The sequence below is a fragment of the Allocatenococcus thiocycli genome (assembly GCF_921292965.1).
GTDB classification, from domain to species: domain Bacteria; phylum Pseudomonadota; class Gammaproteobacteria; order Enterobacterales; family Vibrionaceae; genus Vibrio; species Vibrio natriegens.
This window is the reverse complement of sequence record NZ_CAKLCK010000029.1, coordinates 230687-288357: the sequence shown is the minus strand read 5'-3', so window position 1 is coordinate 288357 and position 57671 is coordinate 230687. Positions and strand designations below refer to the sequence as shown.

The following is a 57671-nucleotide window of genomic DNA, read 5'->3' as shown; positions in this document are numbered from 1 at the left end:
TGCTGAAGATAAAGTTTATCGCCACGCTAGTCATTACACCATTCCTGCTGATATCAAGCATATGTAGGGAGTGAGTCATGAGTGAGCAACAAACCAAAGTAAACTACTTACTTCAGCTGGCAGATACCAACCTTATTCTCAGTCATCGTTTATCTGAGTGGTGTGGTATCGCACCGGAACTAGAGATTGACATCGCATTGGCAAATATTGGCTTAGACCTACTTGGCGAGGGGCGTAACCTTTACCAATACGCTGCAGAGCTTGAAGGGAGTCAGAAAACCGAAGATGACTACGCTTATTTGCGTGAAGAGCGCGAATACAAAAACCTTCTGCTTGCTGAACGTCCAAATGAAGGCTTTGATATTTCGATTGTGCGCCAGTTTCTTTACGACAATTACCATGCACTACTTCTTCAGGAACTGGCGAACAGCGCTGACGAACAGTTGGCGGCTATCGCTAAGAAATCCCTGAAAGAGGTGGCTTACCACCTGAGATATAGCTCAGGTTGGATTGAACGTTTAGGTGGCGGCACCGAATTAAGTCATAAAAAAGTTCAAACAGCATTGAACGACTTATGGCGTTACACCGACGAGATGTTTGAGCCAAGTGAAGAAGAAATCGCGCTTGCAGAGCAGAACATTATTGTTGATGTCTCTGAACTAAAAGCTCAGTGGCAACGCAATGTCAGTGCAACGCTAGAGAAAGCGACGCTATCGATGCCTGAGTCTAAGTACTTTTTGCAAGGCGGTAAATCCGGTAAGCACAGTGAACACCTAGGTTTCATTTTGGCGGAACTTCAGTACATGCAACGGACTTATCCAAACCAACAGTGGTAGGGCGTGCTGATGATTAAGCAAACACTCGATTCGCTTTCTGATCCAGAAACGCACCGCGTTTGGCTGTTGGTCAATTCGATTCCAGACCCTGAAATCCCGGTTATTTCGATTGGTGAACTGGGCATGGTTCGTCATATTGCCAAAGTCGGCGATGCCTGGATAGTGAAGTTCACTCCGACATACTCCGGTTGTCCAGCGACAGAAATGCTGATGAATGATATCCGAGAAACCCTCAATACCGAAGGGTACGAGGATGTGAGGGTTGAAGTACAACTTGATCCAGCATGGACAACAGACTGGATTCAAGAGTCGAGCAAACAAAAGTTACGCGAATACGGAATCGCGCCACCAGACAGAAAAGCGTGTATGCACACCGCCATCAACGCACAGCCTGAATGCCCACATTGTGGCAGTGTTGATACAAAAATGGTGAGTGAATTTGGTTCCACAGCTTGCAAAGCACACTTTCGATGTAATGCGTGTTTGGAACCATTTGATTACTTCAAGTGCATATAAAGTAAGGGATTATTATGACAGATTTTTACCCATTGAAAGTCGCTCGTGCAGACAAGGAAACGCCAGATTCTGTGGTGCTGCATTTTAATGTACCGCAAGACCTTGCCGATCAGTTTCGTTTTCATCCTGGTCAGCACCTCACTATTAAATCGAACATCAACGGTGAGGATCTGAGACGCTGTTACTCGATTTGCTCTGCCCCGAGTGAAAACAGCCTGCAAGTTGGTATCAAGGCCATTTCAGAAGGTCGCTTTTCCAACTTTGCCGTCAACGAAATTCAGCCCGGCGATGAACTTGAGGTGATGACGCCACAAGGTCACTTCGGATTTTCACCTAGTCCAGAACGCAAAGTAAATTATTTAGGTATTGCGGTAGGCTCAGGCATTACTCCAATTTTATCCATGCTTAAGACTGCGTTAGAGCAGGAAGACAACAGCACTTTCACTTTGCTGTATGGCAACCGCAACGTAAATAGCATGATGTTTCGCAATCAGTTGCTGGGCTTGAAGAACCGCTATCCGGATCGTTTACACGTTAGTTACTTCTTCTCGCGTGAAACCAATGAAGTCGATCTATGGAATGGTCGCTTAGACGGCGACAAACTACGCGAGCTCGGTAGCAACCTGTTTAACTGGAGCGACTTTGACGCGTGTTACGTTTGTGGCCCGGAAGTGATTTTGGAATCTTGCTACACCGCGTTGGTAGAAGGCGGACTGAGCGAAGACAATTACCATGTAGAGCGTTTTAACACCGCAACCAAGTCTAAAGCGAAGCCAGCTAACCAGTCCGAAAATACCCAAGTAACGCTTAAGCGTGACGGTCGCATCATGAAGATTGACATGACCTCACAAGATGACAGCTTGCTGGATGCAGCACTTCGTCAGGGCGTGGATCTTCCATATGCGTGTAAAGGCGGTGTGTGTGCCACGTGTATCTGTAAAGTCAAATCCGGTCAGGTTGAAATGGGCACAAACTACAGTCTGGAAGCTGATCAGGTTGAAGACGGCTACGTTTTAAGTTGTCAGGCCGTTCCGACAACCAGCGAAATCGAAATCGACTTTGATGTGTAGAGGCTAGCATGACATTACAGACCGATTATCAGAACCTGATCGGTGACATCTCCAATCAGGGGGTGTTAACGATTACGTTGAATCGTCCCCAGAAGCGCAACGCATTAAGCAATGACGTACTGGAACACTTAGCGGAGTTACTGGAAGAGGCGTCTCTGGACACTTCCATTAAGTCGGTAGTGCTTTACGGCGGCGAAACGATATTTGCTGCAGGTGCAGATTTACACGAGATGTCGAGTCAGCAGTCGATAGAGACTTGGCTAAATCCAAGACCGAAACTTTGGCAACGTATTGATCAGTTCGAAAAGCCTCTGATAGCGGCGGTTAATGGCTACGCGCTGGGGGCAGGGTTAGAGCTGGTCCTGCTTTGTGATGTCGTTGTCGCAGGGGAAGGCACGCAGTTTGGTTTGCCAGAAATCACTTTGGGCTTAATGCCAGGCGCAGGTGGCACGCAACGACTGTCTCGTACTGTCGGTAAATCTCTCGCGAACCATATGGTGCTGACCGGAAAACCAATCTCGGCTCAAAGGGCGCTTAACGCAGGCTTAATCAGTGAAATCACGGTGTCACAAAACACGCTCAATAAAGCTCAAGAGATAGCGACAGCTATTGCCCAGCATGCGCCTTTAGCCGTTCGCGCTGCTAAAACGTCATTAAAATCAGTATCAAATGGCACTTTGGCCCAAGGACTGATGATGGAAAGACAGTTATTCAGCCTGCTTGCGGAAACCCGAGACAGAGCGGAAGGAATCCAAGCTTTTCTTGATAAAAGAAAGGCGACATTTAAAGGGAAGTAATCAATGGAAGAGTTAATTTTATTTCAGGTAGAAGCTGGTGTTGCTGTCATTACGCTTAACCGACCAAAGCAACTGAATAGCTTTAACCCGGATATGCATAAGGCGCTTAAGCGAGCGTTAAAGCAGGCGGAAACTGATGATTCAGTGCGCGCAGTGCTGCTGACAGGCACTGGCAGAGGGTTTTGCGCAGGGCAAGACCTTAACGATCGCAACGTAAATAGCGGCGCAGAAATGCCGGATCTTGGCGAGAGCATTGAGAAATACTACAACCCTTTGATCAAACAAATTTCATCAATGCCAAAGCCAGTCATTGCAGCAGTCAATGGTGTGGCTGCGGGCGCGGGTGCCAATATCGCATTCGCGTGTGACATCGTATTTGCGGCTAAGTCAGCAAGCTTTATTCAGGCATTTTGCAAGATTGGTCTGGTACCAGATTCAGGTGGTACCTGGACACTGCCACGTTTAGTGGGATCGGCACGAGCGAAAGCACTGATGTTACTCGGTGACAAAGTAAGCGCGAGTCAGGCACAAGAGTGGGGCATGATCTGGCAATGTGTTGAAGATGAAGAACTTATCGAAAAGGCGATGTCAGTAGCAAACCATTTGGCTACGCAGCCAACGAAAGGGTTGGGTCTTATTAAACATGCACTGAATCACTCTAGTGAAAATAGCTTAGAAGTTCAGCTGGACTTAGAAAAAGATCTTCAACGACTGGCGGGAAGAACGGACGATTACCGCGAAGGTATCGCTGCATTTTTCGATAAGCGCGCACCTGAGTTTAAAGGGAAGTAAATCATGGAGTTTGTGATCAAAACCGTCGCGGTGATAGGTGCAGGCACCATGGGAGCCGGTATTGCACAAGTAGCGGCTCAATCTGGATACCAAGTGGTTCTGTTCGATCTTGAGCAAGGCAAAGCAGAGCAGGCCAAATCGGTTATCGCAGCGCGTTTAGAAAAGCGTGTTGCGAACGGCAAAATGTCACTAAGTGCGAAAGATACCTTGTTAGATGCCATGTATTGCTCGGACGCTTTGCAAGATGTCGCGAGTGCGGATCTGATTATTGAAGCAATTGTCGAAGATCTTGCGATCAAACAAAGTCTATTCAGAGATCTAGAGTCAATTTGTCGACAAGATTGTCTGCTTTCTACGAACACATCGTCTATTTCGGTGACATCGATTGCCAGTGCGCTGGCGAAACCGGAACGCTTCGTTGGGCTGCATTTCTTTAATCCTGCGCCGTTGATGAAGTTAGTTGAAGTGGTCCGAGGAATCGCGACTTCTCCTGCCGCCACTGAGGCAGCGAAAGCGTGGGCTGAGTCATGTGGTAAACACGCGGTGATCACTCGATCGCTTCCGGGCTTTATTGTAAACCGAGTTGCAAGACCGTTTTATGCAGAAGGTTTACGAGCGCTGGAGAGTGGTGTCGCGGAAGTTCAAGACATCGACCATATCATCACTCAAGCAGGTCAGTTCAACATGGGGCCTTTCGAGCTTATGGACCTGATCGGCCATGATGTTAACTACGCCGTTACCAAGAGTGTTTACGATGCCTATTACCAGGACAAACGTTTTACTCCGTCACTGACTCAGAAAGAACTTGTTGAGGCAGGTTTCTTAGGGCGTAAATCGGGTCGTGGATTTTATTGCTATGACGGTTCAACTGACAAACCTAGTGTTAATTTGGCGCAAAAATGTGTTTTGCCAGAACGCTTGTCAGTGTCGTTACTTGGTGACTGGAGTGGCGTGCCAAGCTTTGTTGAATTGACTCAGCTACCTAACAGTTACACCAACGAAGGTGCTCCACAGCTGTGTGTAAACGACATCATTGTTACGCCAACTCAAGGTGTGACAGCGTCAGAGTTATCTGAACAGTTGCAGAGCCCTGTGGTTGTCTTTGATTACTGCCAAGATTACGGCGCTAGTGACATTATCGCGATTGCCCCTGCTCTGCAGAATAATGCGAATCAAACTGAAGCTGTGATTGCTTACTTCCAATCAAAAGGCAAACAGGTATTAGTGCTGGATGATTACCCTGGCCTGATCCTATGGCGTACTTGGGTAATGCTAATTAATGAAGCGCTTGATTTAGTTAATCAGCAAGGTGCTTCTCTGGCAGATGTCGATGTTGCAATGAAGAGTGGTGTTAACTATCCACTTGGTCCAATCGAGCAAGGTGAACGCCTTGGCTGGCAACGAGTACTGGACACTCTCACTCATTTGCAATCCTTCTACTGCGAAGAAAGATATCGTCCATCGCCACTACTTCGCCAATTCACAATCAAAGTAAAGGGAGGTGCAGCATGATAGTTGTCAATCCAAAGCAACTTTCAGAACACTTGAACGAAGCAGCGCATGAAAAAGCGGTGGCTGAGAAGGCCGTTGCAGCGATGTTAGAGAATGACACTTGCACAAAATCGATGGGAATGGATGTCTCGGAAGTGGCCAAAGGGATGGCAAAAGTCACGATGCGAGTGACTCAATCGATGCTTAATGGCCACAGCAGTTGCCATGGAGGCATGTTATTTACTCTGGCTGATACCGCATTTGCTTGTGCTTGTAACAGTGAAAACTTAGCTGCGGTGGCATCTGGATGCAGCATTGAATACATTCGCCCGGCTTTTGAAAATGATCGGTTAACGGCCGTTGCGAATGTGAAATCTCAAGGAAAAGTAACCGGTACGTATGACATAGAAATCGTCAATCAGGACCAAAAGTTGATAGCGCTGTTTCGGGGGAAATCTCACCGAATTGGCACAAAGCTAGTAAAGGAGGACAGTTAAGTGACTAATGCATATATTTGTGACAGCGTCAGAACCCCAATCGGTCGATTCGGTGGCGCACTTTCAAGCGTTCGAGCGGATGATTTGGGCGCTATCCCTCTAAAAGCACTAATGGAGCGCCATCCAGATTTAGATTGGTCGGCGATTGATGATGTGATTTTGGGTTGTGCCAACCAAGCGGGCGAAGATAACCGCGACGTGGCCCGTATGTCGTTATTGCTGGCGGGTATGCCTATCGAAGTATCCGGTACAACAATCAACCGCCTGTGTGGTTCAGGCATGGATGCTATTAGCCATGCTGCACGCACTATCAAAGCGGGCGAAGCGAAGCTGATGGTAGCTGGTGGCGTCGAATCCATGTCTCGCGCTCCATATGTGGTGAGTAAGCCGACCTCCGCGTTCGATAGAAACGGTCAGATGTTTGATACCACTATTGGTTGGCGTTTCATTAACCCGGCATTGCAAAATCAATATGGCACAGATTCAATGCCTGAGACCGCAGAAAACGTAGCGGAACGCTTCCAAATCAGCCGCGAAGATCAAGATGCGTTTGCATTGCGTAGCCAACAAAAAACGCAGCAAGCGAAAGAGAAAGGGGTACTTGCAGAAGAGATTGTCCCGGTATCGATTCCTCAGCGTAAAGGTGAATCTGTTGTTGTTGCTGAAGACGAACACCCTCGTCCGCAAACGACTCTGGAGCAGCTCTCTGCACTCAAAGCACCATTCGCGCAAAACGGTTCGGTAACTGCAGGAAACTCTTCTGGCGTGAACGATGGCGCTGCGGCAGTACTGATCGCTAGTGACGATGCCGTTAAGCAGTATGGGCTAACGCCTAAGGCGAAAATACTGGCAACAGCAACGGTTGGCGTAGAGCCTGCTATTATGGGTGTCGGACCAGCTCCGGCTGCGAAAAAAGTACTAGAAATGACAGGATTATCAATTAATGATATGGATGTTATCGAGCTCAATGAAGCATTCGCATCGCAAGCGCTGGCGGTATTACGTGAACTAGGCGTCGCCGATGACGCCGAGCACGTAAATCCAAATGGCGGGGCAATTGCGTTAGGTCATCCATTAGGTATGAGCGGCGCTCGAATCGTAATGGCTGCGAGCAATGAGCTAAAACGTAGAAATGGGAAGTATGCTTTGTGCTGTATGTGTGTCGGCGTAGGGCAAGGGATCGCAATGATCATCGAAAACGTCTGAAATTAAAACAAATACAACAGACGTGATTTACAGCCAATAAGAAACAAAAGGACTTACGAGGAGATCGACACATGATTAAGTATTCAAATACGCTGGACGCGATTGAGACCGCTTCTGTAGAGGAGTTAAGAGAACTCCAGTTCAGACGCATGAAGTGGACGCTTGAACATGCCTATAAAAACTCACCGATGTACACCAAAAAATTTGATGAAGCTGGAGTGCATCCATCAGACTTTAAATGTCTCGAAGACATTGATAAGTTTCCTTACACCACCAAGCAAGACTTAAGAGATAACTACCCTTTTAATTCTTTTGCCGTACCGATGGAAGACGTGGCTCGTATCCATGCCTCTTCTGGTACAACCGGGCAGCCAACGGTTGTCGGCTATACGCAAAATGACATCGATACATGGGCAAATATCGTTGCTCGCTCGATTCGTGCCGCGGGTGGTAGCGCGAAAGATTTGATTCATATCTCTTACGGCTACGGATTATTTACTGGTGGTTTAGGCGCACACTATGGTGCAGAACGCCTTGGTGCTGCAGTTATTCCTATGTCGGGTGGACAAACCGAAAAACAAGTTCAACTGATTGAAGATTTTAAGCCGACCATCATCATGGTGACTCCATCTTACTGTCTCAACTTGCTGGATAAATTAGAAGAGCATTACGGTGGTGACGCATCAGGTTGCTCTCTTAAAATAGGTATTTTCGGTGCGGAGCCTTGGTCAAACGAGATGCGTAAAGAGATCGAACGACGCTTAGGTATTGTTGCTCTCGACATCTATGGCCTTTCAGAGGTAATGGGGCCGGGTGTTGCCATGGAGTGTGCAGAAACCCAAGATGGTCCAACTATCTGGGAAGACCACTTCTATCCAGAAATCATTGACCCTATTACAGGTAACGTGATGCCTGATGGTGAACATGGTGAGCTCGTATTTACGTCGTTGACCAAAGAAGCGCTCCCTATCATTCGATACCGTACTCGTGACCTGACACGCTTGTTGCCGGGTACTGCTCGCACGATGCGTCGTATGGACAAAATTACCGGCAGAAGCGATGACATGTTGATCATCCGTGGAGTAAATGTGTTCCCATCGCAAATCGAAGAGCAGATTTTACAAATCGAACAGCTTAGTCCACATTACCAACTTGAAGTGATTCGCAAAGGTAATCTTGATCATTTAGTTGTATTGTTGGAAGTAAAAGACAATATTTATCTGGACCAAAGCGAAATGCTTACCAAGCGCCTGCAACATCAAATCAAGTCGATGATTGGCATCTCTACAACTATTGATTTACTTCCGGTAAATGGCATCCCTCGATCTGAAGGGAAAGCAGTGCGCGTGAGAGATTTGCGTCCAAAAGCTTAATCGTGAAATATGCCACTCTTGATAAAGCTTGAATTCGAGAGTGGTATAACAGCCCTAATTGTGAATAATACAAAGATTAATTAGGGAAGCGGATTGGCTTTCAATATTTAAAACGAGTTAAAGCCAAACATGGAGCTATTTTGAACCAAGATCTACATTCATTTTTCGAAGAAATTTCCGGTCACCAATCAGTCAGCGGTACATCGTTGATAGTTTCCTATTTTGGTGACTATTTGTGGACGTGTGGTGGTGGAATTTGGTTGGGTAACCTAATTCAAGCTATGGAAACTCTGGGTTTGAATCAGCGCGTTGTGCGTTCGTCTGTATTTCGTCTGCACAAAGATGAGTGGTTGACCGTCAATAAAGTAGGCCGCAAGAGTTATTATTATCTGGAACCTGCTAGATACAATGAAATGCTCCACGCCAACAAGAAGATTTACCATTCAGAGAAAGTAGCGTGGAGCAAACGCTGGAATATTATTCATACGTCACTTGGTCCGACAAATAGTAGTAAAGACAAGGTTAGGTACCTGCAACATAAAGGGTTTGGTTTGTTCGACAAGGATTTTTTCGTTCAGCCTGATCTGCAGCAATTGACGCCAGAAATTAAGCAAGAGATTACGAAAACCATCTCTAGCGCCAAGATTTTCCAGCAGGCTGAATTGTATTCTGAAAGCGAAGAAACCTTGAAAAATATGGTTCGGCAGTCATGGGATATTGAACGTATTGCAGAGGACTACCAGCAGTTTATCGAACTGTTTCGTCCAGCATGGGAAATAATAGAGTCCATGACGGATGATGCGATTAGTGAAGAAGATGCGTTTAAAATGAGACTACTGGTTATTCACTTTTATCGTCGAATCATTGTTAAAGATCCGGACTTACCAACGGAGCTGCTACCGGAAGACTGGCCACGAAAAGAGGCCGAACAGTTAACCATTAATATCTATCGAAAAGTTCACGCTAAGGCAATGAAGTACGTAATGGATAGCAGCGAAACACCAAACGGAAAGCTGCCTGTTCCGTCACCAAACTACTACATCCGTTTTGGTGGTCTGAGCTAGAGTGAGCTTTGTAACAAGGAAGTACAATGCCCATCTATCAATTTGCTGACGTTATTCCCGTTATTCACCCTTCGGCGTTCGTTCATCCGAGCGCTGAAATCATCGGTGACGTCATTATCGAAGAAAATGTTTACATCGGCCCTCTGGCGGTATTGCGTGGTGATTTTGGTCGCCTTATCGTGAAAAAAGGGGCTAACGTGCAAGACAACTGTGTCATGCACGGTTTTCCTGGTAAAGAAACCATTCTCGAACAAAATGTCCATGTCGGGCACGGCGCTATCATCCACGGTTGTCATATCGGTGAAAACACTCTGGTAGGCATGAATGCCGTTGTCATGGATCTCTCACGTATAGGCAAGGAGTCCATTATTGGTGCGAACAGCTTTGTAAAAGCCAAGAGCGACTATAAGCCTAGGAGTATGATTTTAGGTAGTCCGGCAGAACGCAAAAGAGACGTTTCGGATGATGAACTTAAGTGGAAAGAACATGGCACATATATGTATCATCGCTTAGCTGAACGTTGTTTTAATGAGCTCAAACTTGTCGAGCCATTGACCGAAGTTGAAACGGACAGGCCTCAAGTAAGCTGGGACGTTAACCACGAACCCAAAGTTAGTTAAATTCGTATAATACCTGTGAAGTACCTTTACTGACTTGCCTCTCTCAATAACCGCTTGTCTATTTACGAGTGGTGTGAGAGAGGGACCTTCATTTACTCCTCATAAAAATCTATAAGACCATAGAGCCACTCGGCTTTCTAATCATTACGTCTAAGCTCGTCTAAGCCAATCAACACATTAACTTCACTAATGTAAATAAATTGTTTAATTAAACTTTCTTGTGGATCACTAATTCTTGTTTTAAACGTCTTTAACGCTCTTCAACTAAATAGCATGGAACAATACGAAATCATAATTTAACTAATTGATATATATTAATTAAGTTTCTATTGATTGAATTGTCACCTTACTTTTTTGAAAATTAATTACCCTGAGGTTAACAGTTTTGGCAATACGTTAATTGATTGGGGTTAACAATGTGATAACAATTGGTGAGGTTGGAAACGAAAGTATCATATATTGGAGGTGACTTAATGATCATTTACGGAGTAGCTCTACTTTCACTTTGTACACTCGCGGGCTTGGCGATAGGGCAAGTCTTGGGATTTTTACTTGGCATACCTTCAAACGTTGGGGGCGTTGGTATCGCAATGGTGATCTTAATTGTTGCGAGTGATTATCTTCAGAAACATAAAAAGATCGATGTAAAAACGGAACAAGGGGTTGCGTTCTGGAGCGCGATTTACATCCCAATCGTTGTTGCGATGGCAGCTAAGCAAAATGTGATTGGTGCCATTACCGGTGGACCGATGGCGATTACCGCGGGTGTTGCGGCTGTTGCCGTTGGGTTTGCGTTAGTACCGGTTATTACAAAAATGGGAACCAGTTCAGTGTCCCAACTTGATAAACAACAAGCTTAAGTGGGGCGCTAATGTTTGAATCTCTTATCTCTGTATCAAATAAATATGAGCTAATCGTAGGCTTCGCGGTCATTGGTTTAATGATGTGGTTCTCTTTCTGGGTATCTGAAAAGTGGACCAAAGGAAGAATTCATGGCTCAGCGATAGCGATTATGTTAGGCCTAACGTTAGCTTACGTTTCGGGAGCGATAAGTGGGGGAACAAAAGGAGCTGTTGATATTCCACTCTTATCCGGAATTGGTTTATTGGGCGGCGCAATGCTACGTGATTTCGCGATTATTGCTACTGGCTTTGGCGTCAAATTGGATGAACTCAAGAAATCTGGGATGTCTGGCGTGACAGCGCTCATTTTGGGTGTGGTGATGTCCTTTGTTTCTGGTGCCGCCATTGCGATGGCGTTCGGATATACCGATGCGGTAAGTATCACGACGATTGGTGCTGGAGCCGTGACTTACATTGTGGGGCCAGTGACAGGTGCTGCTCTTGGTGCAAGTTCTGAAGTGATGGCGCTCTCTATTGCTGCAGGCTTGGTAAAATCAATTCTGGTGATGATTCTAACGCCTTTTATCGCGCCATATATCGGCCTAAATTCTCCTCGCTCTGCGATTGTGTTTGGCGGTCTGATAGGTACGTCTAGCGGTGTTGCCGCAGGGTTAGCTGCTACTGATGAAAAGCTGGTGCCTTACGGTTGTATCACGGCGGCATTTTATACGGCATTAGGCTGTCTGCTTGGTCCATCACTTTTGTACTTCGCTGTCGTTAGTATTGTTGCGTAATAGATAGCAACAATTTAGACGCTCGCTATTGCCAACAAAATAAACCCATTGGTTTGTCCATCATCTGGGAAAGACGGATTTCATCTATAAGGTAGAGGGCAGTTACCTTGTAGATGACGTCTGTTTCCCTTCCATTTTTTGTTCCTTCATTTAATCCTCCTGCCAGCATTATCCATTTCAATCGAATTCTATTTTTTTCCTTTATGCAATGATTCTTAAGCGGTTCTTAAGTTATGGCGTTTAATCTTGGTGGCGAGTTTGAATCTTTCTTACCACTAACAGGAATAATCATATGGAACGTAAAACATTTTTAGCTTCAACAATGGTGATCGCAGGACTACTTTCTTTTGGTGCTTATGCTTCTGACCCAACATGTACCGAAGAAAGCCCAGATAACTGGATGCAATTCGACGCGGCTCAGAAAATGGTTGAGTCACAAGGTTATAAAGTTAAGAAGTTTAAACAAACCGATACAGGATGCTACGAGTTATATGGTTACGACACCAGTGGTAAGCGTGTTGAAATCTATTACAACCCGGTTGATATGACGATAGTAAAAGAGGAAGTCGATGACTAAGAAAACTCAGTGGGATCGAGTCGTTAAACTCACCCACTGGCTTGTGGCTAGTTTGTTCTTGATAAACTATTTCATTACCGAGGACGGTAGCACTTTACACCAGTGGGTTGGGTATTCTGCGGTTGGAGCCGTTGTCTTAAGGTTACTATGGGGATGTGTCGCTAAACCTCCGGCGCGTCTTACTTCCTTCTTACCCTCCGTTCCTAAAGCAATAGGGCATTTAAAAGAGGTGTATCAAACCCGAGTTGATGATCACCATGGTCACAATCCTGCAGGCGCGATAATGATTTGGTGCATGTGGGTAGGGCTGATAACTATCGGAATCTCAGGGTATCTGATGGAAACAGACCGGTTCTGGGGAGAAGATTGGGTTAAAGAAATTCACGAGACCGCAGTTAACTTAACCTTCGTGTGCGTTTGCGTTCATGTTGGCGCTGTGGTTTTGATGACGCGAATTACGGGCCATTCCTACTTACAAAATATGCTTCCTGGCGAGCGAGAAAAATAGCCAGTCTTAAAGTGAGGCGCAGAAAGCAACAATCCTCAGTTGCTTTCTGTACTTTTCTTCTTAGAGTCAATTACGTCCTTACTCCTCTCAGCTCACTAGATTGTTGTTAGATCCCACCGTTTTATTTGAGCCTGCCTGATTTTTGATAAGCCTTTGAATTTTTGAAGCTAAACTTGTTAAAGTTTAGTTAAAGTGACATGCTGGCTGAAAGATTAGTTAGTATTTCGATAATAAATAAGAGTCGGTTCTAGGAGGAAGTATGCAGCAGGGAAAAGCGTTTCAAGATCAGATACCAAATAACCACTGTTTTGGCTGTGGACCAGAGAATGCGTCTGGCTTACAAATTAAGAGCCATTGGGTGGGGGAAAATAAATCCGCTTGTACATTTATTCCTTCTGCTCATCACTGTGCCGGTCCTACACAGTTCCTAAATGGTGGGATCATTTCTACAGTAATTGATTGCCATTGTATCTGCACCGCAATTGCCAAAGGTTATCAGTTACAGGGACGAGAAATTGGCTCAGGTGAAGCAGTATGGTACGCGACAGGGAAATTAGAAGTTAATTACCTTAAGCCAGTACCCATTGATAAAGATGTTGAGTTGGTGGCGATCGTAGAAGAAATCAACGGAAATAAGATGACAGTGAACTGCGAACTTTTTTCTGATGGTGTTCTCTGCTGCACTGCCAAAGTTGTTGCGGTTCAAGTACCTAATAGCTGGTTTTCTGGGGATAAATGTAAGTGATAGTAATGTCACTCTAAACGTTCAATAAAATCATTGATAACAGGATGGATTCATGACGACACAAAAAGTGGCCATCATAACGGGTGGCGGCCGAGGTATTGGTGCTGCGACCGCGCAACTTTTTGCAAATAATGGATATGCGGTATGCATCAACTATAAATCCAATTCAGAATCGGCAGCCCAGTTAGCGGAAACCATCACCCGTAACGGCGGCAAATGCATTACTGTTCAGGCCGATGTATCTCAAGAAGAGGATGTTTCCCGACTGTTTTCTACCGTGGACCAAGAGTTAGGCCAAATTTCTGTACTAGTGAACAATGCCGGTATCTTAAAGACACAGATGCGTTTAGAAGAGATGACGGCAGGCAGAATTAACGCAATACTCGTCAATAATGTCACCAGTTACTTTTTATGTTGTCGCGAGGCCGTTAAGCGTATGTCTACGCGCCATGGCGGGGTAGGTGGCGTGATTGTGAATGTCTCTTCCGGAGCTTCTCGTTCTGGATCACCGAATGAATACATCGATTACGCGGCGTCAAAAGGCGCGATCGACACATTAACCAAAGGCTTATCCTTAGAAGTCGCGGCTGAGGGTATCCGCGTCAATTGCGTGAGACCTGGCTTAATTCATACCGATATGCATGCGGATGGAGGAGAACCTGAGAGAATTGAAAGGCTCAAAAGTGTCATTCCACTGCAAAGGGGCGGGAAGCCAGAAGAGGTCGCTGAGGCCATTTATTGGTTAGCGTCTGAGAAGTCGTCATTCTCAACGGGGAATTATTTGGATTTAGCTGGTGGGTTATAATCGACAATCAGGCCTTGTTTAGTACCTCTGATCGCTATTGGTTACTTGCTGTTTAGCTGGGCGTCGTCAATTAAAGGATATCATGTGAAAATCAAATCCGTCACTCCAGACCCGCTTGTATGCCCTCTGTGTGGTCAGCCGAATTCCTGTCTCAATTTAGGTGATAAAGACATCACTAAATCGTGTTGGTGTAACGACCCGTCGATAAAATTTCCCGAAGGGCTCCTTTCCCAAGTTCCTGAAGAAAAAAGAAGAAAAGCATGTATTTGCAAAGCGTGCGCGTTAAAGTATCAGAACAGTATTAAAAAGAGTTAGTACACGTTGACAGTTTGGTATGCTAATTAAACTGAGCGTGCCCGTCTAAACAAGGAAAGTTAAGTGGAAATAAAAGAAGTCAGTTCAATCTCTGGTTTGGTTGCTCAATTGCATGCGCTTCTTACTGATTGCATAGAAAGTGGTGCGTCAGTCGGATTTTTAACGCCAGTTGATGAGCAGGAAGTTGATGCTTATTGGCAGTCGGTAGAGGCGGATCTGCGGGCTGGTTCCAGAAAGATCTTCTTAGCTTACGATAACGGAAGCGTTATTGGTGCAGTCCAGCTTTCTCTGTGCTCAAAAGCCAACGGCTCACACCGAGGTGAAGTTGAAAAGCTCATGGTAAAAACCAGTGCGAGAGGGCAAGGTGTAAGTAAAAAACTGATGTCACTGATGGAAAATACAGCTGCAGAAATCGGTTTGTCTTTACTGGTATTGGACACGCGACTCGGTGATATCGCATCCTCATTATATCGCGCTATTGGCTATAACGAAGCAGGACAAATTCCTCAATTCGCGCGTAGCTCTAGTGGAGAACTCGAAGCGACAGTTTACTTCTACAAGTTATTGTAATTAGGTTAATTCATGTCGAAAGTGATCTTGAAAGGCCACATTTTGGTGCCAGAACCGGAGTTGCAGGTGGTAAAGCAGGAACTAGAAAAACATACGCGCCTGACGTTACAAGAAGCTGGTTGCATTACATTTCGCGTTACCCAAAGTGCAGAAAACTCATTGCGATTTGATGTGTACGAAGAGTTCGTCGACGAGGCTGCATTTGAGGCTCACCAAGTAAGGGTGAAGGAGTCACATTGGGGGAAAGTGACGAATAATGTAGAACGCCATTATGAGATATTGCTGGATTAACGTTTTCTCTAACGACCTTCTAGTTTGTCGCGCTGCTTCTCAACTTCTTCAATGACAAAGTTTCGAAACGCTCTTACACGCTCGGTATGTCTTAGGTCTTCGTGGAGCAACATCCACAAATCCAGACCATAGAAAGCAGAGAATTGTTCATCGTATCGAGCCAAATCGTCATCAAAATCACCGATAAAGCAGGGTAAGAAAGAGAGTCCGACGCCTTGTTTTATCGCCATATGCGCTAATCCCGTATCATCAACGGTGAAGTCGTGCTTTCCTTCCGGGCAAACCTCTTTCGTCCAGGCGCGGTGGAAGTCGCAGCACTCAGTTCCGATCCAATTTGGCTTGTCGCCCGTTTTCTTTAAATGCTCTAGATAAGATTTGCTGCCGTATATCGCTGATGCAAAAGTGATTAACTTCTTCCCAATCAGTACTTCCGCTGGATTATTAGTGACTCGCAGTGCAACGTCAGTCTCTCGGTGCGGCATACTCAAGTACGTGTTTGAAGATTGTATTTCCAGATCGATGTCCGGGTAGGTTTGGTGAAAACGAGCAAATATGGGAAGGAAAAAAGCGTATGCGATGTGGTGAACGACCGTCACTCGCAGCGTGCCTTTGAGAAGTTTATCTTGGCCTAACAACATGTCCTCAGCGTTGAGTACTTCTCGCTCGACATGCTCGGCAGTCGCTCTGAGTTTTTCACCCGCGAGCGTCAGTCCATAGCCTCCTTGCATACGTTCTACTAAGCGCACGCCAAGCTTGTCTTCCATTGCTCGAAGGCGTCTTGAAACGGTGGAGTGTTGTACCCCAAGCTCAGCGCCTGCGCCACTGACAGAACCACGGCGAGCGACGGCCAAAAATATCTTTAGATCATCCCAGTTCATACAAACCGTCCTTGTGTGCATTTTTGCACAGTTAATGGGCATTTTTTGGGGATAACGTTTTAATTTTTGCACACCTAAACTGATATTGCACATTAAAAAGTTTGCTCATTAATAGAGTGAGAACCGAGTTTCTGAGGGAGGTGTAGTCATGAAAAAGTTAGCTGTGGTTCAACGTGCGTCTGGATTTTTAGATAAGCAGCAGAGCATCGCGTTGGCGGTTGAAAGTATTCAGTCTGCTGCCAATAACGGCGCAGAGCTTGTTGTTTTTACGGAAGCCTTTATTCCTGGTTATCCTGTCTGGTTATGGCGTCTGCGCCCTGGCAAAGACTGGGGGACAACAGACAGTCTTTATCAACGCTTAATGAGCAACGCGGTTGATTTAAGCTCATCGGATTTAGAGCCGATTTATGAAGCGGCAAAACGTCATCACGTCACGGTTGTATGCGGCATTAATGAACGCGACTCCAGCGTCAGCCGAACAACGCTATACAACACTTATATCACGGTTTGTCATGAGGGCAATCTCATCAATGTTCATCGAAAACTGATGCCGACTAACCCAGAGAGAATGGTATGGGGCTTTGGTGATGCGACTGGATTAAGGGTAGTAGACACACCGGTTGGCAGGATTGGCGCACTCGTTTGCTGGGAAAATTACATGCCGTTGGCACGTTATGCGCTTTATGCTCAGGGCGTCGAAATCTACATTGCACCTACTTATGACAGCGGCTCGGACTGGACTGAAAGCTTGCGCCATATCGCCAGAGAGGGCAGATGCTACGTTGTCGGCAGTGGTAATTTGTTGAGAGTTAACGATTTGCCTGATGACTTCCCAGAAAAAGAAACCCTCTATCCTGATAAAGACGAGTGGATTAACGGCGGAGACTCCACCGTCATCGCCCCCGGCGGGGAGACGTTAGTTGCCCCATTGCATGAAGAGGAAGGGATTTTGTATTGCGATATTGATACAGATAAAGTTGCTGCCGCCAGACGCTCTTTCGACGTTGCAGGCCATTACTCTCGCCCAGACATATTTACACTCAACGTAAATCGAGCGCCGCAAACATCTCTGCGTATCAGGGAAGCCGAGTAAGAAAATCCCCCATCAGATGGGGGATTTCGCTTTAGGTTAGTGTTGTCACTAAGTGATCGGTGGAGGAATAGACCAACTTACCATCAACGTAGGTGGCATCTACGTTTCGATCATCCCCTAATATCATCAGCGCGAACAGCTTATCTTCTAAACTTTTCGCATGTTGCTGTCGAAGGTGTTGTAAGTCTGTTGCGGCCCAGTCTAAGACTGCAAAATCAGCTTCTTTGCCTATTTCAAAGTTACCAACTTTGTCGTCGATACTGAGTGATTTCGCCCCGCCAAGAGTCGCGAGATATAATCCTTTAAATGGGGACAGTTTTTTATCTTGTAACTGCATGACTTTATAAGCTTCATTTAAGGTTTGGAACTGGCTAAAACTGGTGCCAGCACCCACGTCAGTCCCTAATCCCACGCGTACATTCTTCTGTTCGGCTTTCTCTAAGTCGAAAAGCCCACTACCAAGAAACAGATTCGAGGTAGGACAGAACGAGATAACAGAATCCGTGTCCTCAAACGCATTCCACTCCCGTTCAGTGAGATGAATCGCATGGGCAAAGACGGAGCGATCACCAGCCAGACCGTAGTGTTGGTAGACAGAAAAATAGTCTTCGTGTTCAGGGAAAAGAGACTTCACCCATTCCACTTCATTTTTGCTTTCAGAGAGGTGGGTTTGAACGTAAACATCTGGGAATTCTGCTTTGAGTTTGCCAGCTGCCGTTAATTGCTCACGCGAAGACGTAGGAGCAAACCTTGGGGTAATGGCGTATTGAAGGCGTTTGTGATTATGCCATTTCTCAATCAGTGCTTTGCTGTCTTTGTAACTGGACTCTGGCGTGTCGAGTAAGTAGTCCGGTGCATTGCGATCCATCATGACTTTACCGGCAATAATACGCATGTTTTTCTCAAGCGCTTCTTCAAACAGAGCGTCGATGGATTCGGGATGAACCGTACCAAACACTAAAGCGCTGGTGGTGCCATTTTTTAGCAGCTCATTAATAAAGAATCGGGAGATCACTTTTGCATGTATTTTGTCTTCAAACTGCTTCTCGGTTGGGAAGGTATAATTCTCTAACCATTCGAGTAGTTGTTTGCCATACGAAGCAATCATCTCTGTTTGAGGGTAGTGAATGTGAGTATCAATAAAGCCAGGCACGATAAGTTTGCCGCGATAATCCACGATGTCGGCATATTGAGTTGTATCTGAATCGCTGAACGCTTTCACGTCTTTGATGAGGCCATCTTCAACGACTAACAGACCGTCTTCAAAATATTGAAAAGCGTGTTTGGGGTTGGTGACCTTGGCAGGATCTTCGAGAAAGTGGAGCAAGCTCGCACGTATCGCCATCGTTTTCGGCATCGAGTCAGAAGAAAATGGTTCAGTATTCTTTAAGTATAGAACGTTCGATTTGTGGTTCATAAGTCACTCCATTGAATATGTTTGATACCCATGGTTTTTGACTTATCTGCGTAAGCCCTTGTCAATAGAGTAGTGTATGTAACAACCGAAAACCATTAAAAGCAAAGTGACTAAGCCAGAAGTATGCCAGCTTGGAAATTCGCTATGTTCCTATATGGATTGATGATTCAGTGTATTTATGTTGCCGGAATAAGGGCGATATTCGAACCAAACTGGTGAGAGATATAGAACCTTTGACCTCAAGTGGTGCATTGACTTGGCGTGATTACATCGTGGCAATGGTTGATTGAATTGCTTGTTTACGAGCTGCGAGAACACGCCTACATTTCTATATGTGTAACCCAAATCAAGTGATTCGCAGACTGCACGGATTAATGTCGAGCGACACAAAATATAAAGCGTAGGGAAGGTGGGATGGCTGAATTTATTTTACCCAGTGGTAACGTGATACCACAGTTGGGGCTGGGAAGCTGGTACATGGGCGAGGACCCACGATCGCGACAACAGGAAATCGACGCGTTACGCTTTGGTATTGAATATGGCGCGAAGTTAATCGATTGTGCAGAAATGTATGGCGAAGGTGAAGCCGAACGTATTGCTGGTGAGGCTATGGCTGGATATCGCGACAGATTGTATGTGGTTAGTAAGTTTTATCCCCACAACGCCTCCAGAGAAGGCGTAATTGCCGCTTGTGAGCGAAGCTTGACCCGTTTGAATACGGATCATCTCGATCTTTATCTGCTGCATTGGTCGGGAACCGTCCCGTTTGAGGAAACTCTGGAAGCACTTTATCAGCTAAAAACCCAAGGTAAAATTCGTGACTATGGGGTGAGTAATCTTGATATCGATGAGCTGGAAGATTTTTGCGCGGCTGATAAGGTTGGGCTATGCGCAACAGATCAAGTTCTCTATAACCTTTCGCATCGTGAACCGGAGTGGGCTGTGAAACCGTTTTGCGACAAACGCAACATGGCGATGATGGCGTACTGCCCACTCGATCAGGGCGCTTTGGTACACCATCCAGAACTGATAACTATCGCGGAACGTCATCAAGCGACGGCGGCTCAAATCGCATTATCCTGGCTGATTCGACAAAAAGGCGTGGTTGCGATTCCCAAGTCCAGCTCGATTGCACGTACGAAAGAGAATCTAGATTCAGTAAAAATTGTACTGACCGAAGAGGATATTCGAGAGCTAGACAAAGCCTTTCCCGCACCTGTTAACCAACATGAGGGAAGGATTGCCATTCGATGATTTTTTTGTCAGCCCAGAGAGGGTAATTTATCAAGCACGGTCAAACCTTTATCCATAAGCTCTACTTTAACGACTTGCGATAGGTTCAGATCGGTGATGATGCCATCAAACTCCTCAATATCTAACGCGTGGAAACTACCGACGCGACCATATTTGGTAGAGTCGGAAATCAGGTAGTTTGTTTGCGCCGCTTTTGCTATGGCTTTTTTAACCCACACTTTGCCTTCATTGGGTGTAGATAATCCTTTTAAACTCCAAGAAGAAGACGATATAAAGGCGATATCAATGTTCATTCCCGCAAGGAACTCCGCAACTTTTCCGCCGATACTCGATTGGTTTTCGCGGTCAACCTTTCCACCTGTATGGTATAGCTCACATTGACTATGGGTCATTAGGTAAGCCGCTATCGAAAAGTCATTAGTGATCACCAGCAGATCATCCCGGTCGACGATTCGATGGGCAATACTTAACGCTGTTGTACCTGCATCCAAATATACCGTGGCATCTTTATCTATTAACGTCGCGGCAATTTGAGCAATGTGCGCCTTTTCATCAGCCTGTTGTTCTACTTTCGCATCGTGTGACAACTCACTATGCAGCACCTGAGCAAGCTGCACCCCGCCGGAAACAGAGACTACTTTTCCCGAAGACTCTAGTTTCACAATATCACGACGAATCGTCATGTGTGACACACCGAGATGCTCTGTTAAATCAGAGATACTGAGGACTTCTTGGTGTGATAGAAGGGACAAAATTGTTCTTTGACGTTCTGCTGGAATCATTATTTCACTTCATGTTCTTGTTTTTCAGTATCCTAACAACCTTTCTCTATTTTGTGAATATATGTGAACATATGTTGCGTTAACAGTGTTAAGGATGTGAACTCACTCAAAACAACGGTGTTACTACACTTATAACGAGTGAAATATCAGTTAAATGTTAATATTTGTTAAAAATGTGACTTAGAGCGGAGTCCAGATGTTAACCTTCACATATAATCACAACCAATAAACAAGAATTAACAAAATTCAGTTCAATATTTACCAAGAAGGCATTGTTACTATGAGTGAAGTTCAATCTGTCGGTGTGATCGGTTTAGGATCAATGGGTATGGGCGCTGCAAAATCTTGTGTGCGTGCAGGTCTTGATGTTTATGGTTTTGATTTAAATCCTCAAGCTCTTGAAGAGTTGGCGGAATTTGGCGCAAAAGCCGTTTCAACCAATGCGGTGGAGTTTGCCGATAAGCTGGATTCTGTTCTGGTCCTTGTCGTGAATGCACAACAAGTAAATACCGTATTATTTCAAACAGGTCTTGCAGCTTCATTAAAACCGAACACACCAGTAATGGTCTCAGCAACGATTTCTGCTGATGCTGCCAAGCAAATAGAAGCAAAACTTGCAGAGCACAATCTGGTGATGCTGGATGCGCCAGTATCTGGTGGTGCAGTAAAAGCAGAAGCTGGTGAAATGACCATCATGGCATCTGGTGCTCAAAGTACATTTGATGCACTCGAGCCCGTCCTCAAAGCCACAGCAGCAAAAGTTTACAACATTGGTGAAGCGATTGGCCTTGGCGCGACAGTCAAGATCATCCACCAGTTATTAGCTGGTGTTCACATTGCTGCCGGCGCAGAAGCCATGGCACTCGCGGCCCGCGCAAATATCCCTCTGGATCTTATGTACGACGTGGTCACAAACGCTGCGGGTAACTCTTGGATGTTTGAGAACCGTATGAAGCATGTGGTCGATGGCGATTATTCACCAAAATCGATGGTCGATATCTTTGTTAAGGATCTCAACCTTGTGTCTGAGACAGCGAAAGATCTTAAATTTCCACTGGCGTTGTCTAGTGCAGCACTAAACATGTTTGTCAGCGCAAGCAACGCTGGTTTTGGTCAGGAAGACGACAGTGCGGTGATCAAGATTTTTGATGGCATTGAATTACCTGGTGTAGATAAGTAAGCGTACTGGAGTGGAGAAGTAAATATGTTATTAGGCGTTATCGCGGATGACTTTACTGGCGCAACCGATATTGCTGGTTTTCTGGTTGAAAACGGCATGCGAACTGTGCAATTAAACGGAATCCCAGCAACAGAGATTGACGTAAACGCGGATGCGGTTGTGATCAGTCTGAAATCTCGCTCATGCCCTGTTGACGAAGCAATCCAAGACTCTGTCGCGGCACTTCAGTGGTTACAAGAACAAGGTTGTCAGCAGTTCTATTTCAAGTACTGCTCAACATTTGACAGCACAGCAGAAGGCAATATTGGCCCTGTTACTGACGCATTACTGGCTGAACTTGGTGAAGACTTCACGATCGTTTGTCCTGCTCTGCCAGTAAATGGTCGTACGGTCTACAACGGGCATCTATTTGTGTTCGAGGATCTGCTAAGTGATTCTGGTATGCGTAATCACCCAGTGACACCAATGACCGATTCAAGCCTGATCCGCATGATGAATGCTCAATCAAAAGGTACAACCGGCTTGGTTAACTTCCAAACGATTGAACAAGGTGCGCAAGCCGTTACTCAGCGTTTTACTCAACTTAAAGAGCAAGGTCATCGTTACGCTGTAGTCGATGCGTTCAACGCCCAGCATCTGGTTACGCTGGGAGAAGCGGCTAAATCGCTAAAACTTATTACTGGTGGTTCAGGTCTGGCAGCGGGGCTTGCTAAAAACTGGGTTGAACAGCTCGAAGATCAGAGCAATGCCAAACAAGAAGGTAAACCGGCGAAAGCACCAACGGTGGTATTTTCTGGCTCATGCTCTGTGATGACCAATCAACAAGTTTCGGTTTACAAGCAACAAGCCCCTCATTTTGCTATCGATGTTGAGGCCTGTCTGACTAATGAGGATTACTCGGATGTCGTTTTCGATTGGGTTATGACAAATATCGCAAGTGAATTCGCACCTTTAGTTTACGCGACCGCGGATGCGAGCGCTCTGAAAGCGATTCAAGAGCAATATGGCGCTCAGGCTTCAAGTCACGCGGTAGAGCAGTTCTTCAGCCAACTCGCCATCAAACTTCAATCAAATGGTGTGAAGAACTTTATTGTCGCGGGAGGGGAAACCTCGGGTGTCGTTACTCAAAGCCTGAAAGTTAAAGGTTTCCATATTGGCCCTCAAATCGCACCAGGTGTTCCTTGGGTTAAGTCGGTAGAAGGAGAGCTTTCACTGGCACTTAAATCTGGCAACTTTGGCGACGAAAACTTTTTCGCCAAAGCCCAATCATTCTTTGCATGAGTGAGGTACGAATGAGCAACAACTCTAAGACGGAGCAACAGCTTCGAGAACAAATGGTAACACTGGCGCGTTCAATGTTTGAGCGCGGCTACGCCACCGGTGGTGCTGGTAACCTGTCGATAAAATTACCCAATGGCCACTTTCTGGCAACACCGACTGGTTCTTCATTTGGCCGCCTTGTAGCAGAAGAGTTATCCGTTGTGGATATCGATGGTAATCACATCTCAGGTAAGAAACCATCAAAAGAGGTGGCGTTCCATCTGGCAATTTACCGTAACAACTCTGAGTGTAACGCGATTGTGCACCTTCACTCGACTTACTTAACCGCACTGTCGTGTCTGGAAGGGCTGGATCGTGACAACGCAATAAAAGCGTTTACTCCATATTATGTGATGCGCATTGGGGAGCTACCGGTTATCCCTTACCTACGTCCGGGTGACCCACAAATTGCAGAGGAATTGTCACAACGAGCCAGCGACTATCGAGCATTCTTACTGGCGAATCATGGGCCTGTCGTCACGGGCACTGACTTTGAAGATGCTGTAGATAATGCAGAAGAGCTCGAAGAAACCGCGAAACTGGCTTTCATTCTTAAAGACAGCAAGATCCGTTACTTAACAGATGCCGAAGTCCAAGATCTAAAAGGGAGAGGTAAATAATGGCTAAGTTTGCAGCAAATCTCACCATGCTATTTACAGAAGTACCATTTCTGGAACGTTTTGAAAAAGCGCATCAAGCGGGATTTAAAGCGGTGGAATACCTTTTTCCTTACGCTTATGAAGCGCAGGATCTGGCAGACAAAATGCAGCAATTTGGATTCGAACAAGCCCTGTTCAATATGCCTCCTGGTGACTGGGATGCCGGCGAAAGAGGCTGTGCAGCAATCCCTGGCCGCGAAGATGAGTTTAAAGCCAGTGTAGACACAGCGTTAATGTATGCCGACAAGTTGAATTGCAAAAAGGTACACGCGATGTCTGGCATCGTTGATAAGCAATTTACTCGCGAGCAACATGTAGAAACGTTTATCGCCAACGTTCGTTATGCAGCAGACAAGTTTGCAGAGCATGGCATTGAGCTCATGATCGAGCCGCTAAATAGCCGTGACGTTCCCAACTACTTCGTCGCTCACCAGCGTGAAGCTGTTGAGTTAATTAAGCAAGTCAACCGACCAAATGTGAAGCTGCAACTGGACCTTTACCACGCACAAATTATGGACGGAGATTTAAGCACGCTTATCCGTGAGGTTGCGCCGTACACGGGTCATATTCAAATCGCGTCTGTGCCAGAAAGACACGAGCCTTCTGAAGGAGAACTGAACTATCCGCATCTGTTCGATGTTTTAGACGACTCAGGTTATCAGGGCTGGATCGGTTGTGAATACAACCCAAGAAACACTACAGAGGAAGGACTCGATTGGGTTAAGCCGTACCTGTAAAGAATAACGATATAAGAGGGCTTTGCTGAGCAAAGCCAGATGAAAAATAAAGATAACTTAATCAAAGAGATTAAGTGTCATAAATAACAATAAGTGCTTTGGGCATAACTTGATTGCCCATAGCACAAACCCTACACACGAGACAAAGGAAACAAAAATGGACGGAGCATTAATAGGAATTGTGATTGGCATCATTGCCATGATGGGGATGATAGTAAAAACACGTATCCCAGTAGCACTCGCAATGGTTATTGCCAGTATCATTATGGGCTTGTTTGCTGGAATGGCCCCAACCGATCTAATTAACGCGATTAAAGCTGGCTTTGGTGGCGTACTGGGCGGTATCGGCCTAATCATCGCATTTGGCGTGATCTTGGGCGCGTGTTTTGAACGCTCTGGCGCTGCGGTTCGCATGGCGAAAACCTTCGTAAAAATTTGTGGTAAAGGCCGTGAGGATCTCGCGCTTGGTTTCACCGGCGTTCTCGTGGCAATCCCTGTATTCTGTGACTCTGCGTACATCATTTTGCACTCTCTTGTCCGCGCAATTTCACGAGATACGGGTAAATCAGCGGTTGGCTTAGGCGTCACTCTTGCTCTAGGCTTGTTGATTACTCACGCACTTGTTCCGCCAACACCAGGTCCAGTGGCTGTTGCTGGTATTCTCGGTGTCGACCTTGGGGAATACATGCTTTGGGGCTTAATGGTATCAATCCCAATGATGCTGCTATCGATGATCTACATCCGCCGCGTAGGTAATGAATACTACCGAGTTCCAAATGGCGAATCTTGGATTACGAATCAAGCGGATTGGGCGAACCTTGAAAAAGTAAAAGCAACAGATGACAAAGAATTACCTGGTAACTTCTTATCGTTCGGTCCTATCCTTATCCCTATCGCACTTATTCTAATCAATACGTTAGTAGGTAAAGGTGATTCAGCATTACATACAGTTCTTTCTCTACTGGGTAACCCTGTAGTTGCAGTTGGTCTGGGTGTTCTAATGGCACTTTATGGCCTGACTCGTAAGATTGAACGTAAAGATATGGTTGGCTCAATGGACGATGCCTTATCGACAACGGGTTTAATCCTTGTAGTAACAGGTTGTGGTGGTGCAATGGGTGCAGTACTGAAAGCGTCTGGTGCGGGTCCACAAGTTGCTGAAGCTATCGCAAGCAGCGGTATTCCACCGCTATTAGTTCCATTGGCAATTGCTTCAATGCTTCGTCTAATCCAGGGCTCTGCAACTGCGTCTATGATGGTTGCGGCGACAATGACTCTGCCTCTTGTAGAAACATTAGGTCTAGACCCTGTTTTCGTAGCTTTGGCGTGTGCGGTAGGTCCTGTAGGCTTCTCTCACCTAAATGACTCTTACTTCCACATCATCAACCGTACGCTTGGTATCACTGAGTTAACGGATCAATTGAAGATTTGGTCTGTATCTTCAACGATTGCATGGGCTATCGGTGCATCAATCATCATGGTACTAAACTTAGTGTTTGGTAAAGGTGGTACTATCATTGATCCACTAGTACCAATTGCTGTGCTTGCGGCGGTTATCGTCGCGGTAAAAATCAAAAGTGGTAAAACAAAATCAGTAGAGTCGCTTGCATAATCTGACAAGAACTCAACAACAAAAAGCCCCATATTGTAAGCCTCAAGATGGGGCTTTTTGTTTATGAAAACCTGTCAAGATTGATGTTGCGGGAAGCTACATTTGCTCATTTTCGTTTCAATCACTAATACTTACTGAGTATTGGCTTAAGGCCAGAAGTTGAGGAAAGGAAGTATTGTGAAGAAACTGCGTATCAGCTCATGCTCATTAAACCAGACTCCAATGGATTGGAGTGGAAACCTGCATAACATTCAAAAAGCAATCAAGATTGCACATCAAGCTGGAGCCGAACTGCTTATTACGCCAGAGTTGTGTATTTCTGGTTATGGCTGTGAAGATTTTTTCCATAGTCCTCATGTCTCTGAGCGCGCACTGAAAAGTGTCTCTGACCTAACGCTGTCGATTCCCAATAGCATGGCGGTATCCGTTGGCTTACCCGTGATGATTAACAATCGGGTTTACAATGGTGTTGCACTGGTTACGCATGAGGGCATTCAAGGTATCTCTCTAAAGCGGAATTTAGCTGCGAATGGTCTTCATTATGAGCAACGTTGGTTTACGCCATGGACTCGAGATAAAAACGCGACGGTGGTACTCAAAGAGGGGACACCACCTGTGCGTGTTGGCAATCTGGTTTACAGCGTTAACGATGTAAAAGTTGGTTTTGAAATCTGCGAGGATGCCTGGGTTGCCGACCGCACTTCAGAACGTTTCTTCAACCAAGGTGTTGAAGTCATTGCAAATCCAAGTGCTAGTCACTTTGCGATAGGTAAATCGCTCACTCGTAAGCGGCTGGTGGAAGAGTCAAGCCGCGTATATTCGGCCTGTTATGTGTATTCCAATCTATCAGGGTGTGAATCTGGCAGGGCAATTTATGATGCTGGTGTGATGATTGCAGTTGATGGCAGTTTGGTAGCCAAAGGCGAACGTTTTCACATGAGTGATGTGGAGGTTGTGACAGCCGATGTCGACTTGTCCCGCAGCAGGATTGGCCAAATCAATAGTAGTCAACGCTATTATGAGGAACATGACTTTGATAAAGAGGCTGTCGTCAAAGTCACACTCGGTAAATCTCTTAACTCTCCCAAGTTGCATGTACAGCCGCTAAATCAGCCTTGGGAAGACAGTGAATATCTGGAACATGAAGAAGCTTTGCGTGCGATAGCAATAGGTTTACGTGATTGGCTGAGAAAGACACATACTGGTGGCTACGCGCTTTCATTAAGTGGCGGAGCAGACTCTGCCTTGGTCGCTAGTGCTGTTTATACATCCGTTATTCTGGAACTTTGGGAGCTGGTTACCAAAACAGAGAAAGATGACGAGTGTTCACTACCAGACCATTTGAGTCAATTTTTGAGCGAAGATCAAAGGAGTAAATTCAAACAGGCGGGGTCCTCAAACAACCTAGAGCCGTTCGTTAGGGATACGGCATCAGCAATAATGGCGAACATGCTGACAACTGCGTATCAGGCCAGCGCGAACAGCGGTTCCGTTACTCGTACTGCTGCGCAAAAAGTAGCGGAGTCATTTGGTGCTAAATTTCTAAACCTCAGTGTTGCCGAGGTGGTGAAGAATTACGAGTCGATGATATCAAAAGCAACCAATCTAGAGCTCAATTGGAATGATCACGATATTGCGCTGCAAAATATTCAGGCTCGTGTGCGCTCTCCAAGTATTTGGTTCATCGCTAATCTGGAAAATAAACTGCTGCTGACAACGAGCAACATGTCGGAAGGGGCGGTAGGTTACTGCACAATGGATGGTGATTCTTCCGGAGTCCTCGCACCTATTTCCGGTGTCACTAAAAGCCGAATTCTCAAGCTACTGGTATGGCTAGAGCAAAAAGGATTTTATTGCACTGGTAATCACATTATGAAGCTAGAAGCGCTTTCTTATATCAATAATCAACGTCCAACGGCGGAGTTGCGCCCCGAAGAACAAAGTGATGAAGAGGATTTGATGCCTTATGATGTGCTCGATCGTATGGTTTTTTTGACCTTAGAAGCCGGTATGTCACCAAGGGATATTTTTGATGCGATGACGGAAGAATTTGAACGCGTAGACATCCAAACCATGGCCACATATATCGTCAAATTTTTTAAGTTGCTGTTTCGCAATCAATGGAAACGCGATCGTCAGGCTCCGGGGTTTCATATCGAACTCAATAGCCTGGATCCGAAAACCTATAAACGTTTTCCGCTTCTAAGCTCTGGATACCAAGAGGAGCTAGCCTTCATCGAGGATAATTGCTGGATGAAAGACAGCTAGCGTGATTCAAGATCCGCTCTAACTGCTCCCTAGCTTTCTCTTTGTCCTGATATTTAAAGTATTGATGTTGAGGATGATTAGGTGAAGAAGATGATCTGATCATCGTCAGATGTGACTAAGCTTGCTTTCTTTTGTTCAATCAATTGCGCCGCACATGCTGGGGTAACTGCCTGAACTTGCCCTTTAGATTTAAGCGTTAATGTTTCCCATGCCTGATCTCGGTATTTACCTGCTTGCGTGTATTGAATAAGTACTTTCATCGTCGTCGCTCCGTTGTCATTGACGTGCTACTTAAACTAATCCGTTTATTTAAGTTGCACACTAGTTAAAAACGAAACATAAGTTTAACCAAATGAGTTTGACAGGTTTCTTCTGCGCTAAAAGTGGAAATATCATTTTGAATAACAAAGATATTACCAAGTTAAAAACCAATACACTTACAGGTGATTTATTTTTTAATGCCTAATTAAACAGTCAATTTATATTTCTCATAAAGAAAATTAACGGATTGTTACCACTTCGGCTGGTAGAAATAATTCAAAAAAACTGCGTGGGCATTCGGCCCAAACACGGCGAGTTGCAAACGCAGAGCGACAACGATGTTGTTTGTGAATTTGCTCTGTCTCGAAAGTGGCTAAACTATTTTTGAGAGGCTTCTTGAACTTCTATTTGCTTTAGCTTTTTGTTCATGGCTCTGATAAAAACGTTAAACATTATGCCACTGACTAAGCTACTTATCGTTATGGTAAAAAAGGCGGAAACAATCCAATCCACCAACGCGAAATCACTCACAATGACTCTGGGTTGATAGAGCGCGACACCAAGAATGACGACCCAATGCTTTATGCAATAGAAGCACTTAAACAGGTAGCCAATCATATACCCACACTTATTGGCAAGGTTCTGGACCGGGATAAAAAGTTCAGTTTGCGTGATGGTGATAGAGATACTGGATGCAGCAACGGCTAACACAAAACAGACCCACAAGCTTTCTGCTTGCGTTGTACTTAATAATTCAAACATAAAACGATCTTACTTAACTTAAACTGTATCATCAAAAGATACATTAAAGTTTGTGCGAATATCAACCACAAAACAAAGCTGGGTATTCTTTTATTCGTTTTGGTGTGTTGCTTCTGTGTGCTCGGTATATTGACGGGTAAACTCGTCACTCAAAGAGGCGAGGGTGACTTGTGACAGGCGTTTGAGTAACAGCGCTTCAGCTTCTTGTAGCGCTTCGTTTAACGATGTATTTACCGACTTCTCGACAAGGCAGTTAGGATTTTGGTTATCAAAGCCAATAGAAAATACTTTGGGTTCACCGATGGCTTGGTAAATATCAAGAAGTGTCACTTTTTCCAGGTCACAACTGATAGACCAGCCGCCGTTCTTACCTTTTGTCGACGTTATATAACCTGCTTTGTTCAAACCAGCCATGGTTCTACGAATGACGGCAGACTGGGTTCCGAGCATAGTAGCAAAGTGCTGAGAGCTCATTGGTTTATTTTCGTGAGCCAAGTGAAGCAAGATGTGAAGTACGCGTGATAACCGGCTGTCTAAATTCATAAAATTATTGTAAATCCGACTGAATAAGAGCCGACATCATAACAATATCGTCAGTGTTCAGCACGTGTAATTGGTGAAGTGAGGTGGCATGGCTTCCCTTATCTTAGTTGTCTGAGGGAAATCAATCATCGCCGATGAATCGCGACAGGAATGCGTCGAGGTCCAAAGTTCTCTTTTGGTCCTGCAAATCGCCCAGGGATTTTGTGGCCACAGTGGTTGCAGTGGCCAGTATCGTCTAAATGGTATTCTCCGAGTTGATACCAATCTCTCTCAATGATCGGTTTACCGCAAGAAGGACAATAGGTAGCGTCGGAATTTGGATCGTGAACATTGCCACAATAGACAAAGTGTAATCCGTGCGAAAGGGCGATATCCCGGGCTCGCAATATGGTGCTCAGCGGGGTTCTGCCTTTGTCTAACATTTTGAAATCTGGATGGAAGGCGCTGAAATGAAGTGGAACGTCAGGCCCTAAATTTTCGAATATCCATTGGCACATGGCGTTAAGTTCGGTATCACTGTCGTTTTCACCAGGAATGAGTAACGTGGTGATTTCAAACCATACGTCGGTTTCTTTTTTCAAGTACAGCAAGGTATCTAAAACAGGTTGTAGGTGACCGTGACATATCTTGTGATAGAAATGCTCTGTAAAGCCTTTCAAATCGATATTCGCCGCATCCATATGGCGATAGAACTCTTCTCTTGGTTCTTCGCAGATATAACCTGCGCTGACCGCAACACTTTTCAAACCAAGGTCACGAGCCGCGATAGCTGCATCGATGGCATACTCCATAAATACTACTGGGTCGTTGTAGGTGAACGCTAAGCTTTTACAACCGTATTTTAGTGCCGTTTGTGCCAATTCGTCTGGCATTGCTGTGTCACATAAGGTGTCAAACTCGCGTGACTTACTGATGTCCCAATTCTGACAAAACTGGCAACTAAGGTTACAACCAGCGGTCCCAAAGCTCAGAACACTGGAGCCGGGATAGAAATGATTGAGCGGCTTTTTCTCAATGGGATCGATGCAAAAACCTGAGGAACGTCCGTAGCTGGTCAGGACGATTTCTCCCTGCCGGTGCATACGCACGAAACAAGCGCCGCGTTTTCCTTCTCGCAGTGTGCATTTGCGTGGGCATACATCACAACATACGCGACCGTCCTCTAGCTTATGCCAGTAGCGAGTTGGGAAATAATCGGGAGGAGAGGTTTGCATAGTGAATTCACCCTCTAATGACCTACACTAAAAGTATAGTTGATGCCAAACGAGTAGGAATGCAATGAAATATCGGGAAGCCGCGGTGGCCGGAAGATTTTATCCCGCAACAGCAAATGAACTCATCACTCAGCTCGACGGTTATTTTGCCGAGCAAGCACTACTAACTGAGGCGCCAAAGGCACTTATCGTGCCCCATGCAGGCTACTTTTATTCCGGCGAAGTAGCGGCTAAGGCTTTTCGCCTGTTGAGCAATAGCAAAAATACGTTTTCTCGCGTTGTATTGTTCGGACCCAGCCACCATGTCGCATTAGATGGCTGTGCCGTCCCGGACAGTGATGTATTTCTTACCCCAACGGGAGAGGTGATGATAGATCGCGAGGGTGTTGAGGATTTGCTGTCACAAGATCTGGTTGCAACATCAGATCAAGCGCATCATTGGGAACATTCGTTAGAAGTGCAGTTGCCTTTCCTACAATATTGTCTGAATGATTTCACGCTTTTACCAATAGTCGTGGGACGCGATTTACACGGATACGTTAAGCGAATATTGGAAGCGGTGACTCAAACACCCAATACTCTCATCGTCGTGAGTAGCGACCTCAGTCATTACCATCCTTACAGCGAAGCCAATGAGATTGATGCCGATACCATTCAGCGTGTTTTGTCGTTTGGTAGCAACATTCACCCCGAACGAGCCTGTGGCTGTAATGCAATCAATGGCTTGCTCGACTTCGCCAAGGAACAACACTGGGAGATCAAGTGTATTAATTACACCAATTCAGGAGATGTGATGGCCCATCATGAAAATCGCGCTCCAGAGCCGTCTGAAGGAGTCGTTGGTTATGCTAGCTTCATCTTGTTTTGAATTGACTCAGGAGGCCAAAACACGTCTTTTGCAAATGGTTTGGCAGGTTCTTGATGAAGCACTAAGAGGTAATGGTTTACAGCTACCGCCAGAGCCAGATCTTAAAGAGTTACTCAAGCCAGCCGCCTGTTTTGTTACGTTACAGCATCACGGCAAGTTACGCGGCTGCATTGGTTCATTAGAAGCGAATGAACCTCTGTGGCTTAATGTCTGTAAAAATGCGTATGCCAGCGGTTTTCAGGATTCTCGGTTCCTACCTCTTACACTGAGTGACCGATCTGGATTGAATGTCGATATATCCGTCTTATCAAACTTAAAGCCTCTAACAAATCATGGTGAAGCAACCTTACTGGCAACATTGCGTCCCGGTATTGATGGGCTGTTATTAGAAGATGAATGGCACCGAGCTGTGTTTCTTCCTTCTGTGTGGGAAGTTTTGCCGACCCCTGAACAGTTTGTTCGTGCGTTAAAGCGCAAAGGAGGGTGGCCAGAAAATTATTGGGACGAAGACATCGTTATCCATCATTTTACAACCACCGTGATCTCTGAAATATAGTTTCGCCGCTGGTTCTATTTCTGACTTTGCAGAGCATGGGTAGGGTAGCGGTTTATCACATTTTCTAAAGTCATGATTCCAAACATGATTTTTCTAACAAATGATTCCGAGCTGCCAACAAAGTAAAAGTGGGGGTGCTTGGACCAGATTCGTTGCAGCTTTTTGTCTAATTTTGCTGCTTGTTCCAGAGATTCACTCCTGGTTGGATTGTTGCTGCTGATGTCTTGTCCAGATGCAGCAGCAGACTCAAAAAAGATCACGGCATCATAGCGTTCGAGTTCTTGCTCGAAAGTAGAGTTTATTTGCTTAAAGAAGTCACTTTCTGAATTGGGCCAGTAGGCGAGTCCATCAAGCGAACCACGGTCACAGACTAATAATCTATCTGGATACTGGATTTTATAGATGTCTTCGAGATTTTTTTGCAGTTGAAAAATGGTCTTTTGTACCATCTTAGTACTTTGTTCGTTGTCAGAACGTTCGACACCACCAGAGAAAAGTAGTGTGGCTGCCTCAGGAACAACCACAATTTTATCCCTCAGTTCTCTGCGAAAGAGATCCAATGCAGTAGTTTTCCCTCCGCCCGGGCCGCCGGTTACCACGACTTGTAACTGCTTTCTCATCCTAGCCTCTGACTTCAAGTAGTTAGTTGATATTTAAAGCATAGTCAAAAAATATACAAAGTTAGGTAATGTTAGGTTTAATAAATGGCTGGCTCTATAAGCCACTTACAAACTAGGCAGTACAAATATTTCTGAATCCATGAATGATTCGTGCTGCCTAAATAACCTCGAACGCAAGTCGTTTTTCATCATGCATATTGATCGAGTGCATTTCGATGGATCCTTGATGGAACTCACACAAAGTAATACGAGGGTCAGGAATAAAGTTGTTCGCACTGTAACCTGCGCCAGTATCAATAAATAACTTATTTTTCTTCATTTTGGGGCTGTTTAACGGGGTATGGCCGGACACAACAAAATCAACATTATCAATGTGCTTACCTGTGCTTCTTAAAATATCATCCCGCCCCCAAAGCATGGTCTTAATCGATTCTTTATCTACGGATTTTTCGTCGGGTGGCCACAGAGTAAATGGGTATTCCGCATGAAGTACGCCGATGCGCCAGTGGTTAACTTCCACACTGAGCGTCAGGCAAAAGCACGATGCAACGGTTTCTCTGGCGGCTTCTTTTTCGGCTTGCGTTAAGGACAACCACCATTCGCCACCATTCATCATCCACATGGACTTTCTGTATGGGTCTTGATCGAATCTTTCCAAAATAAAGCTGTCGTGATTTCCCAGGACGGGAAAGAACCATTTTTCTCTCGCGAGGTTTAAACATCGTAAAGAGTCATCACCTCGATCGGTTAAATCACCAACCGAGAATACACGGTCTCGGTATTTGTCGAAGTGAAGCGACTTTAACGCATGAATAAATAGCTCGAAATTACCATGAATATCGCCAACAAACAGATCTTTTCCCAACGTATTTCGGGAGAAGCGAGTATGTAATGGTAAGTCAGATGGACTGCTCATGATCACTAGCTTACTTATATCAGTGATACCTTACTCAAGAATAGCACAGGCTAAAAAAGGGCAGTTTGCACTTACTAAGTTGTCGCTTTAGAGCGTCGTTAATTCTTATTGACTTCAGATAAGAGAAAGTCGCGAAACGTCTGATTGGCACGCGAAAGGTAGCTATCTTTACGCCAGGCCAAACTTAGGTCAATTTCGAACGTTTCGGCAAATGGACGAGTAACGATCTCATCATCATCTCTGATTGCGACTTTCCACATCGGTGAAATGGCGTAACCTTGGCGAATCACTGCTTTGATTAAAGGCAGTAAGTTACTGCTAAACGCGACTTTCGGTTTCATGTTAACTTGTTGAGAAACCAGATCGATTAAGGTGTGGTGATAGTAGCCTTTTTGAAACAGGACTAAATCGTGAGCAAGAAAATCAGAATATTCAATCACCTCTTTCTCTGCTAAAGGGTGATCGACGGCCATACAAACGACCATTTCTTCGCGGATAAGTGGGCCGCTTTCTAATTCCGGTGTGAGATCTTTACTCGCAACGACACCAAGCTCCACTTCTCCTTCAAGTAACATTCGTCGAATATTACGTGTGCCTGTATCGAGGATATTCATATCAATATTCGGATATTGATGCCTGAATGCCATCACAAGAGGCGGAAAGTAGTAAGAGCCGAGCATGCTGGGTACGGCAACGTCAACCAAACCCTGATCTAATCCTTCCATTGCCTGCATCGCCAGTTTGGCATCATCAGCCTGTTTTAAGATTTGTATAGCGTGCGAAAGAAACTCATTGCCAGCGACGGTCAAAGTAATACCACGATCTCTGCGATTAAACAGTGGCGTTTTCAGTTCCTGCTCCAGCTTCTTGATACTACTGCTAATTGCTGGTTGCGCTAAGTTCATCAACCTCGCTGCGGCGGAAATAGAGCTCTGCTCTGCGGCGGCAACAAAGTGCCTTAACTGACGTAATTCCATATCCACTCATCCTTACCTAGATCGCACAATGACGGCTTCGGTTTATCTATGTATATAAATTTTATTTATGGATCTGATAAATACAAAATATTTTTTTTATTGTCAATTGGTCGATACCCTAGCGCTGTAACCAGTTTCATTAATTGACAAGAAAAAGTAGTTTGCAGTGAAAAAATCAGCCCATTACAGCAGAGTCGTCATTTGTGTCTGTCTCTTCTCCATCGTCACTTTTGCCAATATCTATTGGTTGCAGCCTTTGCTGCCTGTGCTTCAGAAAGAGTTTCAGGTTAGCTCTTTGGCTGCAAACTTAGCGATGTCAGCACCTTTATTTGGTATGGGGCTGGGCTTATTGATTTTCGCCAGTTTGTCTGACGCTATCGGACGGTGCAAAGTGTTATTAGTAGGGACCGCGATTGGGCTTTTGGTCTCGCTTGCTCTGCCTATGGTAAAAAGTTATGACGTTTTCTTAAGCTTACGTTTTCTTCAGGGTATGTTTTTGGCGGTATGTCCGGCATTGGCCGTACCGCTTATGGGCGAAGAACTGAGAAAAAGTTGGCTAGCAGGCGCGGTCGGTTTTTACGTAGCCTCTAACACACTTGGCGGGATCTGCAGTCGCTTAATGGGTGGACTCAGCACGGAACTACTGGGTAACTGGGCATACGCTGGCTATATGATCGCTGGTATCAGTGTGGTTCTTTATGTCATCATTTACTGTTTACTGCCTAAGCAGCGTCACTTTAAACCAGCTCCTCTTCGCGTGGGCAAATGTCTCAAAGCCTATGGCTATCACCTTAAAAACCCTCAGCTGGTGGTGTTGTATCTACTCATCGGTTTGGCATTCGGTACGTTTGTTAACCTTTCTAATTATTTGATGATGGTGTTAAGCGATTACCCATACAACCTGCCTAGCGACGTTCGTAGTTTGATGTTTTTAACGTTACTTGGCGGTACAACCAGCTCTTCGCTTGCTGGTCAGTTTGCGAAAAAACACAGTCAGATTGCTGGCGTGGCGTTTGGTGCAATCATTATGTTGATGGCCAACTTTTTAATGAGCTGGTCAAATATCTATACCATGGTGATTGGAATGGTGATGGTATCGGTCGGATTCTTTTTCTGTCATGCGCAAGCCAGTACCTTGATTGGTCGAAAAGCCACTAAATCTAAAGGTAGTGCCCAAGCGCTATACAGTTTGTTTTACTACTCAGGTGCGAGCTTAGGCGTATTTTTCTTAGAGCCGTTTTATCAAGCCTGGGGATGGCAGGGTATTCTGGGAGCCACACGTATCGCACTCGCGCTTTGTATCCTATTGGTGATCATTTACCAGTGGATCAAAATATACAAAGACAACCACTCTCATGCTATGTCATAAATGCTCTGTGTATGAATATGTTTAGTGTAGCGTTAAAAGAGCCTGTCGCGGGCTCTTTTTCATTTTGGATGAAGTAAAACATATGCAACTCTTGTGTTAATTCCATGTTTCAGGCAGTCTGGAAGTTCGATTCTATATCCAACTCATCCCCCGAGGGGTAATCGGTAAGCCGCTTTTGCCAACTATCCGTATTACGTGACACGGTGGACGCCTGAAAGGAAGCATAATGTCATTACGTGATCGGTTATTAGCTCTCACCATCGTATTGGTGTGGGGTGTCAATTTTGTGGTTATCAAAGTCGGCCTACAAGGGATGCCGCCTCTGTTACTGGCGGGATTGCGCTTTGCTTTAGTCGCGTTTCCTGCGTTGCTTTTTATTCCTCGCCCTAAAGTGCCTTTAAAATGGCTTGTTGCCTATGGCTTAACCATCAGTTTTGGACAGTTTGCGTTACTTTTCTGGGCGCTGAATGTTGGTTTGGCGGCAGGGTTAGCGTCACTTCTCTTACAGGCACAGGCATTTATCACGCTAGGATTTGGAATATTACTGCTCAAAGAAAAGGTGCAGCGTCACAATGTTATTGCAGTTGTGACCGCGGGTTGTGGCGTTTACCTACTTGCGGCAGCGCAACATGATGGCGCTGCGTCGCTTACTGGTGTGACCTTGATACTCATTTTAGGTGCTGCAACTTGTTGGGCGCTTGGCAACATTACCAATAAAGTGATCATGCAAAACTACAGCGTGCCGACTATGTCACTGATCGTCTGGAGCGCGTTAGTACCCACCTTCGCCTTTGCCATTGCCTCTGTTTCGATAGAGGGCCCAGACGTTATCAAGAGCTCGTTGTTAAACATGCAATGGCACAATCTGTTTTCAATTGTTTACCTGTCACTTTTGGCGACTATTGTCGGCTACGGAGGTTGGAGTTACCTGCTGAGTCGTTATCCAACTGCTTTGGTTGCGCCTTTGTCATTACTGGTTCCGGTATTTGGCTTGCTTAGCGCATGGATTCTGTTAGATGAAAGCCTAAGCTTGTACCAAGTGATGGGTGTAATTGTCATTGCAGTGGGGTTAGTGATTAACGTATTTGGTCGACGTTGGTTTAGGAGAAAAGCTGATCTGGTGTCGTCGATTTAGAGGTAGTGTTAGAGCGTTTTGGCGGCGATGTTCCACCCTGGGAAAGAAGCTTAATCGTTTAGAATTAATCTGCTGTATGGATGATAACGTTCAACTTCATCTATGGAGGCGGTTGAGATAGTCTACAATGTCAGACAGTTAAGTTAATATTTATAAGTCCTTAATTAAAAAGGATATGGAAGTACAACATGAACGAAATTAAACGACCTGTAAACTCTCATCGGGCTTATCATGCCCATGTCTATTTTGATCACCAAACGGTGGCGTTTGCGTCAGGGCTATGCCGAGAAGCCGAAGAAAGGTTTCGTGTAAAAATGGGACGAGTCCATGAGAAATTGGTTGGTCCGCACCCGAAATGGAGTTGTCAGCTCAAGTTCACGTCTAAGGATTTTGATGAGCTCATTCCATGGTTAGATGAAAATCGAGAAGGTTTGTCAATTTTGGTTCACGCGCTTTCAGGTAACGAGTGGGAAGATCATACTCTGTATGCGTATTGGCTGGGTGAAAGCCTTGCGTTGGATTTATCTGTTTTCGAAGCGACATCAGAAAGAGAAGATTGATAGAGCGTATAACCAGCCGAATGGATGTTAAGGAGTCGCACTCGCGGCTCCTTTCTTTTTGTGTTTAGCCAGGATAAGGCAACTTAGAGGTTATGTTAAATCTTGAATATTTAAGTATCTGATCTAACCTAATATTTTAACAATAAGAATAATCATATCGTTGGCAGGTGATTTGTTATCCAGGGAGGCTGGGGAACATGAGCGAAGCGGTCAAGAAAAGTACTTTCAGTATGAAAGTAACAGTGGTTTCCGTATTTCTATTTTTATCTTCATTAATCGTTATCTTAGCCCTTTCATTACAGTATTACTTTAGTCAGGGACTTGCCAAAGATGCCGCATCAACGGCGTTCAACCGGACTGCAAATGGCTTTAGCGGAAAAATTGATTCACTCAATACACAAACAAGTAACCTCATCAATGTACTCTCACACTTTCCCCAAATAGATCAGGAAGTCGAAACCAACGATCAACATTCAGCCCGAGAAGTGATCGCCCAAGCGATGTTAAAAAATAATAATTTATATGGGGTATACATTGGTTATGGAAATGGCGACTTTTATGAGCTGATAAATCTCGGCAGCAGTGAGAATTTAAAATCCAAACACGGTGCGGCGACAGATGAAAGTTGGTTAGTGGTTAAAATTTATGAATCAGGAGGAGGAAAGGAGCGATTGTCTGAGTATTACGATAGTAATTTCAACCTCACTCGCCGCAATGTAGAGCCCACGACGTATTCTGCAAATAGACGTCCCTGGTATCGAAAAGCCATCAACAGCAATGAAGTCGTCAAAACTGCGCCTTATCTTTTCCACAATCTACAAACGCCGGGTGTCACTTACGCCAAACGCATAAAAAATACCGATAGCGTTATCGCAGCAGATATCTCTCTTACATCATTATCCGCATTTCTTGCTAAGAATAACTCCGATGGTGAAGCAATGATATTTGATACCAACGGACGCATTCATGCACACTCCTTCGAGTTAGCCAGTGACACTGATGCTTTACCAACACAGCCGATAGCATTGACTGCCGAAGAGAAGCATTATGTCGATTCACTTGGTGTTCTTCGGATCGCGAATAAATCAAACTGGCCACCATTCGATTTCTCTTACAGCGGGTTACCGCAAGGTTATTCTACCGATCTGGTGAGTCTCTTAACCAAAAAACTCGGTTTAGACGTCAAATACGTTAACGGTTACAGTTGGGAAGATTTAAACGCTCTCTACCTATCTGGTAATATCGATATTCAACAGTCAGTCCCCGAGCTGCCGTTAACGTCACACACGGGCTTATCGACCACACCGTATCTTGAGCTATCCAGCGCGATTGTCACCAGAACAGAACATCCAAACGTCAGCAGCTTAGATCAGTTAGAAGGGAAGTCACTGGCTATCTCGGTGGGATCGGGATTGGCTGAGCTCATTCAGCGCGATTATCCCAATATTAATGTCCTAAAAGTGAAAGACAGTCTAAGTGCACTTAAAGCGGTGGAAAACCGAACAGCCGATGCATCGTTGGAGTCCAAGCGAGTCGCAGACTATTTGGTTGGCGCATATTCTCTTAGTGAGTTAAAGGTGCTCCCAGAATTACAAAGCTATGATCAAACGTTGTCGATAATGGTTGCTGAAGATAAAAAGCCACTGGTGAGTTTACTTAACAAAGCCATGGCATCTGTTTCTGACACAGAGAAGCAATCGCTAGAAAAGAAATGGTTAGAAGATCAGGGCGATCAAAGCAGTCAAAACAACAATATTGTCCGTTCTCTTAAAGCGGGGGTTGTGCCTTTTCGTGAACTGGTCAACATGGCAAAACAGAGCGAAACGGACAGTCCGGTATTGGCATCAATTGAAAGTCACGGCAAACCGTACACCCTTTATGTGCAGCGAGTCGAAGCAAGCCTGGGCACCAAAGAATACATTGGGTTTGTTCTCCCTACCGAGATAATTCAAGCGCCGTATATGGATAAAGTGAACAAGTCTACGGTCATCACGTTTGGTGCGATGTTGTTGCTTTTGCCAGTACTTTTGTTTTTCGCCAATGTCATTGTTCGACCGGTTCGGGCATTATTTGGTGAGAGCGAAAAAATTAAGAAGCGGGATTTTAGCTCAGTAGGGAAAGTACCAAGTTGGATAGCCGAGCTTTCGGCGCTTTCGGATTCGATGTTCTCTATGTCTCGCTCGATCGAAGAATATCAAAAACATCAGCAAGAATTAATGGACTCGTTCGTCAAGCTGATTGCTCAAGCCATTGATGACAAATCTCCTTATACGGCGGGGCACTGTGAGAGGGTACCAATACTTGCGATTGAACTCGCGAAAGCCGCTAACAAGAGTAATTTGCCAGCCTTTAAAGATTTCAAACTGAAAACAGAAGAAGAGTGGCGGGAGTTTGAAATTGCCGCGTGGTTGCATGATTGCGGTAAAGTGACCACACCAGAACATATCGTCGACAAAGGCACCAAGCTTGAAGCGATATTTAACCGAATCCATCTGGTTAGAATGCGTTTTGAAGTGTTGTTAAGAGAGGCGGAAATTGACTATTGGAAAGGCATTGAATCTGGTAAAGATGCTGACGAATTGAAACGCGCGCTTGCTCAGCGTCAGGAGCAGATTAAAGATGACTTTGCCTTTGTTGCCCAATGTAATGTGGGTGGCGAGTTTATGTCAGACGAACATCTTAATAGATTGAAGGAAATCGCCGCTCAAACCTGGATTCGCCACTTAGATGACCGGCTGGGTTTGTCGCCAGAAGAAAGTCGACGTATCGAGAGCATAGAGCCTCAGAGTGTGCCGTGTGAAGAAAATCTGTTGTCTGATAAGCCAGAACATTTGATTAAATGGCCGCAAGACCCGAATAGTAAAACTGGTGAAGAGATTAAAATGCGCGCTCCTGAATGTCAGGCAAATCAAGGAGAGCTGTATAATTTGAGTATTGGCAGAGGTACGTTAACTGCAGAAGACCGTTACCGAATTAACGAACATATTGTTTCTACGATACGAATGCTTGAAGCGTTGCCATTACCGGAAGAATTAAGGCGTGTTCCAGAATATGCAGGTGGTCATCATGAAACCCTCCGAGGTGACGGATATCCAAAACAACTCAGTGCAGATGAATTGCCGACCGCAACTCGAATTTTAGCCATTGCCGATGTATTTGAAGCACTCACCGCATCTGACCGACCGTATAAAAAAGCCAAACCACTAAGTGAAGCTATAAAAATACTCAATTTTATGGTTCAAGACGGGCACTTAGATAAGGATTTGTTTGAGCTGATGTTAAATCATAACCTTCACATCGAGTATGCGAAAACATTCCTACCAGATGAGCAGATTGATGTTGAAGAGTCACAAAATTGTAGCAAGCCTTTAGAGCCTGAAACTCAGAACGTAAGTGGTGGGTTCTAGTTTAAGCGCGAGGTTTTAATATAAGAGGATCAAAAAGGGCGAGCATTAACCTGCTCGCCCTTTGTTTGACTGTTTACAGTTGTTCAGCAAGCTGTGGCAAAATCTCAAACAGATCGCCGACTAGCCCGTAATCAGCAACTTCAAAGATAGGGGAGTCTGGATCTTTGTTGATCGCAACAATGACTTTAGACTCTTTCATACCTGCAAGGTGCTGGATTGCACCAGAGATCCCAACCGCAATATAAAGCTTAGGTGCGACAATTTTACCGGTTTGGCCAACTTGTAAGTCATTCGCGACAAAACCAGCATCGACGGCAGCGCGAGACGCCCCAATCGCTGCGCCAAGTTTGTCGGCGACTTTTTCGATAAGCTCGAAGTTTTCTTTGCTGCCCACACCCCGACCACCAGAAATCACGATTTCAGCGGCGGTGAGTTCAGGTCGCTCTGAAACGGTCTTGTCGATAGCGACCAACTCAACAACTGGAGATTGAACGGTGGTTTGCTGATGTTCAATGTCAACTTGGCTATTGCAGGCAACCGGGTCAAAGGCCGAAGCACGCACGGTGACCACACGCAATGAGTCGTTTGATGTTACTTTAGCGAACGCGTTGCCCGCATAAATTGGTCGGATAAATGTCTTGTCATCCACCACTTGAACGATATCTGAGATTTGTCCAACTCCGCATTTAGCTGCGATGCGTGGCGCAAGATCTTTCCCTTTTGATGAAGAGTTTGCCCAGATGCCGTCAAATCCGTCGGCTATCCCTGACACAACAGGAGCAATATTTTCGGCGAATTGGTGCACCAGCGATTCGTCGTCAATGCAAATCACTTTGGCAATACCATCAACTCGGCTTGCTTGTTGGGCAACGTCTTCACACTGATAACCAACCACGAGTAGAGTATTGTCTTGGCTCACCTGACTCGCAGCATTCACAACTTTCAGCGTATCGGCATGCAGTTGCTGGTTGTCATGTTCTGCAATAATTAGATTCTTCATGAAATCACCTTCGCTTCGTTACGTAGCTTATCAATAAGTTCAGAGACAGACTCTACTTTGATGCCTGCTTTTCGTTGCGCTGGTGGCGTGACTTCAGTGATGGTCTGGCTAAATACAATCTCAACACCCAGACTCTCGGGAGTGATCGTATCTAGTGGTTTGCGTTTGGCTTTCATGATGTTTGGCAAAGACGCAAAGCGAGGCTCATTTAAGCGTAAATCAGTGCTGATCACCGCTGGTAAGTTCATTGCCACTGTCATCAAACCGCCGTCAACTTCTCTTACCACCTGAACCTTTTGATCTTCAATCTTCACTTCCGAAGCGAAGGTTGCCTGAGGCCAGTCAAGCAGAGCTGCCAGCATTTGTGCAACTTGGTTGTTGTCGGTGTCGATAGACTGTTTACCGGTGATCACCAGCTGAGCTTGCTCTTGCTCGACGATCGCTTTTAGTAGTTTCGATACAACCAGCGGTTCAATCTTGTCTTCAGTTTCAATATGAATGGCTCGATCTGCGCCTAGCGCTAGGGCAGTACGCAATTGTTCCTGACACTGTGTGCCACCCGCACTCACAACGATGACTTCTTCTGCAATCCCTTGTTCTTTAAGTCGCACAGCTTCTTCAACGGCGATTTCACAGAAAGGGTTGATAGTCATTTTGACGTTATTGGTTTCAACATCGCTGTTGTCCGACTTAACACGGACCTTAATGTAAGGATCAATGACCCTTTTAATTGGCACTAGTATTTTCACGTTAGATTCCTTTTTACAGTGAAGACTATGTGTTTACAGTGAAGACGATGTGATGACGTCTTTAAATTGATGTTAATTTACCTTTACGTTTGCGTCAACTTTAAATATATTGTTGTTTAACAAGTTGGCAACATGCAAAAAGAAGAAGGGAATACAACCATGGAAAGAGACTGCATGGAGTTTGATGTTCTGATTGTTGGCGCAGGGCCTGCGGGCTTGTCTGCTGCCTGCCGCATTAAACAGTTGGCAATGGAAAAAAACCAAGAAATCTCAGTTTGTGTTGTCGAGAAAGGTTCAGAAGTCGGAGCGCACATACTCTCTGGTGCGGTGTTTGAAACGCGCGGTCTGGAGGAGCTGTTTCCTGATTGGGAGGCAATGGGTGCCCCACTGAATACTAAAGTTAATCAGGATAAAACCTACTATCTGAGTAATGAACTCAATGGTCATGAGCTGCCAACGTGGGCAGTGCCGAATACGTTACACAACGAAGGTAACTACATAATAAGCTTAGGTAGCTTATGCCGCTGGATGGCGAATGAAGCGGAAAACTTAGGCGTGGAAATTTACCCAGGTTTCAGTGCCAGTCAGGCTATCTTTGACGAGCAAAACCGTGTTTGTGGCGTAATTACTGGCGATATGGGCTTGGATAAAAATGGCGAGCAGAAAGCCAATTTTGAGCCGGGTATTGAGCTTCGTGCTAAGTTTACTCTGTTTGCCGAAGGTGCACGTGGACATATCGGTAAGCAACTGATTAACAAATTTAATCTGGCTGATGATAAAACGCCTCAGCACTATGCGATTGGTTTTAAAGAGCTGTGGGAAGTTCCAGCCGAGCAGCATCAGCAAGGGTTAGTTGTGCATGGGTTAGGCTGGCCACTTGCGAGTGAGGCAACAGGGGGAAGCTACCTTTATCATTTGGAAGGTAACCAAGTTGCGGTTGGTCTGATCGTCGACCTTAATTATACCAACCCTCATCTCAGCCCGTTTGACGAATTCCAGCGGTTCAAACATCACCCGATGATTGAGCAATACCTTAAAAATGGTAAGCGCATCAGCTATGGCGCGAGAGCGATCACTAAAGGTGGGTTCCACTCCCTTCCAACTCAACAATTTGCTGGGGGTTTACTGATTGGCTGTGATGCCGGAACGCTCAATGGTGCCAAAATTAAAGGCACTCATACCGCAATGAAATCGGGGATGCTTGCCGCCGAAGCAGTATTCGAAGCAATTTTAAATCAGTCGGCTAGTGCTGATTACCAGAAACATTTCCACCAGTCTTGGTTATACGAAGAACTGTATCAGGCACGTAACTTTTCAAGCGGCATTCACCGCTTTGGCGCTTGGTTAGGTGGAGGCTTGGCGATGCTGGAACACAACGTGTTAAAAGGCAAAGCGAAGTGGAATGTACGCTGTAATAATCCTGATCATCAATCGTTACTTTTGGCAGAAAAGAGCCATGAGATTGCCTATCCCAAGCCGGATGGCGTATTGAGTTTTGATCGCCTCTCTTCAGTCTATTTGTCCAATATCTTCCACGAAGAAGATCAGCCATGTCATCTGCATCTTGCTAGTCAGCGAATTCCAATAGAGCAGAACTTAGCTCTTTACGCCGAGCCAGCACAGCGATATTGCCCTGCTGGGGTGTATGAAATTGTAAAGGGTGAGGAACAAGCTGAATTACAAATTAATGCGGCGAACTGCATTCACTGTAAAACCTGCGACATCAAGGACCCAAGTCAAAACATTACCTGGACACCTCCAGAAGGGGGCGGTGGCCCTAACTATCCGAACATGTAATTTTGCATGTAATTTCTATTAACAATTTATTTACTTAAAGTTTGCGTTAGTTCAAATCTTAATCGATGAACTGGATTGCAACTTCAACTTCTAGGCACTATTCTGACTTTAACTTGACGTTTACGTAAACTGAATAAATGAGTTGATGCATAGGTGTATAAGCAGTTGCCAGTATCAACGTCAGGCTGGATATGGAAATAGTGCTTCACGGAACGCACTCAAAAAGAAAGGGAGATCAACTATGGTATCGGAAACACCTCTTTTGCAGGTAAACGATATTTCATTGGCCTTTGGTGGGGTTAAAGCTTTAACCGATGTGAGCTTCCATGTGAACGAAAAGGAAATCTTTTCAATCATTGGTCCCAATGGTGCTGGTAAAACATCAATGCTCAACTGCATTTCAGGACGATACACGCCTAACAAAGGCTCCGTAGTGTTTGCCGGAAATGACGTCACCAAGCGTACACCGAGTCAACGAGCAGAGTTAGGTCTGGGTAGAACGTTCCAGAACCTGGCGCTTTTTTCTCATATGTCTGTACTCGACAACATCATGGTTGGCCGCCATCACCTATTGAAAAACAATTTCGTGACAGGCCCGCTTTACTGGTTTTCTAACGCACAAAAAGAAGAGATGGCACACCGCAAGTACGTAGAAGACGTCATCGACTTTTTAGAAATCCAACACATCCGTAAAGCCACCGCTGGCACGCTTTCTTACGGGTTACGTAAGCGTGTTGAGCTTGCTCGCGCTATTGCTTTGAAGCCAAAACTCCTTCTGCTTGATGAACCAATGGCCGGTATGAACCTTGAAGAAAAGGAAGACATGGCACGTTACATCATGGATCTCAACGAAGAATTGGACATCACCATCATCATGATCGAGCACGATATGGGTGTCGTCATGGACATATCCAATCGGGTGCTCGTTTTGGACTTTGGTAAACACATTGCGATGGGGCAGCCAGAAGAAGTCATGGCGAATCCACACGTGAAACAAGCTTATTTGGGTGAAGAACTTCCGACATTAGAGGAGAGTGCATAATGGCACAGCAACATAATGATTGGGCAGATATAACCAACTTAGATACCTTTCCAAAAGTGTTGCAGCACAACGCCAAGCACTGGCCAGATCAGGTCGCTATGCGCGAGAAGGAATTTGGTATTTGGCGAGAATTTACTTGGCAGGATTATGAAGACCGAGTCAAGTGGATGGCGCTTGCACTACAAGATTTAGGTGTTGGTGAACAAGACGTTGTGGGGCTTTTAGGCGACAACCGACCTGAATGGGTGTGGGGCGAACTGGCCGCGCATGCGATCAAAGGTTATTCACTGGGCATCTATCAAGACTCGATGCACGAGGAAGTGGCGTATTTAATCAACTATGCCAAAGCGAAAGTAGTGATTGCAGAGGATGAAGAGCAATGTGACAAGTTGCTTGAGTTGGGCGATGAGATCCCGAGCGTTGAGTTCATCATATATTGTGATCCACGCGGAATGCGCAAGTACGATGATCCAAGACTTATCGATGTCGAGAAAGCGTATAAAAAAGGTCAGTTAATCGACAAAGCTGACCCTAACAAATATCTGAATATGGTTGCGGCAACCAAAGGCAGCGATCTTTCGATTCTTTGTACCACTTCGGGTACGACTTCTAAACCAAAGCTTGCACAGCTTCACAGCGGCACGTTTTTGGATCACTGTGCGGCTTATCTGCGTGCCGACCCACGTTCTCCAGGTGATAACTACGTTTCGGTACTTCCACTGCCTTGGATCATGGAGCAGGTATATGTGGTTGGTCAGGCGTTGATTTCCCGTCAAATCGTCAACTTTGTCGAAGAGCAGGAAACCATGATGGCGGACTTACGCGAGATTGGCCCAAACTTCGTTTTATTGGCTCCGCGTGTATGGGAAAACATTGTGGCAGACGTGTCTGCTCGAATGATGGACTCTACGCCGTTTAAGCAGAAAATGTACAAACTCGGCATGAAGTTGGCGAATCAAGCCTTGGATCAGGGTAAACGCTCCAAGCTAGCCGAATGGATACTTCTGCGTGCACTGCGTGACCGTTTAGGTTTCTCGAATCTGACTTCTGCGGCAACAGGCGGTGCGGCAATGGGCCCAGATACTTTCCGTTACTTGCAAGCGATTGGTGTGCCACTCAAACAGCTTTATGGTCAGACTGAAATGTGTGGCGCGTACACCGTGCATAAAGCGAATGACGTGGACTACGACTCAGTCGGTGTGGCGTTTGACAATGCGGAAGTGAAAGTTATCAACCCAGACAGCAATGGGGTGGGTGAGATCATTGCCAAAAGTACTGGTATGTTTACCGGCTACCTCAACAACCAAGCTGCTTACGATGAAGATGTGCAAGATGGCTGGATGCACACTGGCGACGCGGGCTACTTTAAAGATTCTGGTCACTTAGTGGTGATTGACCGACTAAAAGACATGTCGGAAACCAGCCATGGCGACCGTTACTCTCCGCAGTTTATTGAAAACAAACTCAAGTTCTCACCATTTATCGCGGAAGCGGTTGTGGTGGGCAAAGACAGACCTTGGCTCTCTGCAATTATCTGTATTCGTTACGCGATCGTCGCCAAATGGGCAGAGCAAAAGGGTATTGCGTTCACCAACTACACCAACCTTTCTGCGCAACCTGAGGTGTATAAAGCGATTCGCGAAGAAGTACTCAAAGTGAACGAATCGCTACCGGACGCACAGAAAATCAGCAAATTCATTCTGCTTTATAAAGAGCTGGATGCCGATGACGGCGAGTTAACCCGTACTCGTAAAGTTCGTCGTGGTGTGGTTGCGGAGAAATACGGTGACATCATCGAAACCATTTACAGTGCAGCGCCAAATGTCGATGTCGATACGGTGATTACTTATCAGGATGGGACTAAGACACGCATTCAAACGTCACTGGTGATTGAAACGCTTATTCAACATGAGCTGACACTGGTGGATAGCGAACAACGGAGGATCGCATAGTGAATACGGATTTATTACTGCAACTCGTCATTAATGGCGTAATCGTCGGCATGTTGTATGGCGTTGTCGCCATGTGCTTTGTATTGATTTACAAATCGACTCAGGTGGTGAACTTCGCGCAAGGTGAATTTCTACTGATCGGCGCATGGGTGTGCTGGGCGGCGTTGGTTCACCTTCAATTACCGTTCTTTATCGGATTCTTACTGACACTCGCCTTTATGATGGTGTTTGGTATTGCTGTGCAAACCATTGTACTCAGGCCTTTAATCGGTGAGCCGATCATCTCGGTCATTATGGTGACGATCGGTCTGTCGATGTTCTTCCAGGCACTGATGAAATGGATATTTGGCGTATCAGCCGTTTCTTATCCACAAGTATTCGAAACAAACGTAGTGAATATCGGTGGTTTAAACGTCGAGTTTGCTTACATCCTTAGCTTGATCTTCTCAATGATCATCATGGGTGCATTCTACTGGTTCTTCAAATTCAGCAAAATGGGTTTGGCGATGCGAGCGACGGCATTTAACCAGCAAGTAGCCCAGAGTCTTGGCATTTCCATCAAGAAAGTGTTTGCGATCAGTTGGGCTATTTCGGCGATGGTATCCGCGACAGCAGGGATTGTTATCGGGATTGTAAACGGTGTTTCTGACGCGCTATCCATCATCGGCATCAAAGTATTCCCAGCGGTAATCTTAGGTGGCTTGGACTCGGTGGTCGGGGCGATTGTTGGTGGTATCACTATCGGGTTACTAGAGAATCTGGCTGAGTTCGTTGATAGCCAATACCTGCAAGTGGGTAACCTGTACAACATCGCACCTTTCTACGTGTTGTTAATCATTCTTGCCTTCAAGCCATATGGCCTGTTTGGTACCAAAGATATTGAGCGTATTTAAGGAGAAATAACATGGCTCAACTTAGCATGCGCCCATGTGGGGATTTTCGAACCACATACAAAAGTGATACGCCGATTTTTGAAACCAAAACCATTAGAAGACTAGCGATAGCGGGTGTTATCGCGATGCTGGCAGCGCCGCTGGTTCTGGATATCTACTTCCTTAACCTGTTTATTCAGATTTCATATCTGGGTATTGCAGCGCTGGGTCTGAACATTCTGGTCGGTTTTACCGGGCAAATTTCGTTAGGTCACGGTGCGTTTTTTGGCTTTGGCGCCTTTGCATCGGCATGGCTGAATAACCAATACAACATTCCTGTGGTGCTTGCCATTCCGCTCGCGGGTTACCTGACTATGATTGTCGGGATGATCTTTGGTCTGCCAGCTGCCCGTATCAAAGGGTTGTACCTCGCAATCGCAACCTTAGCCGCGCAGTTCATTCTAGAAGATTTCTTTGCTCGCGCTGAGTGGTTCAGTGGTGGTTCTTACGGTGCAAGTGCAAACCCAATCAATCTGTTTGGTTTCGAATTTTCGACCGATGAAAGCTTCTTCTATGTTGCACTGTTTGCGCTGATCTTTATGTACATGTGGGCATCGAACCTGATTCGTTCGCGTGATGGACGTGCGTTTGTCTCAGTACGAGATCATTACCTATCCGCAGAAATCATGGGTATCAACCTGACCAAGTATCGTCTGCTCTCATTTGGTGTCTGCGCATTCTACGCAGGTATCGGCGGTGCACTCTACGGTCATTACTTAGGCTTTGTCTCTGCGGAAGGCTTCACCATCATGATGTCTATCCAGTTCCTGGCGATGATCATCATCGGTGGTCTGGGCTCTGTCAAAGGCACATTAATGGGCACGATATTTATCGTATTGCTGCCAGAAGTTTTAGAGTTTGGCGTAACGGGTTTGGCTGCGTTTAGCGATAACACTTCGTTTATTGATGGGCTGGCTTACTTCAAAGAGATGGCAATTGGTCTGGTCATCATGCTGTTTCTGATTTTCGAACCTCAAGGGTTGTCACATCGCTGGCAGCAGATTCGAGCGTATTGGAAACATTATCCGTTCTCTTATTAACGTGTACTTAAGTGGAATATACCTAAATAACAAGGACAACGAGTTATGAACAAAGGACATTTAGCGACAACGTTGGTGCTATCTTCAGCACTGTTTACTACCGCATCTTGGGCAAAAGATTCCGTGTTTGTCGGGCATCTGGTGGACTTCTCTGGGCCAACGGCTTATGTAAGTAAACCGTACGGATCTGGTGTGCGAGATGCACTGCAGTGGATTAACGAAAATGGCGGCATCAACGGTACCGAATTAGAATTTGAAACGGTGGATATGGCGTACAAAGTGCCAGTTGCGATTTCTAACTACAAACGTTGGGTTGCCCGTAAGAACATGGTAGCGCTGCAAGGTTGGGGTACGGCGGATACCGAAGCGTTAATCTCTTTTGTCACCAAAGACAAAGTGCCAGTCTTTTCGGCATCTTACTCGGGCCACTTAACAGACCCAACAGGTAAAAACCCGAAAACAGCCAAACCTGCTCCGTACAACTTCTTCTATGGCGCTTCTTACTCAGATGCCTGTCGTGCATTGGTGAAATGGGCGAAAGAAGACTGGGAATCGAAAGGTAATACCACTGCGCCTAAATTTACTCACATCGGTGATAACCACCCGTTCCCGAATGCGCCAAAAGAGGCGTGTGCAGAGTATGCCAAAGAACTGGGCTTTGAAGTACAAAACCCAGTGGTCGTGTCACTTAAACCGGGCGATTTCAAAGCGCAATGTCTGTCACTTAAAGAGTCTGGTACCAACTACGGCTACATCGCAAACTTAGGTGGTTCGGTTATTTCTCTTGTGAAATCGTGTAACACGGTCGGCACCGACTTCCAATACATGGCGAACATCTGGGGCGGTGATAAACCGGTTATTGAAGCTGCGGGTGACGGTCTGAAAGATTACGTTTTCCCGGGTATGACCGCATTCTGGGGTGATGATACAGAAGGAATGAAACTGGTTGAGGAAATTTCCAAACTGTCAGAATCGGAACCGGGAGAGTTTCGAACTCACCACTACATCCGTGGCGTTTGCTCTGCGTTCTACATGAAAGAAGCGATGGAGTGGGCGAAAGACAACGGTGGTATTACGGGTGATAACATCAAGAAAGGCATGTACGTACACAAAAACTGGGTACCAAAAGGTCTAGAGGGAGTATGTATTCCTGCTAACTGGCAACCAGAAGATCACCGTGGCACAACAACCGTAAACGTGTTTATGGGCAATAACCAAGGTGGCGCGGTAGACATCAAGAAAGTGTCTCAGGTTACATTGTCACGCCGTGATGATTGGTTAGGTTACTAATCTTCTACTTACTAAGCATAACGATTACTAAGAATAGGATAGGTGAGAGGCAACTCTCACCTGCACAAGGAGTGGCTTGATGAGTGAATTAGCAACGAATATAGAACCAGCAGAAATCCTGCTCTCGGTGAACAATATCGAAGTGGTCTACGACGAAGTAATTTTGGTTCTGCGTGGTGTGAGCCTTGAAGTACCAAAAGGTCAAATCGTGACGCTATTAGGCGCAAACGGGGCGGGTAAATCGACCACACTAAAAGCGATTTCGGGTTTGTTGAAAACCGAAGACGGTGAAGTGACTCGTGGTGAAATTACCTTCATGGGCGAGCGTATCGACAACAAGAGCCCGGAAGAAATTGTCCGTTCGGGTATCTTCCAGGTGATGGAAGGGCGTCGAATCGTTGAAGACATGACGGTTATTGAAAACCTTCGTTTAGGGGCGTTTACCCGCAACGACAACGAGGTCGAGAAAGACATCGAAATGGTGTTTGACTACTTCCCTCGACTCAAAGAACGTACTGGTCTCGCTGGCTACTTGTCTGGCGGTGAGCAGCAAATGCTCGCAATTGGTCGTGCACTCATGGCTCGCCCAAAAATGATCTTACTTGATGAACCGTCGATGGGGCTTTCACCTCTGCTGGTGAAAGAGGTGTTCAGTATTATCGAGAAGATCAACAAAGACCAAGGCATTACCATGTTGCTGGTGGAGCAGAACGCGAACTTTGCCCTTCATGCTGCCGATTATGGCTACATCATGGAGTCAGGCAAGATTGTGCTCGATGGCACCAAGCATGAGCTGCTTAACAATGAAGACGTGAAAGAGTTCTACCTTGGTGGCGGTGATGAAGAGCGCAAGAGCTTTAAGAACTTAAAATCTTACAAACGCCGTAAGCGTTGGTTGTAAGGAGTTGTGATGAACGAATTATTCGATGCGAAAGAATCTCTGCCGTCAACAGAGCGAGAAGAATCTCTGTTTAAACGCCTGCCAACACTGATTGAAAATGCAAAAGCGCACAGCGAGCATTACGCCAAACTATTCGCAGATATTGATTCTTCCGCGGTAAGTTGTCGCGAAGGGCTATCGAAGTTGCCGATTACACGCAAGTTTAATGTGCCAAGCCAGCAGCAACTTAAGCCGCCGTTTGGGGGCTTGAACAGCGTCAGTATCGGGAAAATGGCTCGCGTGTTTCAATCTCCAGGCCCTTTGTATGAAGCGCAAACGGATGAAGCTGACTTCTGGCGTATGGGGCGTGCGTTTCACGCGGCTGGGTTTCGCCGTGGGGATTTAGTCCACAACACGCTCTCTTATCATTTTTCCCCGGGCGGATTCATTATGGATGGCGGGGCGAGAGCCTGCGGCTGTGCCGTGTTTCCGGCTGGAGTAGGGAATAGTGAAGCGCAGATTGAAGCGATCAAACAGCTACAGCCAACTGGCTACACTGGGACACCATCTTACCTAATTACGTTGCTAACCAAGTATCAAGAGCAATATGGTGAGAAGCCGAGCATTACTAAGGCTCTGGTTTCTGGAGAAGCGGTCACTGCAGACATGCAAAAAGCGTTTTCAGACATGGGCATTGCAGTGTCTCAAGCGTATGCGAGCGCCGAACTTGGTTTGATTGCTTATCAGGTTTCTGGTGAACAAGGCTTAGTGATTGCAGAGGATATCATTGTTGAAATCGTTGACCCTGATGGTATGCCTGTTCAATCAGGGGAAATCGGTGAGGTGGTGGTGACTTCTCTGGATGAAAAGTTTCCGCTTATTCGCTACGCAACCGGTGATCTCTCTGCTCACATCGAAAGAGACTCTGATTCACCACGTACTAATATGCGCATAAAGGGCTGGATGGGGCGCGCCGATTCGGCAGTCAAAGTTAAAGGCTTATTTGTTTATCCGCACCAGATACAGGAAGTGTGTCGTCGCCATGAAATTACCGGCTCGTTAAAAATTGAGCGCGATGGTTTCAGCGATACGATTACATTCTGTTGCCAGGAAGATCACGTTTCTGCCGATGATATTCAAGCAACGTTGCAGTCTGTTACTAAGCTCAAGGGCAAGGTCCAGTTTGTGCCGAACAGCACGGAGCAACCTCTGATTAACGATTTACGTAATTAGCAACGTTAGATATAACAGGGTAAGGCTAGGATAAAAGGGATACCGAGATAAGTCGCGTATCCCTTTTTAAGTTAAACAATACCGCTTTAAAGGAAGTGCAATGAAAACGACAGACTCACCACGTATCGATGTGAATTTCTGGGATGATTTGTTTGTCAAAGGCACAATGCCGTGGGATCGAAATCAAGCGCCCGAAGACCTAATACGTTACCTAAGCCAAATCTCCGGTGATGCTCAATCTGTGTTTATTCCCGGTTGTGGTGCAGCGTATGAGGTAACACAGTTCGTCGATCATGGACATGATGTCATTGCAATGGATTACAGCGCAGAAGCCGTAAACCTGGCTAAATCTAAGCTTGGTCAACATCAGGATAAAGTCGTACTTGGAGACGTGTTTAATGAAGCGTTATTCCAAACGTTTGACGTGATTTATGAACGTGCATTTTTGGCTGCGTTACCAAGAGATAAGTGGGAAGATTACTTTGCCATGATTGATAGGCTATTAACTCGTGGTGGTTTGTTGGTAGGTTATTTTGTCATAGATGATAAGTACCGTTCGCGTTTTCCTCCCTTTTGTTTACGTAGCGGAGAGTTAGCAGAACGGTTAGAGTCGTCTTTCAATCTAATTGAATCTTCACCTGTCACCGATAGCGTTGACGTGTTCAAAGGTAAAGAGCACTGGATGGTGTGGCAGAAGAGGTAGCGATTTGTTGAGGTCTCAAATCAGACAAATCGCTACTGACCATAATACGTTGATAAATAATCAAGCACGGCTTCCCTGTCATCGCCCGCCAGTTCTTCCATACCTTGCTCTTCTATCATCCAGTCGAGCATTTTATCCCAACGCTTTCTGCTCAAACCTTGCTGAGCGACCATATGTAAAGAATGACAAGCAGAGCATATTGCCGCAACCAATTCCATGTTTTCTCCCGGTGTTAAGATTCCATCCCCCGCTGATTTTACTTCCATTCCCGACGAAGGGGTGACCCAGTCAGGAGGTGAGGGGTTCTTAGTCGCAAGCCACGCGATGACGGCGGCTCGAGCTCCTGGGTCTTTCACTCCCGGAAACACCATGTTGGTGCCTGGTGCAAACTCAGTGGGGGACGCTAAAAATGCATCAAGCTTTTCAGCATCCCATTTGCCTTGATGCTGTTTTATTCCCTCGCTGTAATTAAAGCCCGCAAAACTAGCAATAGAACGTTCTGCCAGCCCCCACAGTGGCGGACCAACCACAGTGACGCCATTGGGTTCAAATTGGTGACAAGCTTTACATACCATTGCTTGTCGTTCGCCCGCTTCAATTAACTCTGTGTTTGCAAAGGTAAGCCCGCTAACAAGGCTTAATAGTGATAGAGAGAGCGGGAAGACCCGCTCTCTAAGGTTTTGACTTTTCACTGTGGTTACCCCTTAACGACCAAAGCAACGCGATGAAAGGTGTTATTTAGGTATCCTTTTGGATTCCAAGCGATGGCAAAAGGTTGGCTAACATTCTGATCATCGGTCGCTTTTGCCCAAACTTCGTAGTAGCCCGGTTGTGGGAATTTCACTTTAGCACTAAAGGTCTGCCAAGCTCCTTCGTTTGCTGGGGCGGCGAGATCGGCATCCATCCAGGTTGCGCCAAAATCAATGGAAAGCTGAACTTTTGTCACTTTACGGTCTCCAGACCAGGCATGACCGCGCACCGCAACCTCGTTTCCATCCACTTGTGAGTTAGTTTGTGGTGAAGTGATGAGCGATTTCACCGGCATACGCTCGATGATTTCAAAATCCTCTTTTGCCACTTCTTCGCCGGGAGCCACTGGTCTGTTAGGCACACGATAGGATGTCCCTGTCATTTTTGGACCGTCATGTACCTGATCGCGGATTTGAATTCGTGTCAGCCATTTTTGCGAACATGAACCTGGCCAACCAGGGACAACCAAACGTAGAGGCGCACCATTCATTGGGTGAAGTGGTTCCCCGTTTTGTTCGAAAGCGATAAGGTTTTCAGCGCCCATCGCTTTGGCAATGGGTACGCCGCGAGAAATTGGTAACTTACCTTCCTGACCCGAAAGGTGTTTATCTGCACCGTAATGTGCCGTATAAACCGCACCGTCTTTGACACCGGCAGCTTTGAGAACATCAGCTAGCCTCACTCCCGTCCAGCTTGAACAGGCAACCGCACCATAAGTCCATTGATTACCTGATGCTTTAGGATCAAAGAATGCACGGCCATTACCGCCACATTCCACAACGAGTTGTTGCTCGATCACATCGAAGTTTTTCTTCAGATCGGCAATCGTAAGCGACATGGGTTTGTCCACCAAACCATCGATGGTTAAGCTCCACGCTTCAGCGTTGACTGCGGTTGGAGGGATGCCGTTATTGCGTATGAAATGATGGCGGGTAGGCGTAATGTCGTCATTAAGAAGGTGAGGTGGCGTTTCAGCATTCATTGGTCTGTCGTTAAGCACAGTCAGACCATCTTTACCTTCAATCATTACGTCATCGAGCCCTTCCGCAAATGCTGCCGGGATAATCCCAGCTGGCATGTTTCGGTGGAAGGGAATGGCTCCGCCAAGCACGGCTGCCATCGTTGCTAATCCCGCGCCTTTTAAAAAGCCTCGCCTGTCAGGGTGACTGACTCGTCCAAAGACTTTCTCATCCGCAGACTCAGGATTTTTTTCATAATATTTATAAATCCCTTGCGGCTTGTTTTTCTCGTTCTCACTCATGATGCGTTCCTTTATCGGTTAACGCCCAAGAACATCTCTGTACTTTTATAGTTCTGCAGGTCGTTTCACCGAGCTCTACAAATAACGTCCGAAATAAGTTTTACATCACTAACATTAGTCGACTATTGATAGCCTTAACAATATTTGTGAGAAATATGCTCCTCATCAGCACACTTCGATGCTTTTTCGGATTTACAGGTTCTATTTTGATTCGGATAAGGCTTAAAACCTTCATTTGTCGTTATGTGGATTACAATTTAATTAACACGCGTTGTATTACTCAAAAACAATAAGATAAAAGTGAGCTTCTATGTTCGATAAAGTCATTTCCTTTCTAGAGACCACCTTATTTACCTTTAATGATCAACCCATCACTTTGTGGGCAATATTGATGGTTCCCACTTGGATACTGGTTAGTTTGTGGCTGTCCAAAATACTTATTAAAGCGGTTACGTCCAGAATGGCGTCAGCAGGGAAAGATCCGAATGTTATTCATTTAGTTAAGCGGATATTGTTCGTCATCGCTCTCGGGATTATTTTCCTGACCACTCTTTCGTTGATCAATGTACCTATTACCGCGTTTGCCTTCCTGTCCGGTGCTGTCGCGATTGGCTTTGGTTTTGGTGCTCAAAACATCATTAATAACTTTATTAGTGGCTGGATTTTGATTGGTGAAAAGCCGATTAGGATTGGTGACTTTTTGGAAGTAGAAGGAGCAAAAGGCACTGTCGAGCAAATTAATACCCGTTCTACGCGGATCAGACGTACTGATGGTGTGCACATGTTAATACCAAACAGTCAGTTGATTGAAAACGTGGTCATTAACTGGACACTCTGCGACAGGTTGGTAAGAGGCACCGTCGTGGTCGGTGTTGCTTATGGAAGTGACGTAAAACTGGTCGCGTCGTTAATGAAAGAAGTGACGTTAAAACAAGAACAAGTGCT

General features: G+C 45.6%; 59 protein-coding genes (2 of these 59 running past the window's edge). 45 read left to right on the top strand and 14 right to left on the bottom strand.

The genetic code is table 11. From position 1 onward, the window contains the following. The 21 genes from paaB to L9Q40_RS11410 form a co-directional block, all read left to right on the top strand. On the top strand, positions 1-67 hold the final stretch of the coding sequence (gene paaB / locus L9Q40_RS11510) for a 1,2-phenylacetyl-CoA epoxidase subunit PaaB (RefSeq protein WP_020334268.1). 221 nt of this gene lie to the left of the window's left edge; only the last 67 of its 288 coding nucleotides appear in the window; the start codon falls outside the window, past its left edge; it ends in the stop codon at positions 65-67. A 10-nt stretch (positions 68-77) separates the two neighbouring features. After that, positions 78-836 carry a 1,2-phenylacetyl-CoA epoxidase subunit PaaC gene (gene paaC, locus L9Q40_RS11505; RefSeq protein WP_498793351.1) on the top strand — a complete coding sequence of 253 codons (759 nt, stop codon included), beginning with the start codon at positions 78-80 and terminating at the stop codon, positions 834-836. 9 nt (positions 837-845) lie between these two features. Beyond that, complete coding sequence (gene paaD / locus L9Q40_RS11500; protein WP_498793350.1) at positions 846-1352, top strand: 1,2-phenylacetyl-CoA epoxidase subunit PaaD; 507 nt, start codon at positions 846-848, stop codon at positions 1350-1352. A 14-nt stretch (positions 1353-1366) separates the two neighbouring features. Beyond that, positions 1367-2422: a 1,2-phenylacetyl-CoA epoxidase subunit PaaE gene (gene paaE, locus L9Q40_RS11495; protein WP_498793349.1), complete on the top strand. Its 1056-nt coding sequence runs from the start codon at positions 1367-1369 to the stop codon at positions 2420-2422. A gap of 8 nt (positions 2423-2430) precedes the next feature. Next, positions 2431-3219 (top strand): enoyl-CoA hydratase-related protein, encoded by a 789-nt coding sequence (locus L9Q40_RS11490; RefSeq protein WP_498793348.1) that lies wholly within the window; start codon positions 2431-2433, stop codon positions 3217-3219. A 3-nt stretch (positions 3220-3222) separates the two neighbouring features. Next, positions 3223-4011: a 2-(1,2-epoxy-1,2-dihydrophenyl)acetyl-CoA isomerase PaaG gene (gene paaG, locus L9Q40_RS11485; RefSeq protein ID WP_498793347.1), complete on the top strand. Its 789-nt coding sequence runs from the start codon at positions 3223-3225 to the stop codon at positions 4009-4011. 3 nt (positions 4012-4014) lie between these two features. Then, complete coding sequence (locus L9Q40_RS11480) at positions 4015-5523, top strand: 3-hydroxyacyl-CoA dehydrogenase (RefSeq protein ID WP_498793346.1); 1509 nt, start codon at positions 4015-4017, stop codon at positions 5521-5523. Continuing rightward, positions 5520-5999: a hydroxyphenylacetyl-CoA thioesterase PaaI gene (gene paaI, locus L9Q40_RS11475; protein ID WP_498793345.1), complete on the top strand. Its 480-nt coding sequence runs from the start codon at positions 5520-5522 to the stop codon at positions 5997-5999. Before L9Q40_RS11480 ends, paaI begins: the two co-directional genes overlap by 4 nt. Continuing rightward, positions 6000-7205, top strand: coding sequence for a 3-oxoadipyl-CoA thiolase (pcaF, locus tag L9Q40_RS11470; RefSeq protein WP_498793344.1), 1206 nt, complete (start codon positions 6000-6002; stop codon positions 7203-7205). A gap of 71 nt (positions 7206-7276) precedes the next feature. Further along, positions 7277-8578 carry a phenylacetate--CoA ligase PaaK gene (gene paaK, locus L9Q40_RS11465; RefSeq protein WP_498793343.1) on the top strand — a complete coding sequence of 434 codons (1302 nt, stop codon included), beginning with the start codon at positions 7277-7279 and terminating at the stop codon, positions 8576-8578. A gap of 140 nt (positions 8579-8718) precedes the next feature. Further along, positions 8719-9642 carry a PaaX family transcriptional regulator gene (locus L9Q40_RS11460; RefSeq protein ID WP_498793342.1) on the top strand — a complete coding sequence of 308 codons (924 nt, stop codon included), beginning with the start codon at positions 8719-8721 and terminating at the stop codon, positions 9640-9642. Between the two features lie 26 nt (positions 9643-9668). Next, entirely contained in the window at positions 9669-10262 is a 594-nt protein-coding gene (locus tag L9Q40_RS11455; RefSeq protein ID WP_020333731.1) for a DapH/DapD/GlmU-related protein, read from the top strand. Between the two features lie 473 nt (positions 10263-10735). Further along, on the top strand, positions 10736-11122 hold the full coding sequence (madL, locus tag L9Q40_RS11450) for a malonate transporter subunit MadL (protein ID WP_239947280.1): 387 nt from the start codon (positions 10736-10738) through the stop codon (positions 11120-11122). Between the two features lie 11 nt (positions 11123-11133). Further along, the gene (madM, locus tag L9Q40_RS11445) at positions 11134-11898 is read left to right on the top strand and encodes a malonate transporter subunit MadM (RefSeq protein ID WP_014233904.1); all 765 of its coding nucleotides are present in this window, start codon (positions 11134-11136) and stop codon (positions 11896-11898) included. A gap of 292 nt (positions 11899-12190) precedes the next feature. Beyond that, positions 12191-12475: a PepSY domain-containing protein gene (locus tag L9Q40_RS11440; protein WP_014233905.1), complete on the top strand. Its 285-nt coding sequence runs from the start codon at positions 12191-12193 to the stop codon at positions 12473-12475. Further along, the gene (locus L9Q40_RS11435) at positions 12468-12983 is read left to right on the top strand and encodes a cytochrome b/b6 domain-containing protein (protein WP_498793341.1); all 516 of its coding nucleotides are present in this window, start codon (positions 12468-12470) and stop codon (positions 12981-12983) included. Before L9Q40_RS11440 ends, L9Q40_RS11435 begins: the two co-directional genes overlap by 8 nt. 259 nt (positions 12984-13242) lie before the next feature. Next, positions 13243-13728, top strand: coding sequence for a PaaI family thioesterase (locus tag L9Q40_RS11430; protein WP_498793340.1), 486 nt, complete (start codon positions 13243-13245; stop codon positions 13726-13728). A gap of 52 nt (positions 13729-13780) precedes the next feature. Next, complete coding sequence (locus L9Q40_RS11425; protein WP_498793339.1) at positions 13781-14533, top strand: SDR family oxidoreductase; 753 nt, start codon at positions 13781-13783, stop codon at positions 14531-14533. 84 nt (positions 14534-14617) lie between these two features. Continuing rightward, on the top strand, positions 14618-14848 hold the full coding sequence (locus L9Q40_RS11420; RefSeq protein ID WP_081281053.1) for a cysteine-rich CWC family protein: 231 nt from the start codon (positions 14618-14620) through the stop codon (positions 14846-14848). Positions 14849-14911: 63 nt separating this feature from the next. Then, positions 14912-15418, top strand: a complete 507-nt coding sequence (locus L9Q40_RS11415) for a GNAT family N-acetyltransferase (protein ID WP_065303421.1) — start codon at positions 14912-14914, stop codon at positions 15416-15418. 12 nt (positions 15419-15430) lie between these two features. Then, positions 15431-15709, top strand: a complete 279-nt coding sequence (locus L9Q40_RS11410; RefSeq protein WP_498793338.1) for a putative quinol monooxygenase — start codon at positions 15431-15433, stop codon at positions 15707-15709. An 8-nt stretch (positions 15710-15717) separates the two neighbouring features. Here L9Q40_RS11410 and L9Q40_RS11405 read toward each other — a convergent pair whose 3' ends face one another. After that, on the bottom strand, positions 15718-16587 hold the full coding sequence (locus tag L9Q40_RS11405) for a LysR family transcriptional regulator (RefSeq protein ID WP_065300987.1): 870 nt from the start codon (positions 16585-16587) through the stop codon (positions 15718-15720). A gap of 148 nt (positions 16588-16735) precedes the next feature. Between L9Q40_RS11405 and L9Q40_RS11400 the strand changes: the two genes are divergently transcribed. Next, entirely contained in the window at positions 16736-17680 is a 945-nt protein-coding gene (locus L9Q40_RS11400) for a carbon-nitrogen hydrolase family protein (protein WP_065303424.1), read from the top strand. 31 nt (positions 17681-17711) lie between these two features. Here L9Q40_RS11400 and guaD read toward each other — a convergent pair whose 3' ends face one another. Continuing rightward, positions 17712-19037 (bottom strand): guanine deaminase, encoded by a 1326-nt coding sequence (gene guaD, locus L9Q40_RS11395; RefSeq protein ID WP_498793380.1) that lies wholly within the window; start codon positions 19035-19037, stop codon positions 17712-17714. Positions 19038-19511: 474 nt separating this feature from the next. Here guaD and L9Q40_RS11390 point away from each other — a divergent pair, with 474 nt between their 5' ends. Continuing rightward, a complete protein-coding gene (locus L9Q40_RS11390; protein WP_065303425.1) occupies positions 19512-20351 on the top strand; it encodes an aldo/keto reductase in 840 nt (279 codons plus the stop codon). An 8-nt stretch (positions 20352-20359) separates the two neighbouring features. On the opposite strand, the gene L9Q40_RS11385 is transcribed toward L9Q40_RS11390, so the two are convergent. After that, positions 20360-21133: a DeoR/GlpR family DNA-binding transcription regulator gene (locus L9Q40_RS11385; RefSeq protein ID WP_065300990.1), complete on the bottom strand. Its 774-nt coding sequence runs from the start codon at positions 21131-21133 to the stop codon at positions 20360-20362. A 280-nt stretch (positions 21134-21413) separates the two neighbouring features. Here L9Q40_RS11385 and ltnD point away from each other — a divergent pair, with 280 nt between their 5' ends. From ltnD to nadE, 6 genes are all read left to right on the top strand, one after another. Continuing rightward, the gene (ltnD, locus tag L9Q40_RS11380) at positions 21414-22313 is read left to right on the top strand and encodes an L-threonate dehydrogenase (RefSeq protein WP_014233917.1); all 900 of its coding nucleotides are present in this window, start codon (positions 21414-21416) and stop codon (positions 22311-22313) included. 24 nt (positions 22314-22337) lie between these two features. Continuing rightward, a complete protein-coding gene (gene otnK / locus L9Q40_RS11375; RefSeq protein WP_498793337.1) occupies positions 22338-23594 on the top strand; it encodes a 3-oxo-tetronate kinase in 1257 nt (418 codons plus the stop codon). A gap of 11 nt (positions 23595-23605) precedes the next feature. Further along, entirely contained in the window at positions 23606-24253 is a 648-nt protein-coding gene (gene otnC / locus L9Q40_RS11370; protein ID WP_014233919.1) for a 3-oxo-tetronate 4-phosphate decarboxylase, read from the top strand. Continuing rightward, positions 24253-25029, top strand: a complete 777-nt coding sequence (gene otnI / locus L9Q40_RS11365; RefSeq protein ID WP_498793336.1) for a 2-oxo-tetronate isomerase — start codon at positions 24253-24255, stop codon at positions 25027-25029. Before otnC ends, otnI begins: the two co-directional genes overlap by 1 nt. A 157-nt stretch (positions 25030-25186) precedes the next feature. Further along, positions 25187-26641 (top strand): GntP family permease, encoded by a 1455-nt coding sequence (locus L9Q40_RS11360; protein WP_498793335.1) that lies wholly within the window; start codon positions 25187-25189, stop codon positions 26639-26641. 177 nt (positions 26642-26818) lie between these two features. Further along, positions 26819-28909: an NAD(+) synthase gene (nadE, locus tag L9Q40_RS11355; RefSeq protein ID WP_498793334.1), complete on the top strand. Its 2091-nt coding sequence runs from the start codon at positions 26819-26821 to the stop codon at positions 28907-28909. A 77-nt stretch (positions 28910-28986) separates the two neighbouring features. Here nadE and L9Q40_RS11350 read toward each other — a convergent pair whose 3' ends face one another. The 4 genes from L9Q40_RS11350 to amrS form a co-directional block, all read right to left on the bottom strand. Further along, complete coding sequence (locus tag L9Q40_RS11350) at positions 28987-29169, bottom strand: hypothetical protein (protein ID WP_014233923.1); 183 nt, start codon at positions 29167-29169, stop codon at positions 28987-28989. A gap of 379 nt (positions 29170-29548) precedes the next feature. Then, a complete protein-coding gene (locus L9Q40_RS11345) occupies positions 29549-29932 on the bottom strand; it encodes a hypothetical protein (RefSeq protein WP_020333749.1) in 384 nt (127 codons plus the stop codon). 90 nt (positions 29933-30022) lie between these two features. Next, positions 30023-30475, bottom strand: a complete 453-nt coding sequence (locus L9Q40_RS11340) for an Rrf2 family transcriptional regulator (protein WP_065303431.1) — start codon at positions 30473-30475, stop codon at positions 30023-30025. Positions 30476-30600: 125 nt separating this feature from the next. Next, positions 30601-31689 carry an AmmeMemoRadiSam system radical SAM enzyme gene (gene amrS, locus L9Q40_RS11335; protein ID WP_498793333.1) on the bottom strand — a complete coding sequence of 363 codons (1089 nt, stop codon included), beginning with the start codon at positions 31687-31689 and terminating at the stop codon, positions 30601-30603. Between the two features lie 64 nt (positions 31690-31753). Between amrS and amrB the strand changes: the two genes are divergently transcribed. Both amrB and amrA read left to right on the top strand, forming a co-directional pair. Further along, positions 31754-32557 carry an AmmeMemoRadiSam system protein B gene (amrB, locus tag L9Q40_RS11330; protein ID WP_014233927.1) on the top strand — a complete coding sequence of 268 codons (804 nt, stop codon included), beginning with the start codon at positions 31754-31756 and terminating at the stop codon, positions 32555-32557. Next, positions 32535-33113 carry an AmmeMemoRadiSam system protein A gene (gene amrA, locus L9Q40_RS11325; protein WP_014233928.1) on the top strand — a complete coding sequence of 193 codons (579 nt, stop codon included), beginning with the start codon at positions 32535-32537 and terminating at the stop codon, positions 33111-33113. The genes amrB and amrA overlap by 23 nt, the downstream gene beginning before the upstream one ends. 14 nt (positions 33114-33127) lie before the next feature. On the opposite strand, the gene L9Q40_RS11320 is transcribed toward amrA, so the two are convergent. The 3 genes from L9Q40_RS11320 to L9Q40_RS11310 all read right to left on the bottom strand — a co-directional run bounded on the left by L9Q40_RS11320 (position 33128) and on the right by L9Q40_RS11310 (position 35626). After that, a complete protein-coding gene (locus L9Q40_RS11320) occupies positions 33128-33733 on the bottom strand; it encodes an AAA family ATPase (protein WP_014233929.1) in 606 nt (201 codons plus the stop codon). Positions 33734-33890: 157 nt separating this feature from the next. Then, positions 33891-34649: a metallophosphoesterase gene (locus tag L9Q40_RS11315; protein ID WP_498793332.1), complete on the bottom strand. Its 759-nt coding sequence runs from the start codon at positions 34647-34649 to the stop codon at positions 33891-33893. A gap of 98 nt (positions 34650-34747) precedes the next feature. Then, entirely contained in the window at positions 34748-35626 is an 879-nt protein-coding gene (locus tag L9Q40_RS11310; RefSeq protein WP_020333754.1) for a LysR family transcriptional regulator, read from the bottom strand. Between the two features lie 166 nt (positions 35627-35792). Here L9Q40_RS11310 and L9Q40_RS11305 point away from each other — a divergent pair, with 166 nt between their 5' ends. The 4 genes from L9Q40_RS11305 to L9Q40_RS11290 all read left to right on the top strand — a co-directional run bounded on the left by L9Q40_RS11305 (position 35793) and on the right by L9Q40_RS11290 (position 42097). Then, positions 35793-36995: an MFS transporter gene (locus L9Q40_RS11305; protein WP_014233932.1), complete on the top strand. Its 1203-nt coding sequence runs from the start codon at positions 35793-35795 to the stop codon at positions 36993-36995. 226 nt (positions 36996-37221) lie between these two features. After that, the gene (locus tag L9Q40_RS11300) at positions 37222-38130 is read left to right on the top strand and encodes an EamA family transporter (protein ID WP_498793331.1); all 909 of its coding nucleotides are present in this window, start codon (positions 37222-37224) and stop codon (positions 38128-38130) included. 188 nt (positions 38131-38318) lie between these two features. Then, positions 38319-38690 (top strand): DOPA 4,5-dioxygenase family protein, encoded by a 372-nt coding sequence (locus L9Q40_RS11295; protein ID WP_014233938.1) that lies wholly within the window; start codon positions 38319-38321, stop codon positions 38688-38690. Positions 38691-38887: 197 nt separating this feature from the next. Next, complete coding sequence (locus L9Q40_RS11290; RefSeq protein ID WP_498793330.1) at positions 38888-42097, top strand: HD domain-containing phosphohydrolase; 3210 nt, start codon at positions 38888-38890, stop codon at positions 42095-42097. Positions 42098-42170: 73 nt separating this feature from the next. Here L9Q40_RS11290 and L9Q40_RS11285 read toward each other — a convergent pair whose 3' ends face one another. Both L9Q40_RS11285 and L9Q40_RS11280 read right to left on the bottom strand, forming a co-directional pair. Continuing rightward, positions 42171-43097, bottom strand: coding sequence for an electron transfer flavoprotein subunit alpha/FixB family protein (locus L9Q40_RS11285; RefSeq protein WP_243977927.1), 927 nt, complete (start codon positions 43095-43097; stop codon positions 42171-42173). Beyond that, on the bottom strand, positions 43094-43846 hold the full coding sequence (locus L9Q40_RS11280; RefSeq protein ID WP_065301005.1) for an electron transfer flavoprotein subunit beta/FixA family protein: 753 nt from the start codon (positions 43844-43846) through the stop codon (positions 43094-43096). The genes L9Q40_RS11285 and L9Q40_RS11280 overlap by 4 nt, the downstream gene beginning before the upstream one ends. Before the next feature lie 159 nt (positions 43847-44005). Here L9Q40_RS11280 and L9Q40_RS11275 point away from each other — a divergent pair, with 159 nt between their 5' ends. The 9 genes from L9Q40_RS11275 (at position 44006) to L9Q40_RS11235 (ending at position 54715) form a co-directional block, all read left to right on the top strand. Further along, positions 44006-45643 carry an electron transfer flavoprotein-ubiquinone oxidoreductase gene (locus tag L9Q40_RS11275; RefSeq protein WP_498793379.1) on the top strand — a complete coding sequence of 546 codons (1638 nt, stop codon included), beginning with the start codon at positions 44006-44008 and terminating at the stop codon, positions 45641-45643. Positions 45644-45884: 241 nt separating this feature from the next. Continuing rightward, positions 45885-46685, top strand: a complete 801-nt coding sequence (locus tag L9Q40_RS11270) for an ABC transporter ATP-binding protein (protein ID WP_014233943.1) — start codon at positions 45885-45887, stop codon at positions 46683-46685. Continuing rightward, positions 46685-48637, top strand: coding sequence for a long-chain fatty acid--CoA ligase (locus tag L9Q40_RS11265; RefSeq protein ID WP_498793329.1), 1953 nt, complete (start codon positions 46685-46687; stop codon positions 48635-48637). Before L9Q40_RS11270 ends, L9Q40_RS11265 begins: the two co-directional genes overlap by 1 nt. After that, positions 48637-49530 (top strand): branched-chain amino acid ABC transporter permease, encoded by an 894-nt coding sequence (locus L9Q40_RS11260; protein WP_498793328.1) that lies wholly within the window; start codon positions 48637-48639, stop codon positions 49528-49530. Before L9Q40_RS11265 ends, L9Q40_RS11260 begins: the two co-directional genes overlap by 1 nt. Positions 49531-49541: 11 nt before the next feature. After that, complete coding sequence (locus L9Q40_RS11255; protein ID WP_193292212.1) at positions 49542-50609, top strand: branched-chain amino acid ABC transporter permease; 1068 nt, start codon at positions 49542-49544, stop codon at positions 50607-50609. Positions 50610-50654: 45 nt separating this feature from the next. Continuing rightward, the gene (locus tag L9Q40_RS11250) at positions 50655-51899 is read left to right on the top strand and encodes an ABC transporter substrate-binding protein (protein WP_025636795.1); all 1245 of its coding nucleotides are present in this window, start codon (positions 50655-50657) and stop codon (positions 51897-51899) included. A gap of 79 nt (positions 51900-51978) precedes the next feature. Beyond that, a complete protein-coding gene (locus tag L9Q40_RS11245) occupies positions 51979-52800 on the top strand; it encodes an ABC transporter ATP-binding protein (protein WP_014233948.1) in 822 nt (273 codons plus the stop codon). Between the two features lie 9 nt (positions 52801-52809). Next, on the top strand, positions 52810-54012 hold the full coding sequence (locus L9Q40_RS11240; RefSeq protein WP_498793327.1) for a phenylacetate--CoA ligase family protein: 1203 nt from the start codon (positions 52810-52812) through the stop codon (positions 54010-54012). 100 nt (positions 54013-54112) lie between these two features. Continuing rightward, complete coding sequence (locus L9Q40_RS11235) at positions 54113-54715, top strand: methyltransferase domain-containing protein (protein ID WP_498793326.1); 603 nt, start codon at positions 54113-54115, stop codon at positions 54713-54715. 32 nt (positions 54716-54747) lie between these two features. On the opposite strand, the gene L9Q40_RS11230 is transcribed toward L9Q40_RS11235, so the two are convergent. Together L9Q40_RS11230 and L9Q40_RS11225 are read right to left on the bottom strand one after the other, a co-directional pair. Beyond that, complete coding sequence (locus tag L9Q40_RS11230) at positions 54748-55407, bottom strand: c-type cytochrome (protein WP_498793325.1); 660 nt, start codon at positions 55405-55407, stop codon at positions 54748-54750. 5 nt (positions 55408-55412) lie between these two features. Next, positions 55413-56726, bottom strand: a complete 1314-nt coding sequence (locus L9Q40_RS11225; RefSeq protein WP_498793324.1) for a molybdopterin-dependent oxidoreductase — start codon at positions 56724-56726, stop codon at positions 55413-55415. A gap of 310 nt (positions 56727-57036) precedes the next feature. Here L9Q40_RS11225 and L9Q40_RS11220 point away from each other — a divergent pair, with 310 nt between their 5' ends. Then, on the top strand, positions 57037-57671 hold the 5' portion of the coding sequence (locus L9Q40_RS11220) for a mechanosensitive ion channel family protein (protein WP_014233954.1). 226 nt of this gene lie beyond the right edge of the window; only the first 635 of its 861 coding nucleotides appear in the window; it begins with the start codon at positions 57037-57039; the stop codon falls past the right edge of the window.

What these genes read in the sequence shown, in the direction of transcription:
- paaC (WP_498793351.1), top strand. Translation starts at nt 78, where the DNA reads ATGAGTGAGCAACAAACCAAAGTAAACTACTTACTTCAGCTGGCAGAT.
- paaD (WP_498793350.1), top strand. Translation starts at nt 846, where the DNA reads ATGATTAAGCAAACACTCGATTCGCTTTCTGATCCAGAAACGCACCGC.
- paaE (WP_498793349.1), top strand. Translation starts at nt 1,367, where the DNA reads ATGACAGATTTTTACCCATTGAAAGTCGCTCGTGCAGACAAGGAAACG.
- L9Q40_RS11490 (WP_498793348.1), top strand. Translation starts at nt 2,431, where the DNA reads ATGACATTACAGACCGATTATCAGAACCTGATCGGTGACATCTCCAAT.
- paaG (WP_498793347.1), top strand. Translation starts at nt 3,223, where the DNA reads ATGGAAGAGTTAATTTTATTTCAGGTAGAAGCTGGTGTTGCTGTCATT.
- L9Q40_RS11480 (WP_498793346.1), top strand. Translation starts at nt 4,015, where the DNA reads ATGGAGTTTGTGATCAAAACCGTCGCGGTGATAGGTGCAGGCACCATG.
- paaI (WP_498793345.1), top strand. Translation starts at nt 5,520, where the DNA reads ATGATAGTTGTCAATCCAAAGCAACTTTCAGAACACTTGAACGAAGCA.
- paaK (WP_498793343.1), top strand. Translation starts at nt 7,277, where the DNA reads ATGATTAAGTATTCAAATACGCTGGACGCGATTGAGACCGCTTCTGTA.
- L9Q40_RS11455 (WP_020333731.1), top strand. Translation starts at nt 9,669, where the DNA reads ATGCCCATCTATCAATTTGCTGACGTTATTCCCGTTATTCACCCTTCG.
- madL (WP_239947280.1), top strand. Translation starts at nt 10,736, where the DNA reads ATGATCATTTACGGAGTAGCTCTACTTTCACTTTGTACACTCGCGGGC.
- madM (WP_014233904.1), top strand. Translation starts at nt 11,134, where the DNA reads ATGTTTGAATCTCTTATCTCTGTATCAAATAAATATGAGCTAATCGTA.
- L9Q40_RS11440 (WP_014233905.1), top strand. Translation starts at nt 12,191, where the DNA reads ATGGAACGTAAAACATTTTTAGCTTCAACAATGGTGATCGCAGGACTA.
- L9Q40_RS11435 (WP_498793341.1), top strand. Translation starts at nt 12,468, where the DNA reads ATGACTAAGAAAACTCAGTGGGATCGAGTCGTTAAACTCACCCACTGG.
- L9Q40_RS11430 (WP_498793340.1), top strand. Translation starts at nt 13,243, where the DNA reads ATGCAGCAGGGAAAAGCGTTTCAAGATCAGATACCAAATAACCACTGT.
- L9Q40_RS11425 (WP_498793339.1), top strand. Translation starts at nt 13,781, where the DNA reads ATGACGACACAAAAAGTGGCCATCATAACGGGTGGCGGCCGAGGTATT.
- L9Q40_RS11410 (WP_498793338.1), top strand. Translation starts at nt 15,431, where the DNA reads ATGTCGAAAGTGATCTTGAAAGGCCACATTTTGGTGCCAGAACCGGAG.
- L9Q40_RS11405 (WP_065300987.1), bottom strand. Translation starts at nt 16,587, where the DNA reads ATGAACTGGGATGATCTAAAGATATTTTTGGCCGTCGCTCGCCGTGGT.
- L9Q40_RS11400 (WP_065303424.1), top strand. Translation starts at nt 16,736, where the DNA reads ATGAAAAAGTTAGCTGTGGTTCAACGTGCGTCTGGATTTTTAGATAAG.
- guaD (WP_498793380.1), bottom strand. Translation starts at nt 19,037, where the DNA reads ATGCCGAAAACGATGGCGATACGTGCGAGCTTGCTCCACTTTCTCGAA.
- L9Q40_RS11390 (WP_065303425.1), top strand. Translation starts at nt 19,512, where the DNA reads ATGGCTGAATTTATTTTACCCAGTGGTAACGTGATACCACAGTTGGGG.
- L9Q40_RS11385 (WP_065300990.1), bottom strand. Translation starts at nt 21,133, where the DNA reads ATGATTCCAGCAGAACGTCAAAGAACAATTTTGTCCCTTCTATCACAC.
- ltnD (WP_014233917.1), top strand. Translation starts at nt 21,414, where the DNA reads ATGAGTGAAGTTCAATCTGTCGGTGTGATCGGTTTAGGATCAATGGGT.
- otnK (WP_498793337.1), top strand. Translation starts at nt 22,338, where the DNA reads ATGTTATTAGGCGTTATCGCGGATGACTTTACTGGCGCAACCGATATT.
- otnC (WP_014233919.1), top strand. Translation starts at nt 23,606, where the DNA reads ATGAGCAACAACTCTAAGACGGAGCAACAGCTTCGAGAACAAATGGTA.
- otnI (WP_498793336.1), top strand. Translation starts at nt 24,253, where the DNA reads ATGGCTAAGTTTGCAGCAAATCTCACCATGCTATTTACAGAAGTACCA.
- L9Q40_RS11360 (WP_498793335.1), top strand. Translation starts at nt 25,187, where the DNA reads ATGGACGGAGCATTAATAGGAATTGTGATTGGCATCATTGCCATGATG.
- L9Q40_RS11350 (WP_014233923.1), bottom strand. Translation starts at nt 29,169, where the DNA reads ATGAAAGTACTTATTCAATACACGCAAGCAGGTAAATACCGAGATCAG.
- L9Q40_RS11345 (WP_020333749.1), bottom strand. Translation starts at nt 29,932, where the DNA reads ATGTTTGAATTATTAAGTACAACGCAAGCAGAAAGCTTGTGGGTCTGT.
- L9Q40_RS11340 (WP_065303431.1), bottom strand. Translation starts at nt 30,475, where the DNA reads ATGAATTTAGACAGCCGGTTATCACGCGTACTTCACATCTTGCTTCAC.
- amrS (WP_498793333.1), bottom strand. Translation starts at nt 31,689, where the DNA reads ATGCAAACCTCTCCTCCCGATTATTTCCCAACTCGCTACTGGCATAAG.
- amrB (WP_014233927.1), top strand. Translation starts at nt 31,754, where the DNA reads ATGAAATATCGGGAAGCCGCGGTGGCCGGAAGATTTTATCCCGCAACA.
- amrA (WP_014233928.1), top strand. Translation starts at nt 32,535, where the DNA reads ATGCTAGCTTCATCTTGTTTTGAATTGACTCAGGAGGCCAAAACACGT.
- L9Q40_RS11320 (WP_014233929.1), bottom strand. Translation starts at nt 33,733, where the DNA reads ATGAGAAAGCAGTTACAAGTCGTGGTAACCGGCGGCCCGGGCGGAGGG.
- L9Q40_RS11315 (WP_498793332.1), bottom strand. Translation starts at nt 34,649, where the DNA reads ATGAGCAGTCCATCTGACTTACCATTACATACTCGCTTCTCCCGAAAT.
- L9Q40_RS11310 (WP_020333754.1), bottom strand. Translation starts at nt 35,626, where the DNA reads ATGGAATTACGTCAGTTAAGGCACTTTGTTGCCGCCGCAGAGCAGAGC.
- L9Q40_RS11300 (WP_498793331.1), top strand. Translation starts at nt 37,222, where the DNA reads ATGTCATTACGTGATCGGTTATTAGCTCTCACCATCGTATTGGTGTGG.
- L9Q40_RS11295 (WP_014233938.1), top strand. Translation starts at nt 38,319, where the DNA reads ATGAACGAAATTAAACGACCTGTAAACTCTCATCGGGCTTATCATGCC.
- L9Q40_RS11290 (WP_498793330.1), top strand. Translation starts at nt 38,888, where the DNA reads ATGAGCGAAGCGGTCAAGAAAAGTACTTTCAGTATGAAAGTAACAGTG.
- L9Q40_RS11285 (WP_243977927.1), bottom strand. Translation starts at nt 43,097, where the DNA reads ATGAAGAATCTAATTATTGCAGAACATGACAACCAGCAACTGCATGCC.
- L9Q40_RS11275 (WP_498793379.1), top strand. Translation starts at nt 44,006, where the DNA reads ATGGAAAGAGACTGCATGGAGTTTGATGTTCTGATTGTTGGCGCAGGG.
- L9Q40_RS11270 (WP_014233943.1), top strand. Translation starts at nt 45,885, where the DNA reads ATGGTATCGGAAACACCTCTTTTGCAGGTAAACGATATTTCATTGGCC.
- L9Q40_RS11265 (WP_498793329.1), top strand. Translation starts at nt 46,685, where the DNA reads ATGGCACAGCAACATAATGATTGGGCAGATATAACCAACTTAGATACC.
- L9Q40_RS11255 (WP_193292212.1), top strand. Translation starts at nt 49,542, where the DNA reads ATGGCTCAACTTAGCATGCGCCCATGTGGGGATTTTCGAACCACATAC.
- L9Q40_RS11250 (WP_025636795.1), top strand. Translation starts at nt 50,655, where the DNA reads ATGAACAAAGGACATTTAGCGACAACGTTGGTGCTATCTTCAGCACTG.
- L9Q40_RS11245 (WP_014233948.1), top strand. Translation starts at nt 51,979, where the DNA reads ATGAGTGAATTAGCAACGAATATAGAACCAGCAGAAATCCTGCTCTCG.
- L9Q40_RS11240 (WP_498793327.1), top strand. Translation starts at nt 52,810, where the DNA reads ATGAACGAATTATTCGATGCGAAAGAATCTCTGCCGTCAACAGAGCGA.
- L9Q40_RS11235 (WP_498793326.1), top strand. Translation starts at nt 54,113, where the DNA reads ATGAAAACGACAGACTCACCACGTATCGATGTGAATTTCTGGGATGAT.
- L9Q40_RS11225 (WP_498793324.1), bottom strand. Translation starts at nt 56,726, where the DNA reads ATGAGTGAGAACGAGAAAAACAAGCCGCAAGGGATTTATAAATATTAT.